Source organism: Sulfurirhabdus autotrophica (genome assembly GCF_004346685.1).
Lineage (GTDB): Bacteria > Pseudomonadota > Gammaproteobacteria > Burkholderiales > SMCO01 > Sulfurirhabdus > Sulfurirhabdus autotrophica.
In genome coordinates this window covers 1-48049 of record NZ_SMCO01000023.1, presented here as the reverse complement: position 1 = coordinate 48049, position 48049 = coordinate 1, and the positions used below count along the sequence as shown (strand labels likewise).

The 48049-nt window shown below is 44.9% G+C and carries 41 protein-coding genes and 1 pseudogene; 21 read left to right on the top strand and 21 right to left on the bottom strand.

Annotation, left to right across the window (positions count from 1 at the left end; all coding sequences use genetic code 11):
- Positions 1-140: 140 nt before the first annotated feature.
- The 3 genes from gyrB to dnaA form a co-directional block, all read right to left on the bottom strand.
- The gene (gene gyrB, locus EDC63_RS16050) at positions 141-2558 is read right to left on the bottom strand and encodes a DNA topoisomerase (ATP-hydrolyzing) subunit B (protein WP_124946808.1); all 2418 of its coding nucleotides are present in this window, start codon (positions 2556-2558) and stop codon (positions 141-143) included.
- Between the two features lie 36 nt (positions 2559-2594).
- The gene (gene dnaN / locus EDC63_RS16045) at positions 2595-3701 is read right to left on the bottom strand and encodes a DNA polymerase III subunit beta (RefSeq protein ID WP_124946809.1); all 1107 of its coding nucleotides are present in this window, start codon (positions 3699-3701) and stop codon (positions 2595-2597) included.
- A 188-nt stretch (positions 3702-3889) separates the two neighbouring features.
- Positions 3890-5227, bottom strand: a complete 1338-nt coding sequence (gene dnaA, locus EDC63_RS16040; RefSeq protein ID WP_124946810.1) for a chromosomal replication initiator protein DnaA — start codon at positions 5225-5227, stop codon at positions 3890-3892.
- A 189-nt stretch (positions 5228-5416) separates the two neighbouring features.
- On the opposite strand from dnaA, the gene rpmH reads away from it, so the two are divergent.
- From rpmH to EDC63_RS15935, 21 genes are all read left to right on the top strand, one after another.
- Positions 5417-5551, top strand: a complete 135-nt coding sequence (rpmH, locus tag EDC63_RS16035; RefSeq protein ID WP_124946811.1) for a 50S ribosomal protein L34 — start codon at positions 5417-5419, stop codon at positions 5549-5551.
- A 13-nt stretch (positions 5552-5564) separates the two neighbouring features.
- On the top strand, positions 5565-5933 hold the full coding sequence (rnpA, locus tag EDC63_RS16030; protein WP_317615917.1) for a ribonuclease P protein component: 369 nt from the start codon (positions 5565-5567) through the stop codon (positions 5931-5933).
- The gene (gene yidD / locus EDC63_RS16025) at positions 5909-6118 is read left to right on the top strand and encodes a membrane protein insertion efficiency factor YidD (RefSeq protein WP_124946812.1); all 210 of its coding nucleotides are present in this window, start codon (positions 5909-5911) and stop codon (positions 6116-6118) included. Before rnpA ends, yidD begins: the two co-directional genes overlap by 25 nt.
- Before the next feature lie 17 nt (positions 6119-6135).
- Positions 6136-7782, top strand: a complete 1647-nt coding sequence (gene yidC, locus EDC63_RS16020; protein WP_124946813.1) for a membrane protein insertase YidC — start codon at positions 6136-6138, stop codon at positions 7780-7782.
- Positions 7769-9109: a tRNA uridine-5-carboxymethylaminomethyl(34) synthesis GTPase MnmE gene (gene mnmE / locus EDC63_RS16015; protein WP_124946814.1), complete on the top strand. Its 1341-nt coding sequence runs from the start codon at positions 7769-7771 to the stop codon at positions 9107-9109. Before yidC ends, mnmE begins: the two co-directional genes overlap by 14 nt.
- Before the next feature lie 226 nt (positions 9110-9335).
- Positions 9336-11234, top strand: a complete 1899-nt coding sequence (gene mnmG / locus EDC63_RS16010) for a tRNA uridine-5-carboxymethylaminomethyl(34) synthesis enzyme MnmG (protein ID WP_124946848.1) — start codon at positions 9336-9338, stop codon at positions 11232-11234.
- Positions 11231-11854: a 16S rRNA (guanine(527)-N(7))-methyltransferase RsmG gene (gene rsmG / locus EDC63_RS16005; protein WP_124946815.1), complete on the top strand. Its 624-nt coding sequence runs from the start codon at positions 11231-11233 to the stop codon at positions 11852-11854. Before mnmG ends, rsmG begins: the two co-directional genes overlap by 4 nt.
- Positions 11855-12625 (top strand): ParA family protein, encoded by a 771-nt coding sequence (locus tag EDC63_RS16000; protein WP_124946816.1) that lies wholly within the window; start codon positions 11855-11857, stop codon positions 12623-12625.
- 37 nt (positions 12626-12662) lie between these two features.
- The gene (locus EDC63_RS15995; protein WP_124946817.1) at positions 12663-13499 is read left to right on the top strand and encodes a ParB/RepB/Spo0J family partition protein; all 837 of its coding nucleotides are present in this window, start codon (positions 12663-12665) and stop codon (positions 13497-13499) included.
- 170 nt (positions 13500-13669) lie between these two features.
- A complete protein-coding gene (locus tag EDC63_RS15990) occupies positions 13670-14041 on the top strand; it encodes an ATP synthase subunit I (RefSeq protein WP_124946818.1) in 372 nt (123 codons plus the stop codon).
- A 2-nt stretch (positions 14042-14043) separates the two neighbouring features.
- Positions 14044-14871, top strand: coding sequence for a F0F1 ATP synthase subunit A (gene atpB / locus EDC63_RS15985; RefSeq protein WP_124946819.1), 828 nt, complete (start codon positions 14044-14046; stop codon positions 14869-14871).
- 39 nt (positions 14872-14910) lie between these two features.
- Positions 14911-15147: a F0F1 ATP synthase subunit C gene (atpE, locus tag EDC63_RS15980; protein WP_124946820.1), complete on the top strand. Its 237-nt coding sequence runs from the start codon at positions 14911-14913 to the stop codon at positions 15145-15147.
- A gap of 37 nt (positions 15148-15184) precedes the next feature.
- Entirely contained in the window at positions 15185-15655 is a 471-nt protein-coding gene (locus tag EDC63_RS15975; protein WP_124946821.1) for a F0F1 ATP synthase subunit B, read from the top strand.
- 7 nt (positions 15656-15662) lie between these two features.
- On the top strand, positions 15663-16199 hold the full coding sequence (locus tag EDC63_RS15970) for a F0F1 ATP synthase subunit delta (RefSeq protein WP_124946822.1): 537 nt from the start codon (positions 15663-15665) through the stop codon (positions 16197-16199).
- A gap of 8 nt (positions 16200-16207) precedes the next feature.
- Positions 16208-17749, top strand: coding sequence for a F0F1 ATP synthase subunit alpha (atpA, locus tag EDC63_RS15965; RefSeq protein WP_124946823.1), 1542 nt, complete (start codon positions 16208-16210; stop codon positions 17747-17749).
- A gap of 67 nt (positions 17750-17816) precedes the next feature.
- Positions 17817-18680: a F0F1 ATP synthase subunit gamma gene (atpG, locus tag EDC63_RS15960; RefSeq protein ID WP_124946824.1), complete on the top strand. Its 864-nt coding sequence runs from the start codon at positions 17817-17819 to the stop codon at positions 18678-18680.
- A gap of 42 nt (positions 18681-18722) precedes the next feature.
- Positions 18723-20102 (top strand): F0F1 ATP synthase subunit beta, encoded by a 1380-nt coding sequence (gene atpD, locus EDC63_RS15955; protein ID WP_124946825.1) that lies wholly within the window; start codon positions 18723-18725, stop codon positions 20100-20102.
- 17 nt (positions 20103-20119) lie between these two features.
- The gene (locus EDC63_RS15950; RefSeq protein ID WP_124946826.1) at positions 20120-20545 is read left to right on the top strand and encodes a F0F1 ATP synthase subunit epsilon; all 426 of its coding nucleotides are present in this window, start codon (positions 20120-20122) and stop codon (positions 20543-20545) included.
- Positions 20546-20728: 183 nt separating this feature from the next.
- The gene (gene glmU / locus EDC63_RS15945; protein ID WP_124946827.1) at positions 20729-22105 is read left to right on the top strand and encodes a bifunctional UDP-N-acetylglucosamine diphosphorylase/glucosamine-1-phosphate N-acetyltransferase GlmU; all 1377 of its coding nucleotides are present in this window, start codon (positions 20729-20731) and stop codon (positions 22103-22105) included.
- Positions 22105-23937 (top strand): glutamine--fructose-6-phosphate transaminase (isomerizing), encoded by a 1833-nt coding sequence (gene glmS / locus EDC63_RS15940; protein ID WP_124946828.1) that lies wholly within the window; start codon positions 22105-22107, stop codon positions 23935-23937. Before glmU ends, glmS begins: the two co-directional genes overlap by 1 nt.
- 3 nt (positions 23938-23940) lie before the next feature.
- Positions 23941-24705 carry a ParA family protein gene (locus tag EDC63_RS15935; protein ID WP_124946829.1) on the top strand — a complete coding sequence of 255 codons (765 nt, stop codon included), beginning with the start codon at positions 23941-23943 and terminating at the stop codon, positions 24703-24705.
- Between the two features lie 10 nt (positions 24706-24715).
- Here the strand turns inward: EDC63_RS15935 and EDC63_RS15930 are convergent.
- The 18 genes and pseudogenes from EDC63_RS15930 to EDC63_RS15845 all read right to left on the bottom strand — a co-directional run.
- Positions 24716-26350: pseudogene (locus EDC63_RS15930) on the bottom strand (acetolactate synthase large subunit); the annotation flags it as partial.
- A gap of 242 nt (positions 26351-26592) precedes the next feature.
- Complete coding sequence (locus tag EDC63_RS15925) at positions 26593-27243, bottom strand: response regulator transcription factor (RefSeq protein WP_124946831.1); 651 nt, start codon at positions 27241-27243, stop codon at positions 26593-26595.
- A gap of 18 nt (positions 27244-27261) precedes the next feature.
- Positions 27262-28035, bottom strand: coding sequence for an SDR family oxidoreductase (locus EDC63_RS15920; protein WP_124946832.1), 774 nt, complete (start codon positions 28033-28035; stop codon positions 27262-27264).
- Positions 28035-28682 (bottom strand): thiol:disulfide interchange protein DsbA/DsbL, encoded by a 648-nt coding sequence (locus EDC63_RS15915; RefSeq protein WP_124946833.1) that lies wholly within the window; start codon positions 28680-28682, stop codon positions 28035-28037. Before EDC63_RS15915 ends, EDC63_RS15920 begins: the two co-directional genes overlap by 1 nt.
- 43 nt (positions 28683-28725) lie before the next feature.
- Positions 28726-29361 (bottom strand): SPOR domain-containing protein, encoded by a 636-nt coding sequence (locus EDC63_RS15910; protein WP_124946834.1) that lies wholly within the window; start codon positions 29359-29361, stop codon positions 28726-28728.
- Positions 29362-29370: 9 nt separating this feature from the next.
- Entirely contained in the window at positions 29371-31113 is a 1743-nt protein-coding gene (argS, locus tag EDC63_RS15905) for an arginine--tRNA ligase (RefSeq protein WP_124946835.1), read from the bottom strand.
- A 57-nt stretch (positions 31114-31170) separates the two neighbouring features.
- Positions 31171-33369 carry a primosomal protein N' gene (locus EDC63_RS15900; RefSeq protein WP_132920957.1) on the bottom strand — a complete coding sequence of 733 codons (2199 nt, stop codon included), beginning with the start codon at positions 33367-33369 and terminating at the stop codon, positions 31171-31173.
- Positions 33370-33667: 298 nt separating this feature from the next.
- Positions 33668-34735, bottom strand: a complete 1068-nt coding sequence (gene hemE / locus EDC63_RS15895; RefSeq protein WP_124946836.1) for a uroporphyrinogen decarboxylase — start codon at positions 34733-34735, stop codon at positions 33668-33670.
- Between the two features lie 69 nt (positions 34736-34804).
- Positions 34805-36211, bottom strand: a complete 1407-nt coding sequence (locus EDC63_RS15890) for an FAD-dependent oxidoreductase (RefSeq protein ID WP_124946837.1) — start codon at positions 36209-36211, stop codon at positions 34805-34807.
- 32 nt (positions 36212-36243) lie between these two features.
- On the bottom strand, positions 36244-40695 hold the full coding sequence (gene gltB, locus EDC63_RS15885) for a glutamate synthase large subunit (RefSeq protein WP_124946838.1): 4452 nt from the start codon (positions 40693-40695) through the stop codon (positions 36244-36246).
- 73 nt (positions 40696-40768) lie between these two features.
- Entirely contained in the window at positions 40769-41551 is a 783-nt protein-coding gene (locus tag EDC63_RS15880; RefSeq protein ID WP_124946839.1) for a hypothetical protein, read from the bottom strand.
- Between the two features lie 44 nt (positions 41552-41595).
- Positions 41596-42717, bottom strand: coding sequence for a deoxyguanosinetriphosphate triphosphohydrolase (locus tag EDC63_RS15875; RefSeq protein ID WP_124946840.1), 1122 nt, complete (start codon positions 42715-42717; stop codon positions 41596-41598).
- Positions 42710-43798: a 3-dehydroquinate synthase gene (gene aroB, locus EDC63_RS15870; RefSeq protein WP_124946841.1), complete on the bottom strand. Its 1089-nt coding sequence runs from the start codon at positions 43796-43798 to the stop codon at positions 42710-42712. The genes EDC63_RS15875 and aroB overlap by 8 nt, the downstream gene beginning before the upstream one ends.
- A gap of 55 nt (positions 43799-43853) precedes the next feature.
- Entirely contained in the window at positions 43854-44366 is a 513-nt protein-coding gene (gene aroK / locus EDC63_RS15865) for a shikimate kinase AroK (RefSeq protein WP_124946842.1), read from the bottom strand.
- Positions 44367-44430: 64 nt separating this feature from the next.
- A complete protein-coding gene (gene pilQ / locus EDC63_RS15860) occupies positions 44431-46554 on the bottom strand; it encodes a type IV pilus secretin PilQ (protein WP_124946843.1) in 2124 nt (707 codons plus the stop codon).
- Positions 46551-47066, bottom strand: a complete 516-nt coding sequence (locus tag EDC63_RS15855) for a pilus assembly protein PilP (protein WP_124946844.1) — start codon at positions 47064-47066, stop codon at positions 46551-46553. Before EDC63_RS15855 ends, pilQ begins: the two co-directional genes overlap by 4 nt.
- On the bottom strand, positions 47063-47686 hold the full coding sequence (gene pilO, locus EDC63_RS15850; RefSeq protein ID WP_124946845.1) for a type IV pilus inner membrane component PilO: 624 nt from the start codon (positions 47684-47686) through the stop codon (positions 47063-47065). The genes EDC63_RS15855 and pilO overlap by 4 nt, the downstream gene beginning before the upstream one ends.
- Entirely contained in the window at positions 47683-48012 is a 330-nt protein-coding gene (locus EDC63_RS15845; protein WP_124946846.1) for a PilN domain-containing protein, read from the bottom strand. Before EDC63_RS15845 ends, pilO begins: the two co-directional genes overlap by 4 nt.
- Between the last annotated feature and the right edge of the window lie 37 nt (positions 48013-48049).

Here is a 48049-nt window from a genome sequence, read left to right as displayed (position 1 = left end):
TGAACAATCGCCCCAGAAAACGACTTGGATATCAAACGCCCAATCAGGTATTCTTCGAATCAACAGGCCTTGCACTTCAAACTTGAATCCGCGTTTTCATTTAGTGAGAAAATTTTCACTTATTCTGAGAACCTACAACCTTATACATCCAGATTTCGCACACCCAATGCATTGCTTTCAATAAATGCACGTCTAGGTTCTACTTGATCTCCCATCAAAGTGACAAAACTTTCATCTGTTGAGATGGCGTCTTCAATTTGTACACGTAACAATCTCCGAACGGTAGGATCCATTGTTGTTTCCCATAATTGAGAAGGGTTCATTTCGCCTAGCCCTTTATAACGTTGAATATTTAAGCCATTACGAACTTCAGCGAGCAACCAGGTTAATGCCTCGCTAAATTCTGTAATCGGCATAACGCGTTCTCCTCGTTTTACATAGGCGCCGGCACCCAGTAAACCTTGCAGCACTTCGGCAGTTTTTTTAATTTGTGCATAATCACCACTTTCAAGAAAAGCGCCATCAATATGACTAATCTGAAGATTGCCATGGTGCATTTTTTCAACCAGCAGATGATAACTTTCTTCTTCTTCTTCATATTTCGAACGAATGCGAATGCCTTTACCTGCTACCAGTTTTTCCAATTCTTCAGCGCTTAGCGCAGCTTGTTCGGCAGAAGAAAGGTTCAAATTGACGCCTTGAAGCATCGCATGCAGTACTTCCGGATCGACAAAATTGTTCAAGCGGTCTATCACTGCCTCAGCCAATAAATAATCTTTTGCCAGACTTTCAATTGCTTCCCTGCTTAGAGGTGTTGCATCTTGTTGTGTTACAAGTTCAGCATTGCGTAAGGCTTCCTGCAGTAAATACTGTTTCAATTCGTGATCGTCTTTTATATAACGTTCATCTTTACCGTGTTTAACTTTGTATAAAGGGGGCTGTGCGATGTAAATATGACCGCGTTCAACCAATTCTGGCATCTGACGGTAGAAGAACGTTAACAATAAAGTTCGGATATGAGAACCGTCCACGTCAGCGTCAGTCATGATAATAATACGGTGGTAACGCAATTTATCGATATTGTATTCGTCTTTTCCTATCCCGGTTCCAAGCGCAGTAATAAGTGTCACAATTTCCTGAGAAGAAACGAGTTTATCAAAACGCGCTTTTTCTACGTTCAGAATTTTTCCCTTTAACGGTAAAATTGCCTGGAATTTTCTGTCTCTGCCTTGCTTTGCAGAACCACCCGCAGAATCACCCTCTACCAGATAAATTTCTGACATAGCAGGATCTTTTTCCTGGCAGTCTGCTAATTTTCCAGGTAATCCCATGCCGTCCAGCACACCTTTACGGCGTGTCATTTCTCGTGCCTTACGTGCAGCTTCCCGTGCTCGAGCTGCTTCAATTATTTTTCCAATAATAATTTTGGCATCAACCGGATTTTCCAATAAAAACTCTGATAACCCCTGGCCGATTACTTCTTCAGCCAGTGGTCTGATTTCAGCTGAAACCAGTTTATCTTTTGTTTGGGATGAAAATTTAGGATCCGGAATTTTAACTGAAAGGATGGCGGTCAGTCCTTCTCGCATATCATCGCCACCAGTATCAACCTTGGCTTTTTTTGCTAATTCATTTGTTTCAATATACTGATTCAGCGTTCTTGTCATGGAAGCACGTAAAGCGGTTAGATGTGCACCACCATCACGTTGCGGAATATTATTTGTAAAACATAATACAGATTCTTGATAAGAATCATTCCATTGCATTGCTACTTCAACTGACATCCCATCTTTTTCACCCATGGCATGAAAAATATGGGGATGCAAGACAGATTTATTTTTATTCATGTACTCAACAAAGCTTCTAATTCCGCCACTAAAAGCAAAATTTTCTTCTTTATTATTTCTTTGATCTACAAGTTCAATCTTAACGCCATTATTTAAAAAAGAGAGCTCACGTAACCGTTTAGCCAAAATATCATAGTGAAATTCAATAAGACCAAATGTTTCCTTGCTTGGCATAAAATGTATTTCAGAACCACGTCTTTCTGTAGTACCTGTTTCTTTCAGAGGTTCAACAGGTTCACCAAGACGAAACTCCATTTGATGAACTTTTCCATCACGTCTAACAGTCAGCTTTAACCATTCCGATAACGCGTTAACAACTGAAACACCTACACCATGCAATCCACCGGAAATTTTATAAGAATTACTATCAAACTTTCCCCCTGCATGTAGCACCGTCATTATGACTTCAGCTGCAGAACGACCTTCTTCAGGATGAATATCGGTAGGAATACCACGACCATTATCAACGACGCTAATAGAATTATCTGTATGAATGACAATTTTTATTTCATCACAATGGCCTGCTAATGCTTCGTCAATTGCATTGTCTACTACTTCAAAGACCATGTGATGTAAACCGGTACCATCACTGGTATCGCCAATATACATACCAGGACGTTTACGAACTGCTTCTAAACCTTTTAGTACTTTAATGCTGCTTGAGTCATAAAGTGGTTCATCAGACGATGGTAAATTTTCTTTGTCACTCATTAGTATTCTCTTGGTTTCACGTGAAACAATTTAATCTTAAATGCGCATTGGCATTACGACATATTTGAAATTTGTATTTTCAGGGATAGTAAATAAAGCGCTGCTATTTGCATCGCCAAATCCACACTCAATTTGAGCACAATCCAGATTATTTAATACATCCATCAAATAAGTTACATTAAATCCAATGTCCAATGGATCACCATTGTATTGAACTTCCAATTCTTCTTGAGCTTCTTCTTGCTCATTGTTATTACAGAAAATACTGAGGGTATCTTTGGTTAAAACAATACGTACACCACGGAATTTTTCGTTAGATAGGATAGAAACCCGCTGCAAAGCTTGTAGAAGCTGTAATCTGGGCAAGCTGATTTTCTTTTCTGTAGAAGCAGGAATAACACGATTGTAATCAGGAAATTTACCGTCAACAATCTTCGAAATTAGTACGATATTGGAAAATGTAAATTTAGCCTGATTTTGTCCAAGTTCTATTGAAAGATTTTCATCGGTATCATTCAAAAGTTTACTTAATTCAATAATGGTTTTTCTAGGCAATATCACTTCTTGTTTTTCGTGTGTTTGTTGAAGTGGCATTGAGGCTAAACTTAACCGATGACCATCTGTAGCGACAACAGTTAAACTATTTTCCTCAACAACAAGTAATAAACCATTTAAATAATATCGAATATCTTGTTGAGCCATTGCATATTGTACCAAGCTTAATAATTGCTTAAATGTTTTTTGGCCAATATCAATACTACCTTTGGTGTCTGTTAAGTCTGCCAGTACCGGAAAATCTTCAGAGGGTAATGTTTGTAAACTAAATTTACTTTTACCTGCTTTCACTTGAACACGGCCATCGAGACCTTCTAGTTTTATAGGCATGGTATCAGGCAAAGCTCGACAAATATCCTGTAATTTTTTAGCAGATACAGTGATAGCAAAATCTTCTTGTTCATCTTCACATGGTGTAATAGTCGTGATCTGAATTTCCAGATCAGTTGCCATAAATGAGAGACTATTTTTTGTTCGTTGAATCAGAACATTTGAAAGTATCGGTAAGGTATGTCTTCTCTCAACAATGCCAGTTACTGCTTGAAGTGGTTTGAGGATGAAGTCACGTTCAGTTTGAATTAATAACATATATATACTCTAAGAATAGTAATTAAAGCAGCTTAATTTTTCAGGATAACCTGATATTCAAGTTTACTTACAAATAGTTAACTTAACTTATAAGTTTTGTATGATTCTTTTATAGTCTGTGGATAAAATGTGAGTAAATTTTTGAATTAATTTTTACTTATACTTATCCACATTTTATAAACACCTTTTTAACTGGTTAATACTTGCATTAATACAGAGAAATCTTTGTTTATATCTTGCTCTGTCTGTCTCAATTCTGCAATTTTACGGCACGCATGTAAAACAGTTGTATGATCTCGTCCACCAAAAGCTTCACCAATATCTGGTAAGCTGTGTTGTGTCAGTTCTTTTGCTAAAGCCATCGCAATTTGACGAGGGCGAACAACTGTTCTGGTTCGTTTTTTAGAATACATTTCTGCTACTTTCATTTTGTAGTAATCAGCAACAGTCTTTTGTATATTCTCGATTGATATCAATCTATTTTGAACGGCTAGTAAATCTTTAAGTGCTTCTTTAGCAAGATCTAATGAAATAGCTAATCCATTAAATCGCGAATAAGCTAATACACGTTTCATTGCACCTTCTAATTCTCTAACATTGGATCTAATTTGCTTTGCAATAAAAAAAGCAACATTTTCGTCCAGTTTAATATTCTCAGCAGCAGCCTTTTTTAGAAGAATGGCAACCCGCATTTCTAATTCAGGTGGTTCTATTGCAACCGTTAATCCCCAACCAAAGCGAGAGATAAGCCTGTCTTCAACACCTGCAATTTCTTTTGGATAAGAATCGCAAGTAATAATAATCTGCTTTTTAGCTTCAATTAATGCATTAAAAGCGTAGAAGAATTCTTCCTGTGTGCGATTTTTCCCACCAAAAAACTGGATATCATCAATTAACAGTAAATCCAGTGAGTGATAATGGCGTTTGAATTCATCAAATGCCTTATGTTGATAAGCCCTAACAACGTCAGACACATAGCGCTCAGCATGGATATAGCTGATTTTGGCATTTTTGTTTTGTTCTTTAACATAATTGCCAATAGCTTGAATCAAATGTGTTTTACCTAGACCTACGCCACCATAAACAAACAAGGGATTATAGGCTACACCCACATTTTCTGCTACCTGTAGGGCAGCTGCCCTAGCTAACTGGTTAGCTTTACCAGTGACAAAGGTATCGAATGTAAAGGTAGGATTTAATCTTGAATTATCGGGTTTTGCTTGATTTGTATTGATTAGCTTTGGTGCTGGTACAGATTGTTTTAGCGTGCTTTGATTTGTATCCAAACCGTTATTAAATAAAACAAGTTCAATAGTAACCGGTTTAGAAAAATGCGCTTCTGCAATTTCTTTAAATCGTGATAAAAACTTATCCTTCACCCACTGAGAAACAAATCGATTTGGCGCAAGCAGGCGAATAGTATCCACACCAGCTTCAAATTTAAGCGGCTTGATCCAGGTATTGAATTGTTGAGAAGGCAGTTCTTTCTCAAATTGGCTTAGGCAAATAAGCCAGAAATTTTCCATAAAGTCTTTGATTTGAATTGAATTACGTAATCTAGTAAGTGCACACTGTAACTTCAATCATGTGGCTTATGTTTTGGTCTATTTTACTGGAACTTATCCACAGGGGTAATATTTATTTAAACTTGACATATAGGGTATATAGGGTGTGTAATTGTAAGTTTTATTGCAGAAAAATCTTGCGAGGATGAAATGAAACGTACTTATCAACCCTCAGTTACCCGTCGTAAACGCACGCATGGGTTTCGTGTCAGAATGAAAACACCTGGTGGCCGTGGCGTTATTAGAGCTCGTAGAGCAAAAGGTCGCGCACGTCTAGCCGTGTAGGAAGTTAATAGCTTTGAAAGCTAATTATGGCTTGCCGAGTTGCAAACGATTACATAAAACGGATGAGTTTTCATCCGTTTTTAATTTCAGGTGCTCGGTTGGAAATCATTTTTTTCAAGTATTTGCTAGACCAAATCAACTAGCCTATCCCAGACTGGGACTGATTGTTAGCCGTAAGATTTCCAAAAGGGCTGTGGATCGTAATTATATTAAACGAACTATACGTGAATTTTTTCGTCTGAATCAGCAGCAATTTGGTAGTTTGGATGTAGTGGTGCGGACGAAAAAGCTTTTTGATCGGTCTTCACATACGGAAATACATCAGGAACTTTTAAAACTTCTTGGCGGATTGAAAAAATGTCACGTTTCATCATCTATTTAATAAAAGGCTATCAGATTCTCTTAAGTCCTTTTATAGGAAATAGCTGCAGGTACACCCCGACTTGTTCTGAATACGCTTGCCAGGCGCTGAACAAGTATGGTTTTTTTAAAGGGCTGTTCTTAGGAACAAAGCGTATATCACGTTGCCACCCTTGGCACCATGGCGGTTATGACCCACTCCCTTGATTAAATAAATAAAAATTATGGATACTCAAAGACTTATCCTGTTCATTGCATTTTCATTTTCTATTCTATTGTTATGGGATGGATGGCAAAAAGAACACCAGCCAAAACCGCAACCTGAAGTAGTTACGAGTCAGGTTAAACCGGCTTCGGATCAACTACCGTCAACAAAACAGAATTTATCTGCTTTACCGGCTACCCAACAGGTTGTCAGTGCAGGCTCATTAACTTCCGGGCAGCGTATAAATGTGCATACTAATCTGGTAAATGCACAGATAGATACAATGGGAGGTGATTTAAGAAGGCTTGATTTTACCAAACATAGTGAGACACACGACAAATCCAAAAATTTCGTATTATTTGATGATAAGCCTACTGATCTTTATGTAGCGCAATCAGGATTACTCAATGCGGGCTTACCTTCCCATAAATCCTTGTTCAAATCAGAAGCAACCGATTATAAAATGTTGCCTGGCAAAGACAAATTGGATGTCCGTTTGACGTGGGAAGATAATGGCGTAACAGTTACAAAGATATATACATTTCACAATGATAGTTATCTAATTGATGTCTCGTATGAAATCAATAACACGAGTGCAACAGCGATCAAACCGGATGCCTATTTTCAGATGCTGCGTAATGGCAGACCACCAGCAGATGATCCCAAATTTATTCAGACATACACAGGCGCCGCAATTTATACGGAAGCTGGCAAGTTTCATAAAATCAGTTTTTCTGACATTACGAAAAGTAAAGAGGAATTGCCAGGTAAAAAACAGGATGGCTGGATTGCCATGCTACAGCATTACTTTTTGAGTGCCTGGTTGCCCGCTGGCAATGTTCAACGTGAGTTTTATACGAAGGAAGTAGGCCCAGACTTATTTTCAGCCGGCGTTATTTTGCCAGTCGGAGAAATTGAGCCTGGGCAAACAAAATCTGTAAAAGTTGAACTGTATGCGGGTCCCCAAGAACAAGATAATCTGAAAAAAATTGCGCCAGGACTGAATTTGAGCGTTGATTACGGTATGCTGACGATAATCGCAGCACCCCTATTTTGGGTATTGTCTTCAATTTACAAGCTTGTGAATAATTGGGGCGTAGCCATTATTTTATTAACAGTTTTGATAAAACTCGCGTTTTATCCACTGTCAGCTAAGAGTTATCGCTCGATGGCCCAAATGCGGGTACTTGGTCCAAAACTTGCAAAGCTCAAGGAGCAGTTTGGAGATGACAGGCAAAGACTGCATCAGGCCATGATGGATTTGTACAAAACAGAAAAAATTAATCCACTTGGAGGCTGTTTACCGGTTGTCGTTCAAATTCCCGTATTTATCTCACTTTACTGGGTTTTGCTTGCAACCGTAGAGATGCGTCAGGCGCCATTTATGTTGTGGATCCACGATTTATCAATACCTGATCCTTATTATATTTTGCCAATAATCATGGGTATTACCATGATTATTCAAACCAGGCTGAACCCCACACCACCTGATCCGATCCAAGCAAAGGTCATGATGTTTATGCCGATCGCGTTTAGTATCTTTTTCTTCTTTTTCCCCGCCGGTCTCGTATTGTACTGGGTTGTGAATAACGTGCTTTCTATTGCACAACAGTGGCAGATTACCCGCGCTATTGAGTCGATGAAAGCGGGGCATGTTAAACGCTGACACCATAGCGGCTGTTGCAACAGCACCCGGACGTGGCGGTATTGGCGTCGTTCGGGTGTCTGGTAAATCGGTTTCCTCCATAGCACTTCATATTCTGGGAAAAGTACCTGAACCCAGAAGTGCGACCCTTAGTTTTTTCCTTGATGAGTGTGTCGAACCCCTTGATCAGGGAATCGCGTTGTTTTTCCCTGGCCCAAATTCATTTACAGGCGAAGATGTGCTTGAATTGCAGGGCCATGGCGGCCCAGCTGTTTTGCAACTTGTTTTGAGTCGCTGCTTGAAGCTGGGAGCACGCATAGCTGAGCCGGGTGAATTCACGCAACGAGCTTATCTTAATGACAAAATTGATTTAGCTCAGGCTGAAAGTGTTGTTGATTTAATTGACGCTGCATCAGCAGAAGCCGCACGTTCAGCGATGCGTTCATTAAAGGGGGAGTTTTCTCGGCTAATTTATGAGCTTGTAGAGGCATTTATTAATTTACGTATGCTGGTAGAGGCTACCCTCGACTTCCCGGAAGAAGATATTGATTTTCTGGAAGCTGCGGGCGCTGGTGAAAAGTTGAATTCGATCAAAAATAACATCAGTGATGTACTCAAAACCGCAAGACAGGGAAGCATCCTAAGAGAAGGTTTGCAAGTTGTGTTAATTGGTCAACCCAACGTGGGTAAATCCAGTTTGCTTAATCAACTTGCCGGTGAAGAGGTTGCTATCGTAACTTCGATAGCGGGCACAACCCGCGATGCTATCCGGCAACAGATTAAAATTGAAGGCGTACCTATTCATATCATCGATACGGCCGGTTTAAGAGAAACTCAGGATCAGGTTGAACTTATTGGTATCGAACGAACCTGGCATTCAATTAACCAGGCTAATTTGGCCATTTTAGTGATTGATGCAGCGCAAGGATTGGCTGAGTCTGATCAAAAAATCTTGGATAAACTACCGGCATCTTTGCCGGTTGTAAGAGTTTTTAATAAGATTGATTTGCAGCAACGTGTAGCTTCAGCCGAAAGTGAAGAACAAACCACGGATATATTCCTTTCCGCAAAAACAGGTGAGGGCGTTTCACTTCTGCATGATTTTTTATTACAAACTGCTGGTTGGCAGCCTTCTGGTGAAGGTGTATTTATGGCAAGGGAAAGGCATTTGGTTGCTTTGCATACAGCGATGCAACACGTTGAACATGCGGATAATTGCTGGCATCAATTGGAATTATTGGCTGAGGAACTTCGGTTGGCTCAGGCATCCCTCAATAGTATTACCGGTGAATTTTCTGCTGATGACCTTCTGGGTGAAATTTTTTCCCGATTCTGTATTGGTAAATAACGCGTAATCGCGTCGTTCCTTTTCACAGCACCTTCGCCCACTTAGGCACATACTATGCGCTTCAGTGTTGGCTGTAGCCAGATCACGTATTTGTTTGATCCAATCCATAGTTGCCAGTAAATTCATTTTATTGTTTCACGTGAAACAATAAAATTAGACAAATTTCGATTTTACAAAATCGCCGTATATAATAGGCGCCTTCAATCAGTTTAAAATGACCCAGCAAATGCATTACCCAACTACTTTTGATGTAATTGTTATTGGCGGCGGCCATGCCGGTACCGAAGCTGCTCTTGCCAGTGCGCGCATGGGGCAAAAAACGCTGTTGCTCACACACAACATAGAAACCTTGGGGCAAATGTCCTGCAATCCCTCTATAGGGGGCATTGGCAAAGGACATTTGGTCAAGGAGGTTGATGCTTTAGGTGGTGCGATGGCGATCGCTACAGATGAGGGTGGAATACAATTTCGTATTCTTAATTCCAGCAAAGGCCCGGCTGTCAGGGCAACGCGCGCTCAAGCTGATCGAATTTTGTATAAACAGGCCATACGCCACCGGCTGGAAAATCAGCCGAACCTGTGGTTGTTTCAGCAGGCAGTAGATGATCTGTTGCTTGCTGGGGATCATGTAGTCGGCGTACAGACGCAACTTGGTTTAAAGTTTACTTCCAAAACAGTAGTGCTGACCGCAGGAACTTTTCTCGCGGGGCTGATTCATGTTGGGCAAAGTAATTACCAGGCCGGGCGGGCAGGTGACCCCCCGGCAGTCAGTCTGGCTCACCGTCTGCGTGAATTGCAGTTACCGGTGGGGAGATTGAAAACAGGTACGCCACCGCGGATAGATGGTCGTTCACTCGATTATTCAGTTATGACCGAGCAGCCGGGGGATGATCCGGAGCCCGTGTTTTCTTATATGGGCAAGATTGCGCAACATCCACGCCAGTTGCCCTGCTGGATAACGCATACAAATGTGCGAACCCATGAAATCATACATGGGGGGCTTGACCGCTCGCCTTTGTATACAGGCGTGATTGAAGGTGTGGGGCCGCGCTATTGCCCGTCAATTGAAGATAAAGTTGTGCGGTTTGCAACGAAAGACTCCCACCAGATTTTTGTAGAGCCTGAGGGGCTGACCACCAATGAAATTTATCCTAACGGGATTTCAACCAGCCTGCCATTTGATGTGCAATTAGCGTTGGTCAGGTCAATAGCCGGATTTGAGAATGCGCACATCACGCGGCCTGGTTATGCCATTGAGTATGATTATTTTGATCCCAGAGGATTAAAAAGCTCACTCGAAACCAAGGCAATTCACGGGTTGTTTTTTGCAGGTCAGATTAATGGTACCACTGGTTATGAAGAAGCGGCTGCTCAGGGTGTTTTGGCGGGGATAAATGCCGGACTTTATGCACAGGAAAAATCAACGTGGTGCCCGGCGCGGGATCAGGCCTATCTTGGAGTGCTGGTCGATGATTTGATCACCCGCGGTGTAACCGAACCTTATCGCATGTTTACCAGCAGGGCTGAATATCGGCTGATGTTACGCGAAGACAATGCCGATTTGCGGTTGACAGAAATGGGCAGGGAATTAGGTGTTGTAGATGATGAGCGATGGGCACAGTTTGATAAAAAACGCGAAGCCATTGCCAGAGAACTGGAACGCCTTAAATCCTCTTGGGTTAATCCTAAAATATTGCCAGAAACAGATGCTATCAGAGTGTTAGGTAAGCCAATTGAACACGAATACTCCTTATATGATTTGTTACGTCGTCCGCAGGTGAATTATCCGTTATTGATGACCTTGCCCGGAGCGGGAGAGTCTGTCTCGGATGTTTCTGTTGCAGAGCAGGTGGAAATTCAGACAAAATATCAAGGTTATATTGAAAGGCAGCAAGATGAAATCGAGCGGCATAAACATTATGATTCCATGCTGATTCCTGAAAATATTGAATATAAAGAAGTCAGGGGTCTGTCTATTGAGGTTCAGCAAAAACTGAATCTACACAAACCGGAAACACTCGGTCAAGCGACTCGCATTTCTGGTGTAACACCAGCATCAATTTCTGTTCTGCTGGTTCATCTGAAACGAAATCATCCAAACTTCAGCAAAAAGATAAGCGCATGACACTTGAAGCAAAATTGGCCGAAGGGCTAAGGGAAATGGACATAACATTAAGCTCAGATATCCAGGAAAAATTGCTTAGTTATCTCGGATTATTGCTAAAGTGGAACAAGGTTTATAACCTGACGGCAATCCGTGAACCTGAGAAGATGGTTTCTCATCATTTATTGGATTCTCTGTCCGTAATCCCATACATCAATGGAAAGCGGTTATTGGATGTTGGCAGCGGTGCGGGATTGCCAGGCATTCCCCTAGCGATTGTCATGCCAGAGTTAGAGGTTGTAGTGCTGGATAGCAACCATAAAAAAACAACTTTCGCACAGCAAGCCAGTATTGAATTAGGGCTGGGTAATGTAAGCGTAGTGTGTGAAAGGGTAGAAAACTGGCACTCAACAAAGAAATTCGATATGGTGATTTCGAGAGCATTCTCGGACATGGGCGAATTTTATAAACTTACTCAGCATTTGGTAGATGCGAATGGTGTTTTCCTGGCAATGAAGGGGCTGTATCCTTTTGAGGAGATGGCTCAGTTACCCCCCGAAGCGAAAGTACTGGATACGTTTCCTCTTTCTGTACCGGGTTTAGATGCACAACGACATTTGGTTGTAATTAAGGCAAATTAAATGACTAAAATATTAGCAATAACCAACCAGAAAGGCGGTGTAGGGAAAACGACGACAACCGTTAATTTGGCAGCAAGTCTTGCCGCGGCCAAGCGAAAAGTGCTGCTGATTGATCTGGATCCGCAAGGTAATGCCACAATGGGTTGTGGTATAGATAAGCATGCGCTTAAAAAAACGGTTTACCATTTATTGCTAGAGCAAGCCAGTGTAGCAGAGATCACAGTGACTTCGCCCAGAGGAAAATTTGATTTAATCCCGGCCAATCGGGATTTGGCGGGCGCAGAGGTGGAACTTGTCGATCAACCGCACCGTGAAACCCGTCTTAAAAGTGCGCTGACACAATTTGCACAGTCATATGATTATATCTTGATAGATTGTCCACCAGCACTTAATTTATTAACCATTAATGGGCTTTGTGCGGCTGATGCAGTCATGATTCCAATGCAGTGTGAATACTATGCGTTAGAAGGATTAAGTGATTTGGTGCAGACAATCAAGAAAGTGCGTGCTCACTTAAATCCCGGTTTGGAAATTGAAGGTTTACTGCGCACCATGTTTGATCCAAGAAATATGCTGGCGCAACAAGTTTCCGAACAACTCAAACAGCATTTCGGAGACAAGGTTTATCGTACAGTCATTCCACGTAATATCCGGTTAGCAGAAGCCCCCAGTTATGGCATCCCAGTTTTGTATCACGACAAATCATCCAAAGGGGCGCAGGCGTATCTGGCTCTTGCAGGTGAAATGTTGCGCCATAAAGTGACAGCGTGATTGTATAAAATGGTATACGAAAATAAATAGGTAAAAAATGGCTAAGTTAAAAGGTTTAGGGCGTGGGCTAGATGCTCTGTTGGGTAATAATGAAGACGCAGAAGAAAAGGATGCGTTAAAAACATTAAGTTTGTCACAGCTTCAACCCGGAAAATATCAACCACGAACCCATATGGATCAAGAGTCCCTGGCGCAGCTATCTGAATCAATTAAAGCGCAGGGCATAATGCAGCCCATACTGGTCAGGCGCTTGGCGCAAGGCAATTACGAAATCATTGCGGGTGAGCGGCGTTGGAGGGCGGCCAAGCTGGCTGGTCTAGCGGAAGTAACCGTGCTGGTACGCGAAGTGGCTGATGAAGCCGCGCTGGCCATGTCCTTAATAGAAAACATACAGCGGGAAAATCTGAACCCACTCGAAGAGGCGGCAGGGATCCAACGTCTGATTGACGAGTTTCAAATGACGCATCAGGCCGCGTCCGAAGCGGTAGGCCGGTCGCGAAGTGCAGTCACTAACTTGCTGCGACTACTCAATCTGTCCAGCCCTGCGCAGGAGTTGTTAATGCAAAACAGGATTGACATGGGGCATGGCAGGGCATTGCTGGCATTATCACACGTAAAACAATCAGAAGTCGCACACGAAGTTGCAACAAAGCAGCTATCAGTAAGGGAAACCGAACGATTGGTACAGCGCCTTCAGAACCCGAAAGAAAAGGTCCAGCCAAAACCAGACCGGGATGTGATGAGATTGCAGGAAGACTTATCCGATAAATTGGGCACAAAAGTAGTGTTCAAGTCTGGAAAAAAAGGGGCGGGGAAAATGATTATCGAATACAGTAACTTTGATCAGCTGGATAGTATTATCAACCGCTTCTGAAAATAGCCTGCAATCAAGACAGGAATATCCATCAATTGCCTTCATTAAAATAATTAATTGGATTATTAATTATTTGATATAATATTAAGGCTTAACGTTAAAACACACGTAGTTATTGACACTCGTAAAAATTATATATTATAATTTAATGATTTGCTGTGCTCGGCGTAATGCCATTCATCACTAATTGGCTGGTAAGAGCCCAAATTGTTGTTACGTCAATCCTGTTTATGGTTGGCTATGTAACCTGGAATCGGATGACGGCGATAGCCATTCTGTTCGGATCGTTGGTAGCAATGGCGAATGTAGTGATTCTTGTTTGGCGAATGAATCAGGCCGAAAAAAGAAATCTGCTAGAAGTGCAAAAGAATTTGCACCTGTTTTACCGCTCCAGTTTGGAGCGATTTATTTTTGTAGCCCTGCTACTTGCGTCAGGGATGGGGTCGTTAGGATTGAACCCCATAGCGGTTTTGGTCGGGTTTGCTTTGGGGCAATTAACCTTGATCGTTTCTCAAATAATGCATGGAATAAAGAGTAATTAAAAATGTCGAGCGAAGCACTCACCTCAGCTGAATATATCAAGCATCATTTACAGAATTTAACTTATGGCAAATTGCCTGATGGTTCTTTGGGCATTGCACATACAGCAGAACAAGCTAAAGAAATGGGTTTCTGGGCAATTAATTTGGATACGCTCGGCATGTCGCTGTTGCTTGGTGTTGTGTTTTTATACCTGTTCAATAAAGTTGCGCAACGTGCCGCAGCTGGTGTGCCCTTCGGTTTGCAGAATTTTGTTGAATGGATTGTTGAATTTATTGATACCAGCGTTCGGGGTTCGTTTAGTGGCGGGAAAAATGATCTGGTAGCGCCGCTGGCATTAACCATATTCATCTGGATCTTTCTGATGAACTTGATGGATTTGCTGCCAATCGACTTTATTCCGCTGATTGCACATGAGGCTGGGTTACCATTCTTCAAAGTAGTGCCAAGTACAGACCCAAATGCCACATTTGGTATGTCTATAGCCGTGTTTTTGCTGGTGATTTTTTACAGTGTGAAAATTAAAGGGGCGGGCGGTTTCATAGGTGAGCTGACGCTGCAGCCATTTGGTAAATGGGGTCTGCCGGCAAATATTTTTCTTGAGGGCGTAAATCTGATCGCCAAGCCTGTTTCCCTGGCATTGCGTTTATTTGGCAACATGTATGCTGGCGAAATGATCTTTATTTTGATTGCGTTGCTGCCCTTCTGGGTTCAGTGGTCGCTGTCGTTGCCATGGGCAATTTTCCATATTCTGATTATTACCTTGCAAGCCTTTATCTTTATGACGCTGACTATTGTGTATCTGGATATGGCCCATCAGGAACATCATTAATTTTTAACTTAACTATCGTAACTTAAACAGGAGAAACAAATGGAAACATCGTTACTTTATATCGCTGGCGCGATCATGATGGGTTTGGGTGCTTTGGGCGCTGCTATCGGTATTGGTATTTTGGGTGGTCGTTTTCTGGAAGGTGCTTCACGTCAGCCTGAATTGATCCCTATGCTTCGTACCCAGTTCTTCGTAGTAATGGGTCTGGTTGACGCGGTGCCAATGATTGCTGTTGGTATCTCTATGTACATTCTGTTCGCAGTGGTTGGCAAGTAATTTAACCAATGGAATTTAACTCAGGAAAGGTTCGCGCATGAATATAAATGCAACCCTTCTCGGGCAAGCGATCATGTTTATCATGTTCGTCTGGTTCTGCATGAAGTTTGTATGGCCACCCATTATGCTCGCGCTGGAAACTCGTAAAAAGCAAATAGCAGATGGACTGGCAGCAAGCGAACGCGGTAAGCATGAACTGGAGCTCGCAGCTAGGCATTCAACTCAAGTTATACATGAAGCTAAGCAAAGCGCATCTGAAATTATTGCGCAAGCTGAAAAGCGTTCAGCACAGATCATAGATGAAGCAAAAAACACCGCGAAACAAGAGGGTGACCGTTTGTTAGTGGGTGCTAAAGCCGAGATTGATCAAGAAGTTTTCCGTGCCAAGGAAGTATTAAGGCAGCAAGTGGCCGATTTGGCAATTGCAGGTGCAGAAAAAATTCTGCGTCGGGAAGTTGATGCAAAGGCGCATGCTGAGTTGCTAACCTCCTTAAAGAGCGAATTATAGGCCCGCCATGGCAGAAAACGTCACAATAGCAAGACCTTATGCCGAGGCTGTATATCGCCTGGCAAAACAGGAAAATGCACTAGAAAAGTGGTCCGGCATGCTGCAGTTTGTATCTATGGTGGCTGCCGATAGACAAATGCAAGTACTGATTGGCAATCCGAAAATAACGAGCCAACAACTAGAGGCCCTGTTTACATCCCTTTGTGAAAAACAATTGGATGAGCAGGGGCTGAATCTGGTGAAGTTGCTGGTGCAAAACGACCGCCTGTCATTACTGCAAGAAATAGCGAATGCTTACGAAACGCTTAAGTCAGAACAAGAGGGTGTTGTTGAAGCAAAGATTACCAGTGCCTTTGCAATGGATAATGCTCAGCTCAGCGAATTAGTGAAAGTTCTGGAAGTTCGTTTCGGACGCAAGATTGAAGCAAGCGTTATCGTTGAACCCGAGTTAATCGGTGGTGTAAAAGTAGAAGTAGGAGACGAAGTCTTCGATACCTCGATTCGCGGTAAATTACAAACGATGGCGTACACGCTCAAACGTTAGGAGAAATCATGCAGTTAAACCCATCAGAAATCAGTGAACTGATTAAAAGCAAAATTGAAAACCTTGCCACCGCTGCAGAAGTCCGGACGCAAGGAACCGTAGTTTCTGTAACAGACGGTATTGTGCGTGTACATGGTTTGAGCGATGTTATGCAAGGTGAGATGCTGGAATTTCCAGGCAATACCTTTGGCTTGGCTCTGAATCTGGAGCGCGACTCAGTCGGTTCCGTGGTGCTTGGTGAATATGAGCACATTACGGAAGGCGATACTGTAAAGTGTACAGGCAGGATTTTGGAAGTACCTGTAGGACCAGAGTTGATTGGTCGGGTAGTGAATTCACTTGGCCAGCCTATTGACGGCAAAGGCCCTGTTAATGCGAAGGTGACTTCACCAATCGAGAAAATTGCACCGGGCGTTATTGAGCGCCAGTCAGTGACTCAACCGATGCAGACCGGATTGAAATCGGTTGATGCGATGGTGCCTATTGGCCGCGGTCAGCGTGAGTTGATTATTGGTGATCGCCAAACGGGCAAAACAGCCGTAGCAATTGATACAATTATCAATCAAAAAGGCACTGGCGTAATCTGTATTTATGTTGCGATTGGTCAGAAGGCTTCTTCTATTGCCAACGTAGTGCGGAAACTTGAAGAGCACGGTGCTTTGGGACATACCATCATTGTTGCCGCAAGTGCTTCTGATTCAGCTGCTATGCAATATATTGCACCTTACTCTGGTTGCGCGATGGGCGAGTATTTCCGCGACCGCGGTGAAGACGCCTTGATTGTATATGATGACTTGACCAAGCAAGCATGGGCTTATCGTCAAATTTCTTTATTGCTACGCCGTCCCCCAGGTCGCGAAGCTTATCCAGGTGACGTGTTCTATTTGCATTCACGTTTGTTGGAAAGAGCCGCGCGTGTCAATGCTGATTACGTAGAAAAAGCGACAAAAGGTGATGTTAAGGGTAAAACAGGTTCTCTGACTGCTTTGCCAATTATTGAAACCCAGGCTGGTGACGTTTCTGCTTTCGTTCCAACCAACGTGATTTCGATTACTGACGGCCAGATCTTCCTGGAGACTGACTTGTTTAACTCCGGTATTCGTCCCGCTATTAACGCCGGTTTATCAGTATCCCGAGTAGGTGGCGCTGCACAAACCAAAGTTATTAAAAAGCTTGGTGGTGGTATTCGTCTGGCTTTGGCCCAGTATCGTGAATTGGCAGCATTTGCTCAGTTTGCTTCTGACCTTGACGAGGCAACACGCAAGCAGCTTGAACGCGGTAAGCTGGTTACAGAATTGATGAAGCAGGCTCAGTACTCGCCGATGAATATCTCTGAAATGGCTGTGACGTTATTTGCTGTGAGCAAAGGCTATATGGATGATGTCAATGTGACCAAGGTTCTGGCATTTGAATCTGCACTTCAATCGTTCATGAAGGGCAAACATAGCGCGCTGATGGATAAAATTGAGTCCAGTAATGAACTTGATGGAGATTCCGAGAAGGTTCTTGGTGCAGCTATTGAAGAGTTCAAAGCGACTGCAGTTTATTAATTAAAGACGCTGAAGAGGGGGGATTGGTGTAATGCTGATCTTCCCCCCTTATTGAGGGAACAATACGATGGCTGGCGGTAAGGAAATTCGGACGAAAATAAAAAGCGTCCAAAATACCCAAAAAATTACACGCGCAATGGAAATGGTTGCTGCATCTAAAATGCGTAAAGCGCAAGAACGGATGCGTGCGGCTAGACCCTATGCAGAAAAGATTCGCAATGTTGCTGCCCATATGAGCCAAGGACATCCAGAATATAAACATCCATTTCTGGTTGAACGCAAACTGCTTAAACGTGCGGGTGTGATTGTTATCACCTCTGACAAAGGATTATGCGGCGGACTAAACACGAACGTACTTCGCAATGTACTTTCCAAAATGAAAGATTGGGATAGTAATAATGTAGAAGTGGATGTTTGCGCGATTGGTAACAAAGGCGTTGGTTTTATGCAGCGACTTGGAGCCTCAGTATCATCTCAATTGACTGGACTGGGCGATACACCTCATATGGAAAAATTGATCGGACCGGTTAAAGTAATGCTCGATGCCTATGTGGAAGGCAAAATTGATTCACTTCACATTTGCTATACGCGTTTTATCAATACCATGAAACAAGAACCGGTTTTTGAGCAAATTCTTCCTTTATCGGGTGAGAAAATGGGCGCGGCGGAAGGACATTGGGATTATATATACGAGCCTGATGCGAAAAGTGTTGTCGATTCAGTTTTGATCCGTTACGTTGAAGCGCTGATATTCCAGGCTGTTTCTGAAAATATGGCCTCAGAACAAAGCGCACGTATGGTAGCAATGAAAGCAGCTTCAGATAATGCTGGAAATGTGATTGATGAGTTGAAGTTGATTTACAACAAGACTCGCCAAGCAGCCATTACCAAAGAGTTGTCTGAGATCGTAGCCGGTGCAGCTGCTGTTTAAGCGCTGATTAGCAGAATTCTAAAATTGTATTAAGGATTAATGATGAGCCAAGGAAAAATCGTACAGATTATTGGGCCGGTGGTAGACGTGCAGTTCCCCCGAGAAGGTATGCCAAAGGTCTATGATGCATTGAAAATGAATGACCAGAATTTGACCCTTGAAGTACAGCAGCAACTGGGTGATGGTGTTATTCGTTCAATCGCTATGGGTACAACAGACGGTTTACGTCGTGGAATGCTGGTAGATGGTACTGGTGCTCCAATATCTGTTCCAGTTGGACCTAAAACACTCGGTCGTATTATGGATGTGCTAGGTAATCCAATCGACGAACAAGGTGAAATTGGTCACGATGAAAGCTGGGCTATCCATCGTAAGGCACCCGCTTTTGATGAGTTATCTGCATCAAATGAATTACTTGAAACCGGTATTAAAGTTATTGATCTGGTTTGTCCGTTTGCAAAGGGTGGTAAAGTTGGATTGTTCGGTGGTGCGGGTGTAGGTAAAACCGTTAACATGATGGAATTGATCCGTAACATCGCAGCTGAGCATAGTGGTTACTCTGTGTTTGCTGGGGTGGGCGAACGTACCCGTGAAGGCAACGATTTCTACCACGAGATGAAAGAAGGCGGCGTTCTTGATAAGGTTGCGCTGGTATACGGACAAATGAATGAGCCACCAGGTAACCGTTTACGCGTTGCTTTGACAGGTTTGACCATGGCTGAGTTTTTCCGTGATGAAGGCCGTGACGTGTTGTTGTTTATTGATAACATTTACCGTTACACCTTGGCAGGAACGGAAGTATCAGCACTGTTAGGTCGTATGCCTTCTGCTGTGGGATATCAGCCAACTCTAGCTGAAGAAATGGGCCGTTTGCAAGAACGTATTACTTCTACCAAGAAGGGTTCGATTACTTCGATTCAAGCAGTTTATGTACCTGCGGATGACTTGACTGATCCATCTCCTGCAACAACGTTCGCTCACTTGGACGCGACTGTTGTACTTTCACGTCAGGTTGCTGAGTTGGGTATTTACCCGGCGGTTGACCCACTTGATTCTACTTCACGTCAGTTAGATCCTTTAGTAGTAGGTGAAGAGCATTACTCAGTTGCTCGTGCGGTTCAGTCAACACTACAGCGTTATAAAGAATTGCGCGACATTATTGCTATTCTGGGTATGGATGAGTTGGCACCTGAAGATAAGCTTGCTGTTGCACGCGCTCGTAAAATTCAGCGTTTTCTTTCCCAGCCGTTCTTTGTTGCGGAAGTGTTTACCGGTAGCCCGGGCAAGTACGTGTCTCTTAAAGATACCATTGCAGGATTTAAGGGTATAGTGAATGGAGAGTATGACCATCTGCCAGAGCAGGCTTTCTACATGGTTGGTTCTATCGAAGAAGCAGTAGAAAAAGCCAAAACCATTCAATAAGTGAGTAAGGTTCAACTATGGCGATGACAATTCACGTAGATGTAGTAAGTGCTGAAGAATCCATTTTTTCCGGTGTTGCTGAATATGTTTCAGTTCCGGCAGAAATGGGTGAAGTTGGTATTTATCCACGTCATGCTCCAATGCTTTCACGTGTTAAGCCGGGGTCTGTTCGTATCAAGATTCCGGATGAAGCCGAGGAGGTTTTGTTTTATGTTTCTGGTGGTATCGTTGAGGTACAGCCTAATGTCGTTACCATTCTTTCCGATACAGCAATTCGCGGAAAGGATTTGGATGAGTCTAAGGCGCTAGAAGCAAAAAGAACGGCTGAAGAGGCAATGAAGAATCGTTCAGCAGAAATGGATTATGCAAAAGCACAATCAGAGTTGGCAGAAGCAATGGCCCAACTTCGTGCGATAGAGCAAATTCGCAAAAGAGGCCATTAATTTACAGGAAGTACTGGTAAGTTAGTGTGAATCGAAAAAGGCAGCCTTAGGCTGCCTTTTTTGTTTTCTGAAGATGAAATAAATAAGCAAAATATGATACGCTGACATAAAGGGAGATGCCGAGATAAAATAGGTCTCTGCATCAAAATAATAAATAGTTCATATCATCAAAGAAAATTTTAAATGAGTTTACCATTAAACGTTGTCATATTAGGGGCTGGCAAGGGTACCAGAATGTACTCTGAGCAACCGAAAGTGTTACATAAGCTGGCGGGGAAACCGCTTTTGCAACACACACTGGATAGTTCTGGCTTACTTAATCCACATAAAACAATCGTGGTATATGGTTATGGTGGAAATGCCGTACCTGAAGCAATCAATAACCCCGATTATATTTGGGTGCAACAATCAGAACAATTGGGTACTGGACACGCACTGATGCAAACAGTCTCTGCATTGGATTCAGAAGGGATTACGCTTGTGCTTTACGGTGATGTTCCGTTAACACAAGTAAATACGCTGAAAACGTTGGTTGCCATTGCGGGTGAAAACAGGCTTGGGCTGTTGACCATTGAATTAGCTAATGCGGATGGTTATGGCCGAATTGTACGCAATAAGAACGGTGGTGTTTTAAGGATTGTAGAACATAAAGATGCCAATGAGCAGGAACGGTCTATATGTGAAATTAACACCGGGATAATGGCAATTCCGACGAAACACCTTCTAAATTGGTTAAAAAACCTGAGTAACAATAATGCGCAAAAAGAATACTATCTGACGGACATCATAGAGATGGCCGTAAATGATAATGTTGAAGTAGTAACTAGCCATCCAGACCATGAGTGGGAAATACTGGGGATCAATAGCAAGGTGCAACTGGCTCAGGTAGAAAGGCTTTATCAAACGCAAATTGCCCATACGTTGCTAGCGCAAGGCGTAACCCTGATGGATCCGGCGCGTATAGATGTAAGGGGAGATTTAGTATGTGGAAAAGAAGTCCTTATTGATGTTAACTGTATTTTTGAAGGTAAAGTTCAGTTAGGTGACGGAGTGGTGGTGGGCGCTCACTGTGTAATACGTAATTCAACGGTTGCAGCGGGTACACGTTTAGAACCATTCACTATTCTGGACCAATGCGAGACAGGGTTAAATAATAAAATCGGCCCATTTTCGCGTATTCGCCCCGGGACACAGCTTAAGGAAGATGTGCATGTTGGAAACTTTGTCGAGATAAAAAATAGTCAGGTGGATTCAGGAAGTAAAATCAATCATCTAAGTTACGTCGGTGATAGCACTGTAGGAAAAAGAGTCAATGTAGGCGCGGGCACGATTACCTGTAATTATGATGGCGCAAATAAACACAGAACAATTATTGAAGATGATGTGTTTATTGGCTCGGATACTCAATTAGTTGCCCCAGTTACGGTGTCAAAAGGTGCGACCATTGGTGCAGGATCTACAATAACGAGAGATACACCGGAAGGGGAACTCAGCTTGTCGAGATCAAAACAAGTGACAGTAACCGGGTGGAAACGACCAGTTAAAAAGGCGAAACAGTAATGTGTGGAATTGTCGGTGCGGTAGCACAACGAAATGTGGTCCCAATTTTGCTTGAAGGTTTACGACGGCTTGAATATCGGGGATATGACTCAGCCGGATTGTCGGTGGTCAACAATGGGCTGCAACGCGCCCGAAGTACAGGGCGTGTGGTTGAGCTCGAAAGCGAAGTAAAGCGACTGAACACACACGGGCATTTAGGTATTGCGCATACCCGTTGGGCAACACACGGCGCACCGACCGTTAACAATGCGCACCCGCATGTGAGCAGAGAGTCTTTGGCGGTGGTACATAACGGAATCATTGAAAACCATGAAGAACTGAGGAAGCGACTAGAGGGACTAGGTTACGAATTTACATCGGAAACAGATACCGAAGTGATTGTTCACCTAATCCACTTTCATTTCCAGCATAACGATAAGGATTTGCTTTCAGCAACGCAAAAAGCAGTTCTGGAATTGAAGGGGGCCTATGCGATAGGCGTGATCAGTGAAGACACGCCCAATCGAATGATCTGTGCAAGGAAAGGGAGCCCGCTACTTTTGGGTTTGGGTATTGAGGAAAACTTTATTGCATCAGATGCATCAGCATTACTCCCAGTGACACAAAAAATGATTTATCTGGAAGAAGGGGATGTGGCAGATATTGGCCTGATTTCGATTCGTATTTTTAATAGTCATGGTCAGCAGGTAGAACGGCCGGTGCATATCAGCGAGTTGTCTGCTGAAATGGCAGAGTTGGGTAATTATCGCCATTTCATGCAAAAAGAAATTCATGAGCAGCCAAGAGCTCTAGCCGACACCCTGGAAAATGTACTGGCCCAGGATAGCCTGCAGGCGAACATTTTTGGTGTGCAAGCTGAAAGCATACTTTCTGGTATTGAAAGCGTGTACATCATAGCTTGTGGCACAAGTTTTCATGCTGCCATGGTGGCGCGGTACTGGATTGAAAGTATTGCAGGGATTCCATGCAGCGCAGAAGTGGCCAGTGAGTATCGCTACAGGGATAGTGTGCCGAATCCCAAAGCGCTTATCGTGACAATTTCTCAGTCGGGTGAAACAGCGGATACGCTGGCGGCTTTAGAGCATGCAAAAATGCTGGGGCATGCCCATAGTTTAACGATCTGCAACGTGCCAGAAAGTGCATTGATCCGTCAATCAGAATTGAGCTTCTTAACACGCGCCGGTCCTGAAATTGGCGTGGCCTCAACCAAGGCATTTACGACACAACTGGTTGCGTTATTTTTACTAGCAATCACTTTGGGCAAACTGCGTAATAAGGTCAGCCGTGAGCAAGAATTGCTGCATATGCAGGCCTTGAGGGAATTGCCTAATAAAATTCAACAGATTCTGAAACTTGAACCGGAAGTCATAAAGTGGGCGGAATCATTTGCCAATAAGCAGCATGCTTTATTTCTGGGCCGAGGGCAGCATTATCCGATTGCAATGGAAGGCGCTTTGAAACTGAAGGAAATTTCATACATTCATGCAGAGGCTTACCCTGCTGGTGAACTTAAGCACGGTCCGTTGGCTTTAGTGGATAAAGAGATGCCGGTTATCGCGATCGCACCAAATGATACTCTTATTGAAAAACTGAAATCCAATTTGCAAGAAGTGCGGGCCCGGGGTGGAGAGCTTTATGTGTTTGCGGATCAGGATGCTCACATTAGCAGCGAACCAGGTGTGCAGGTTATTCGGTTACCCGGGCTTGGGGGATATTTGAGCCCGATACTGCACACCATTCCGTTGCAATTGCTGTCATATCATGCAGCGTTACAAAAGGGTACGGACGTTGATAAACCGCGAAATCTGGCAAAGTCAGTCACAGTGGAATAATCCATGGCGGTAATTGCAGTATTCAATCAGAAGGGCGGGGTAGGTAAAACGACAACCTGCCTGAATATCTCGGCCTCTTTGGCGATGCTGGGAAGAAATCCACTGGCGATAGATTTAGATCCTCAGGCGCATCTCTCAATTGGTTGCGGCTATAGTGTTGTGGCTTCTTCAGAAAGTATTTCAGCGTTTTACCGGGATGAAAAGGCGTTAGATGCGTTAATTCGTTATTTACCATCAGGCTTGCGATTGATTCCCTCTCACCCAGATTTGTCCAAGGTGGATGCATTGCTGGGTAAAAGCACAAGCGTAGCGGGTAAATTAAAAAAAGGACTGGAAGTTAAGCTAGCCTGGGAAGATGCTCCCGTACTGATCGATTGTTGCCCGACGCTGGGGGTATTGTCGTTGAATGCGCTATTTGCTGCTGACAGGGTCTTAATTCCTGTTTCAGCCGATTATTTGTCTATGCAGGGTGTCCATAGGCTTGAAGCTGCGCTGAATGTGCTGGAAGGGCCATTAAAGCGTAAAATCGAAAGAAGTGTTGTCGTGACACGATTTGATTCGCGCCGAAAGTTGGCACATGAAGTTTATGATCAGTTAAAAGAGCGTTACGGTCAAAATTTGTGTGATACGCGCATAGCTGAAAATGTGTCGCTGGCCGAAAGCCCAGCCCGTGGACAGGATATTTTCAGCTATGCACCTAATAGTCAGGGTAGCCAGGATTACGGTGCGCTGACTATGGAATTACTGACAAAAGGATTTTTTGAATAAGATCGCAGTCCTAAATCGGGCATATCATTTCTCCCAGACGAGCGGTTAATTTCATATTTTCTCGATAATCAACTGGGCAATCAATAATACTGACAGTGTTGTCGTTGAGTGCTTTCTGTAACGTTGGTAAAAGTTCATCTGCTGAATTTATGCGATACCCTTTAGCTCCGAAGGCTTCAGCGTATTTTACAAAATCCGGATTGTTAAATTTTACGTGTGATTCTCTCCCGAAATAGATGTGCTGTTTCCATTCTATCAAGCCGTAGCTTGAATCGCTCCAAATGAGAATGACGTGGGGAGCATGGGCTCTTAAAGCGGTCTCAATTTCCTGAGAGTTCATCAAAAAACCGGCATCGCCTGTGACTGCAACAACCTTTCGATCGGGAAAACAGAGCTTCGCAGCGACAGCGCCGGGTACGGCAATGCCCATGCTGGCGAAGCCGTTTGAAATGATGCAGGTGTTGGGTTTTTCGCAGGGGAACATGCGGGCCATCCACATTTTATGTGCACCTACGTCGCAGATAACGATGTCTTCAGGATCAAGGGCTTTGCGGAGATCGGCAATGATACGTTGGGGTTTAACCGGAAAGCCATTGTCGTCATCATTCGCATGTAGTTCCTGAAGAATCGCTTTACGCAAATTTTCATAGGAGCGTTCGAAGCGGGGGCTTGCTAGTTTTGACAGGGATTCCAGTGTAATCCTAAAGTCACCGATTACCCCCGTTGCGACAATATAGTGAGAGTCAACTTCTGCCGGCCGGGTATCTATATGGATGATTTTTCTGTCGTTTGTTTTGTGCCACAAGTTAGGTGGATATTCCACTAAATCATAACCAATGCAAATGATCACATCGGCACGTTCAAATCCGCAGGAGATATAATCGTGGGCCTGTAGTCCAACGGTTCCTAATGAAAGCGGGTGGGAGTTGGGAATGGCTCCTTTGGCCATAAAGGTTGTGGCAACAGGAATGTTCAGTTTTTCTGCACAATTTATCAGTGCTTCACAAGCATTGGTCCGTATCAAGCCATTTCCCGCCAGAATCATGGGATATTTTGCATCACTGATTATTTGTGCGGCTTGTTCCAGTTTATATTGAGGGGGATATGACATGCTCGCCGATTGTGCAAGCAAAGGGGTGCCCTCGATATCAATGGCGGCAAGGTTTTCGGGGAACTCGATAAACGATGCGCCCGGCTTTTCACTTTCAGCGACTTTAAACGCTTTACGAATCACTTCTGGAATAATTTCTGGGTTAAGAATTTGAGAGGCGTATTTGGTAATAGGCTGGAAAAGGTTAACCAGATCCAGTACCTGGTGCGACTCCTTGTGCAGTCTATTGGTTGGAGCCTGTCCCGATATGGCTACTAACGGTGCGTGATCCATGTTTGCGTCGGCGACGCCTGTGACAAGATTGGTCGCACCAGGGCCCAGTGTGGATAAACAGACGCCGGCTTTGCCGGTCAATCGACCTTCTACATCCGCCATGAATGCAGCGCCTTGTTCGTGCCGGGTAGTGATAAAGCGGATGGATGAACTGAGCAGTGCGTCCATGATATCCAGGTTTTCTTCCCCTGGAATACCATAAATGAACTTTACTCCCTCATTTTCCAGGCATTTTATAAAAAGTTCGGCAGCTTTCATGGCTTGGTCCTTTTTGGCGGCAGGCGTAAATTAAAGCATTTGTTAGGATTTTCTCGCGCAGTTGCAAGAGGACAGTTCTATGATAGTACCATTCGAGCTGTCTGGAAAAGAAGGTTGTTTATTTCAGGCAAAAAAAAGCCCCGGAAACCCGGGGCAAATATTGAACAGAAACAAGCATCACACTTGCAACTGAATTCTAGCACATTAAAAATAAATAATGGTACATTTTTACTATTGTTTATAGTCTAAACCTCCTGATTCGAGGTTCCTTTACGTTTAACAATACCATGCTCCAATGCGAGTGTTGCTACTTGCACCCGGTTGGCTAGGTTCAGTTTTTCTAAAATACTGCGCAGATGGTTTCGCACCGTGTTTTCTGAAAGGCCAAGTGAGTCGCCGATAGCCCGGTTACTTAAGCCACGTGCTACATAGGTAACAATTTCCAGTTCTCTTTGAGATAGTTTGTCAAAAATACCGTGAAGCAATTCGCCTTTAGCCATTTTTTGCATTACATGGCTAGGGAACATACTGCTACCCTGGTGGACACCGGTAATGACTTGCAGAATTTGCTCAGGTTCGCTGGTTTTAAGCAAATAACCATCAACCCCAGCTTCGATTGCATCGCGAATTTCATAATCCGCATCCGCAATGGTTAGCATGATAATTTTAATATTGTGTTGTTTTAAGAGGGGGACAAGATCCAGCCCATCTTCTTCCCGCAGTGTACGGTCAAGAAGCGCAACATCTGCTTTGCCGCCTTGAGCGATCCATTCTCGTGTGGTTGTGATATCAGGAAACTCACCGATGACTTTTACGGCCGGGCTGTCTACCAATAAATGCATAAGCCCTTTACGGAACATAGGATGGTCGTCGACGAGAATAACTTCAATTGTCATATCATTCCTACCTGATTGTTAAATGTGAAGGTTTCGTGGTTTATGCGGGGCTTTCGCAAAAAGAATATCATATACCCAATTTGGCATATGTTTTAAGAAAAAGCCAGTAATAGCCATTTGCCAAGGTATGGTAATAAAATGTTGTTTGCGATGTATGGCACGAATTATTTTATCTGCTGCTTGTTCTGCAGAGAGGATAAAAGGCATGGGATACGGGTTAATCGCTGTCATGGGGGTTTTAATATAGCCAGGGCAAATTGTCATGACGTGAACACCACTGTTATGCATTTCTACGCGTAAACTTTCCATATACGATATGACTGCTGCCTTTGAAGCGGAGTAGGCGCTGGCTCCGGGGAGCCCCCGAAACCCTGCAACTGATGCAATACCTACTATGGATCCCCGCTTTGCTTCTCTCATTGCTCGTACAAAAGGCTGGAAAGTTTTTACCATGCCATTCACGTTGATATCCAGCAAGCTTTGGAAAACGGCGATATCTTCAGCATGTTCTGTCAAATTCCCGCAACTTGCTCCGGCACAGGCTATCACAATATCCGGTACGCCATATCGCGCCATAAAATCTTGAGAAGCAGTTTGCATGGCACTAAAGTTTCGTACATCCACCGGGTAACAGATGGACTTGGTTTTTATTTCTGAAGCCAGTTGGTTTAGTTTATTATTGTTACGCGAAACCAGGCCTAATATTGCCCCCTGGTTTGCGTAACGTAATGCGATAGCCTTGCCGAGTCCGCTTGAAGCCCCTGTAATAAATACCTTTAGCGGTTCAGGCACTATTTTTTGCCAGCGTGTTCTGTGCGGGCGCGGGCAATTAAGCTGTCTATAACCGGGAATAACCCTTGGTGACCACCGGTCATGGAGGGGGCAGTCATGTATTTTCCATCCACAATGATGGCAGGAACACCACTGATGCCATATTCACGGGTAAGTTGCTTGGCTCGTAATACTTTACTTTGAACTGAAAAAGAACTGTAGGCGTCAGCAAATTTTTTGCGGTCCACGCCATGCTTGCTCATCCAGTCAAACAGCGTGTTTTCATTTTTTAGATCAACTCCATCAACGTGGATGGCATTGAAAACGTCGGCATTAAGTTTGTCTACAACTCCTAGCGCATCCATGGCATAAAATGTTTTAGCTGAAAGTGCCCAGTCATCACGGAAAATTGCAGGCATCCGGCGAAAGGTAACATCACTGGGCAATTTTTTTACCCAGGTGCTCAGGGATGGTTCCAGATCAAAGCAGTGAGGGCAGCCATACCAGAAAATTTCCAGTACTTCGATGTTTTTACCTGTTTCTGTTGCTTGCGGGGGATTGACCAAGGTGTATTCTTTACCCTGGGTAGGGGCGGCTTGTACTAACAGGCCCTGAAGTCCGATAAACAGCGTAATTGAAAAGATAGCCAGTTTTTTGATCAAGTGCATTATATATCTCCTTTTTGGTGTCTCAATAGGGGTATTTTAAGTGCTAATTGCGGGTTGAATTGGCTTGCGTGTCATGTACTTTAATCAGGCTTGACTGCAATCCATTCTGTGTAAGCGTGGCGCGTGCGCGGTTCAATTCTGGCAGGGTCGAATAGGGCCCTACACGAACGCGATGCCATATACCCTTATCCGGGATGGTCGCGGTTTGGATCGATGTTTCTACACCTAACAAGGCTAGTTTGGCTTTGAGGTTATCGGCATCAGCCTCGTTCTGGAAAGAGCCAATTTGCAGGTAATAGCTGTCTTTCTGGTTTTCAGCTGCATTGGGTTGCTGTGCGGCCTGTTTGATTTGCTGTTCTGTGACGGCTTCTTCTTTTCCTGGAAGAATGGTGTAAAAATCAAAACGTGGTTTGTCGGCCGTCTTGGTGTCCTTATTGTCTGCAGGTTTTGCTGCATTACCGGAATCATGCTTTGGTGCTTCTTCAGGAAGCGGTGCGGGGATCGTAGCCGGTTTGTTTTGCTTAACGAAAGGACTGGGCATGCTGTTGATAAAGATGGCAACGGCCAGCGCAATAGCCAAACCGACAAACAGGCCGATTAAAATGCCGGTGACCATGGATTTGCCGCCTTTCTTACTGTTAGTTGAACGGGCAGCGGGTTTTTTATAATCTCGACTCATTAAGTTCTCTTACATTTTTTCTGGGCTGCTGACGCCTAATAGCGTGAGTGCATTAAATAATACTTGTCGAGCTGCCATGATCAGGGCCAACCGGGCAAAGCGGATACGTTCATCTGAAACCAGAAATTGTTCGGCATTGTAATAACTATGGAAATCTCCCGCCAGATCTTTCAGGTAATAGGCAATGATATGGGGCGAGAGTTCCCTGGCAGCTGCTTCCAGCGTTTCCGGGTATTCGCTTATGCGTTGCAGCAAAGCCAGTTCATGGGAGCCGTTGAGTAAACTGGTGTCGGCATCTCCCAGTGCAGAGGTATCGCCGCCCCATTGTTCCAGCACACTACAAATGCGGGCGTGGGCATATTGGATATAGTAAACCGGGTTTTCGTTGCTCTCTGATTTGGCCAAATCCAGATCAAAATCCAGATGCTGGTCACTTTTGCGCTGTACATAAAAGAATCGTGCTGCATCGTTGCCAACTTCATGGCGCAATTCTCGCAGCGTGACGAACTCGCCGCTACGGGTAGACATGGAAACTTTCATGCCTTCCCGGTATAGAACTGCGAATTGAACCAATACGACGGTGAGCTTTTCCTTATCCAGATCCAGTGCTTGCAAGGCACCATTTACGCGGGCGATATAACCGTGGTGGTCAGCGCCCCACACGTCGATGATGCGGTCAAAGCCGCGTTCAAGTTTATTAAGATGGTAGGCAATATCCGAGGCAAAATAGGTATAGATGCCATTTTCGCGCAATACCACACGGTCTTTTTCATCGCCGAATTTGCTGGAACGGAACCATTTAGCACCATCTTGTGTGTAGAGATGGCCATTTTTCTCCAGCAGATTGATTGTTCGTTCAACCATGCCATTGTCAAAAAGAGATTGTTCGGAAAACCAGGAATCAAAGGTAACGCCGAATTCCAGAAGATCATTGCGGCAATCTCCCAGTTGTTCGGTTAATACCAGGTCATGTATGTAACCATAATCCTGGCCAAGTAAACGCTTTGCGTTGGCAATCAGACCATCTAAATGTGCGTCTGGCTCTGACTCCACATTAGGGACGCCTTCCAGGACGGTCCAGGGTTGATGGACATAACGGGAAGCATGTGCATTAAAAATCTGCTGGGCCATGCTACGTACGTATTCCCCCTGGTAAGCGTTTGGCGGGAATGGCACATTGATTCCATCTAACTCCAGATAGCGGAGCCAGGTTGATATGGCCAGAATATCCATCTGGCGACCGGCATCATTAACATAATATTCTCGAGACACAGCATAACCCGCTGCATCGAGTACATTGGATAGACTTGCTCCTAATGCAGCTCCCCGCCCATGCCCCACATGTAATGGACCGGTGGGGTTAGCGGAAACAAACTCCACTTGAACCTTTTTGCCTTGTCCCAGTTTACCTCTGCCAAAATGCGCGCCTTCCTGGAAAACACGTTTAACGATTTGCTGTTTGACTGAAGGATGGAAAAAGAAATTAATAAATCCAGCGCCGGCAATTTCAGTTTTTGCGATGTAAGGTGAAGAGGGTAGCGATTCCATCAACGCTGCTGCTATATCACGCGGATTACGGCGTAATGGTTTGGCCAGTTGCATAGCAAGATTACATGCATAGTCACCATGCTGAGATTGTTTGGGACGCTCCAAATCAATGGTAGCCGGGGATTCAGGCGCCACAATGCTTAACGCATCGGTCAGTAACTGGATAAGATGTTCTTTTAAGTCTGGATATGGGGTCGTGTTCATTTTTACAGCTTATTGAAGTAATGGCATATTATAGTCGCAGTCATGGCTTTGATGCCATCAAAACTCCAGTGGATCCACATCTAGTGACCATCGAACTTTACCTTTGGCCACTTTTGGAATGGCTTCATTCCATAATTTCAGGAAAGATTGCATGGCGCCGCGCGACTGTGATTGAACCAGCAAATGTGCGCGTTCTTTTCCGGCGAGGCGCGCCATTGGCGCAGGAACGGGGTCATAGACAGTGACTGGGTGGGGTAAGTCTGCAGCGAGATGGGCTGCTTGCGCAAGAAAGTTAAGGGCCGTTTCAAGTTGCGGAGCCTCGGCCCTTAACAGTGCCTGAAACATAAAAGGAGGAAACCCTGCCTGTTCCCGTTCTGTTAGTAGCGTATGAGCAAAGGCTGTGTAGTCGTGCTTGCGTAATCCTTCAAACAAGGGGTGGTCGGGAAATTGTGTTTGAATTAACACTTCACCGGGAATGGCGGCGCGGCCTGCGCGGCCCGCAACCTGAATGAGTTGGGCAAAAAGCCGCTCAGAAGCACGAAAATCAGCACTGTATAGTGCACTGTCTACATTGAGCGCGCCGACCAGGGTCAGTTTTGGAAAGTCATGGCCCTTTGCCAACATCTGGGTGCCAACCAAAATATCCACTTCTTCATCTCGGACTTGTTGCAACATTTCCTTCCAGGCATGTTTGCGGCGGGTACTGTCGCGATCGATGCGCAAAACGCGCGCGTCTGGAAATTGCGCTGCTAATGCGGTTTCCACCCTTTGTGTACCTTGTCCGAGCGGCTTTAAATCCGGGTTGCCGCAAGTGGGGCAGGCGAGCGGCGTTTTTTCTTCATGACCACAATGATGGCATCGCAGCTTGCGTTCAGCCAGATGTAATACCAGTGTGCTTGAGCATCGGTTACATGCTGAGTGCCAAGCGCATTCTGGACAATAAATTGCTGGAGAGTAGCCCCTGCGGTTTAAAAAAATCAGGCTTTGTTCTTTTCGTGCCAACCTGTTTCGGATGGCCTGGATCAGCGGGTCGGAGATCCCCTCTTGTAGTTTTTGCCGGCGCGTATCGATACATCTTATTTCAGGTAAAACCGCATTCATTGAAGCGCGCGTGGAAAGCGTTAATAATTGATAGCGACCCGTTTTGGCATTATAAAAGCTTTCCAAAGAAGGAGTGGCTGAGCCTAAAACAATGGGTATGTTGTTTTGTTTCGCTCTGATCACGGCAACGTCTCTGGCAGAATAGCGTAATCCTTCCTGCTGTTTGAAAGAAGAGTCGTGTTCCTCATCGACAATAATTATTTTGAGCGCTGGCAGTGGTGTGAATATAGCCAGGCGGGTGCCCAATATGATTTTTGCCTCGCCTTTTTGTGCTAATAGCCAATTTTGTAATCGTTCTGTTTCGTTCAGTCCGCTGTGCAAACTGACCAGACAAATATCTGAAAAGCGGGCGCGGAATACAGACTCCAATTGTGGTGTCAGATTAATCTCCGGAACCAGAACCAGTGCTTGTCTTCCATGGTGGATGATGTTTTCAATCGCGTGCAGATAAACTTCTGTTTTACCGCTGCCAGTAATTCCATTTAACAAAATGACCTGAAAGGTTTGCAGTGCGGGCTCACTGATTGCCGTGACAGCCAATTGCTGATCCTCATTGAGCAATGGGCGGCTGGATGTAGTTACAGAAGTTTTGGGTGGGGTGAATACGCCGGTGCTCTCTAGTTCGCTTGCCCAGCCGTGCACGACAAATTCGCGCATTGTTTTTAGAGCAGTAGGGGAGAGCGTTGTTACTTCTCCCTGATCGAGCGCATTGTTTTCCTGTAATGTTTGTAAAACCCGCCGTTTGACAATAGCCCTGCTCGGTAGTGATGACAGATTTACTTGCAGTCCTGCTTGCGTGATACAAAATCTGGAATATTTCTTAACCGGGATGGGTAATGTTCGACGCATGCGGGTGGGAAGCGCATTCATAATGACTTCCCCGAATGGGTGGCAATAGTAGTCGCTACAAAACTGTAGCAAGTTGAGACTTTCAGCTGATAGGGGGGGAATATCTCTGTAAATGTGTAAAACGGATTTAAGTCGTTCTATAGCGAAGTTTGTTTCGGTGTTTACTGCAATAACAATACCGACCAACCTTCGGTTTCCGAAAGGGACCAGTACCCGTGTGCCGATATCATCCTGTGTAATCCCATCGCCCAAGTAGTCAAACAGGCGGTTCAAGGGAATATCTAACGCTACCTGTACTACATTCATCACTGGTTTTTTTCGAAGGTTATAGGGATAGGTTTCGGTTCTGTGATGTTAGCAGAATAGTAAAATTCGTGAGGCGCTATACAACAACCCTGTGGATAACTTTGTGGATTGTTCTGTCAAATCTGTTGATCAGAAAGGCATTTTAAATAGTTTAAAGTAATATTAATAAATTATTATTTACTATTCATAGAGTTATCAGTGCTTCAGTCTTCCGGAAAATGTCAATTTTTATACGGCCCGTAAATGTCAGGGTGTGCATAAGGTAATTCTAATTTATCCAACCACATGAATAACCTGATTATTTAGTATGATATTGCTTACTTAACTGGTGAACAGCATCTACCATTGCGACAACGTTTTCAGGCGAAGTAAATTGAGATATGCCATGACCCAGATTAAACACATGGCCATTGCCATGGCCAAAACTTTTTAATACTGCGCCAACTTCATTGCGGATGGTATCCAGTGTGGCAAACAATACGGAAGGATCAAGGTTACCTTGCAGGGCAACTTTATCACCAATACGTTTGCGAGCAGTCCCGATATCAATAGCCCAATCCAGGCCTACTGCATCGCAACCTGTGGCAGCAATACTTTCCAGCCAGTTTCCGCCGCCTTTAGTGAAGACGATATTAGGGATTTTTACACCGTTATGCTCTCGTTTCAGTCCGCTGATTATTTGTTGGATGTAGTGCAAAGAAAACTCATGGTACGCAGCATGGGACAATGCGCCACCCCAAGTGTCAAAAATCATGATGGCCTGGGCGCCGCTCTCTATTTGTGCGTTGAGATACGCGATAACGGTTTTGGCATTAATGTCGAGAATGTGGTGCAAAAGTTCCGGTCTTTGATACAGCATTGCCTTGACCGTAGCAAAATCACTGCTGGAGCTGCCTTCGATCATATAACAGGCCAAGGTAAACGGACTGCCGGAAAAGCCGATAAGGGGGACGGAATTATCCAGCGCTTTACGGATTTGGGATACAGCATCCATGACGTAACGCAGATGGACGTCTGGGTCCGGTACGGTCAAGCCGCGTATTTCCCATTCTTCACGGAGTGGACGTTCAAATTTTGGGCCTTCACCTTGCGAAAAGTATAGCCCCAGTCCCATGGCGTCCGGAATGGTCAGAATGTCCGAAAACAGAATGGCTGCATCCAGTGGAAAGCGTGCCAGAGGCTGTAAAGTGACTTCTGTCGCTAGGTCTGGATTTTTACATAATGAAAGGAAGTCTCCCGCGCGAGCCCGGGTTTGATTATACTCCGGCAAGTAACGGCCAGCCTGACGCATGAGCCAAACTGGTGTGTATTCAGTGGGCTGGCGCAACAAGGCGCGAATGAATGTGTCGTTTTTTAGTGTAGTCATTAAATCCAAACCGTAGATGCGCAGAGGATAGAGTTGAGATTATTCATTGCCCTACGCCTCCACGGTAAATTACCAAACGCCCAAGTATCCCAAAATGCCTTCTGCAGCTTGTCTGCCTTCATAAACAGCTGTTACCACAAGATCAGAGCCGCGTACCATGTCCCCACCAGCAAAAACCTTAGGGTTGCTGGTCTGAAAAGCATGTTTGTTTCCCTTGGCGATTACTCTGCCGCCTGTGTCGATATTGATGTTGTAGTCAGCGAACCAGGGTTGTGGGCTGGGGCGGAACCCAAAAGCAACGATTACGTTGTCCGCAGGAATAATTTCCTCGCTGCCTGGAATGACTTCCGGGGTGCGTCGGCCGCGTGCATCTGGTTCGCCCAGTTGGGTGGTTACCAGTTTGACGCCCTCAACTTTGCCATTGCCGATTATTTCAACTGGCTGGCGGTTCCAGAGGAATTGCACGCCTTCTTCTTTTGCGTTGGCAACTTCACGTTTGGAACCGGGCATATTTTCTTCATCACGGCGGTACGCGCAGGTGACTGTTGCGGCTTCCTGGCGGATGGATGTGCGGTTACAGTCCATAGCCGTATCACCACCACCCAGCACCACTACGCGCTTGCCGGCCATGGAAATAAAAGGCGTGTCTGCTTTGGTCAGATCAAGATTGTTGCGAACGTTTGATATCAGAAACGGAAGCGCTTCCAGTACACCAGGCAGGTCTTCACCTGGAAATCCGCCTTTCATATAGGTATAGGTTCCCATACCCATGAACACCGCATCGTAATCGTTCAGCAATTGTTCCAAAGTGATGTCTTTACCCACTTCAGTATTCAGTTTGAACTGCACGCCCATGCCTTCAAAAATTTCCTGGCGGCGAGTCATGACGGATTTTTCCATCTTGAATTCAGGGATGCCGAAAGTGAGTAACCCGCCGATTTCTTCGTAACGATCAAAAACGGTGGGGGTCACACCGTTACGCACCAGAATATCGGCACAACCTAATCCTGCAGGGCCAGCGCCGATAATGGCTACACGCTTGCCGCTGGGAATAACCTGGCTCATGTCCGGACGCCAGCCGTGTTTGAAGGCTTCTTCCGAAATGTATTTTTCAACCGAACCAATGGTCACTGCGCCAAATCCGGTGTTGAGCGTGCAAGCACCTTCACAGAGTCTGTCCTGAGGGCAAACACGGCCGCATACTTCTGGCAGTGAATTGGTCTTATGGGACATTTCTGCAGCTTCCAGCAGTTTGCCTTCTTCAACCAGTTTTAACCAGTTGGGAATATAGTTATGAACTGGACATTTCCATTCGCAATAGGGGTTTCCGCATTCCAGGCAACGCCCGGATTGTTCGCCCGCCTGGGCAGCATCCATTGGCGCATAAATTTCTTTGAATTCATGCTTGCGAGTTTCAGCCGGGACTTTATTACCATCACGGCGCTCGATATTAATAAATTGAAAAACGTCTGACATTTAAGCTTCCATTCGCTTGGGATAGGGCAACATTAGTCTTTTAGAAGGCTATCCAGTTTTGTTGCCTTCGGTTTTACCAGCCAGAATTTACCAATAACATCACTGAAGTTATCAAGTAATTCCTGACCACGTGCGCTTCCCGTATTGGTCACATAGTGCTCAATATTTTCACGCAGAAAATGACGATATTGTCCCGTGGATTCGTTACTGATTCGGTGCATATCAATGAGCTCGTTGTTGTAACGATTCACAAACTGATCATGCTCATCATAAACGATGGCAAAACCACCGGTCATTCCCGCGCCAAAGTTCAATCCGGTTTCGCCCAGAACAATTATACAGCCGCCAGTCATGTATTCACACCCATGGTCGCCTACGCCTTCTACTACGGAAAGCGCACCCGAGTTGCGAACAGCAAAGCGTTCACCTGCAACACCTGCAGCATACAAAGTGCCACCAGTTGCGCCATACAGACAAGTATTGCCTATAATAACGGCCTCGTGGGATTTGTAACCAGCATTACGCGGTGGATAGATGACGAGTTTCCCGCCTGCCATCCCTTTACCGACGTAATCATTCGCATCACCTTCCAGAACAAGTTGCAGGCCTTTGGCATTCCAGACGCCAAAGCTTTGGCCCGCAGAGCCAGACAGGCGAATGGTCAGACAATTATCGGGAAGACCTTCTGCACCGTGGTGCCGGGCAATCTCTCCGGAGAGTCTGGCACCAATGGAGCGGTTGGTGTTATGTACTGAATAGGTCAGTTCCAGAGGTGTCTTCTGTTTTATCGACTCAATCGCATCCACGACCATTTTTTCTGCCAGCTCGCCTTTATCAAAAGAAGGGTTAGAAGCTTCAACGCAGAAACGTGGTTCGCTATCAGGGATAGTGCCTTGACTCAGCAGTACGCCAAGATTCAGGTTTTGTTGGCGGTGCGTATCCCCGGCCAGCAGTTCAAGCAAATCCATGCGACCAATCAGTTCTTCCATGGAGCGCACGCCTAGCTGGGCCATGAGTTCGCGTGTTTCCTGAGCAATAAAGGTGAAATAATTCATCACCATCTCAGGCAGGCCGATATAGTGCTTGCTGCGTAACTTGGCATCTTGTGTAGCAATACCGGTAGCGCAATTGTTCAGGTGGCAGATACGTAAGTATTTGCATCCCAGCGCAATCATGGGTGCTGTGCCGAAACCAAAACTTTCTGCTCCCAGAATTGCTGCCTTAATCACATCCAGGCCGGTTTTCAAGCCTCCATCTGTTTGAACACGAACGCGGCCGCGCAGGCCGTTGGCACGTAAAACCTGCTGAGCCTCAGTAAGGCCTAATTCCCAAGGCGTACCTGCATATTTGACTGACGTAAGAGGGGAAGCGCCTGTTCCACCATCATAACCAGAAATGGTGATCAGATCGGCATAAGCTTTGGCAACACCTGCAGCAATGGTACCTACACCAGGTTCTGCAACCAGCTTGACTGAAACCAGCGCATGGGGGTTCACCTGTTTTAAGTCATATATCAACTGTGCCAGATCTTCGATGGAATAGATATCGTGATGTGGCGGAGGTGAAATCAGGCTGATTCCGGGTTTGGAGCAACGCAGCGTAGCGATCATTTCAGACACTTTGTGTCCGGGTAATTGACCACCTTCGCCAGGTTTTGCACCTTGGGCGACTTTAATCTGTAGAACTTCTGCATTAACCAGATAATGAGGTGTCACACCAAAACGGCCGGAAGCAACCTGCTTGATTTTGGACATCTTGACGGTGCCGTAGCGTTTCGGATCTTCGCCACCTTCACCTGAATTGGAGCGTCCACCCAAGCGGTTCATTGCTTCTGCCAGAGATTCATGGGCTTCAGGGGAAAGCGCGCCAAGACTCATACCGGCAGAGTCAAAGCGTTTTAGAATCTTTTCGATAGGCTCAACTTCATCCAGTGGAATAGCAACCGCATCTTCTTTCAGGTGCATGAGGTCGCGCAACATGGCTACTGGACGGCTGTTTACCAAATGTGCGTAAGCTTGATATTCCTTGTAATCGCTATTTTGTACCGCTTTTTGAAGCTGGACCACCACATCCGGGTTGTAGGCGTGAAATTCTTCACCAAAAATGAACTTTAACAATCCACCCTGGCCTATGGAACGCATAGGGTTAAATGCAATTTTCGCCAGTTTTTGCTGGTCTTCTTCAAAGTCCACAAAAGAGGCACCGGAAATACGGCTTACTGTACCTGTCAGGCACAGCTCAACGACATTTTCGTGAATACCGACTGCTTCGAATAATTGAGCACCACGATAACTGGCGATAGTGGAGATGCCCATTTTTGACAAAACTTTCAGTAATCCTTTGTTGATACCTTTGCGATAGTTGCATAAGGCATCTTCCAGTTTTACTTTGATTTCACCTTGCTGAACCAGTTCCTGAATGACCTGATAGACAAGATAAGGATAAACGGCTGTTGCGCCATAACCTAACAGGCAGGCTACCTGGTGAGGATCACGTGTAGTACCCGTTTCTACGACTATATTACAATCGCAGCGCAGGCCGGCTTTGATTAATGCGTGGTGAACGCATCCAGTCGCAAAAAGTGCGTGAATTAACAGATTGCCTGGCTTAATGCCGCGATCTGACAAGGTTAAAATCACGCTACCGTTGCGCACCGCCTGCACCGCATTTTCTGCAAGTGTATGCAAGGCCTTTTCCAGATCCGATTTGGCTGGATCATAGTTAAGCTCAAGGGTGGTACACGTGTATCCGCTTTTCTCTGTAGCGGTAAGCCAGTTAAATTTATCGTGGCTTAAAACCGGGGATTTGATTTCCAGGCGCTGTGCATGCTCAGGAGACTCTTCGAACAGATTGCGTTCTGGACCAAAACATGTATTTAAGGACATGACAATGGCTTCGCGAATCGGGTCGATCGGTGGATTGGTCACCTGTGCAAATTGCTGGCGAAGATAGTCAAATGGCGAACGAACTTTTTGTGACAGAACGGCCATCGGCGTATCGTCACCCATTGAGCCGGTTGCTTCCTGGCCATCTTCTGCAAGCACGCGTACAACCTGGTCGCGTTCTTCAAACGTCACCTGGAAAAGTTTCTGATAAGTAAGCAGTGTTGCGGCATCCATTGCTGGAATGTTTGCATCTTCTGCCATACCCAATTCCAGATGGCGAGAGTTGTTTTTTAGCCAGTCACGATAGGGGTGCGCTGATTTTAACTGTGCATCAATGTCTTCCGGCAGGAGCAATTTCCCGTTTTCCATGTCGACAGCGATCATCTGGCCGGGTTTGACACGGCCTTTTTGTACAACGTCTTCAGGCGCATAGTTCCAGACACCAATCTCTGAGGCAATCGTGAAATGGCGATCTTTGGTAACAACATAACGCGCTGGCCTTAATCCATTGCGATCCAGCATACATGCACCATAGCGACCATCAGTCAGTACGATACCCGCAGGGCCATCCCATGGTTCCATGTGCATGGAATTATATTCATAGAATGCACGAAGATCTGGGTCCATGCTGCTTACATTTTGCCAGGCAGGCGGGATCATCAGTCGCAGGGCGCGGAATAAATTCACGCCACCCATGAGCAATCCTTCCAGCATGTTGTCCATGCTGTAGGAGTCGGATCCCGTCATGGAAACGATCGGACGTACCGCATTCATATCCGGAATATGCCTGGATTCAAATTTTTGTTCGCGGGCACGGGACCAGTTGCGATTGCCTTTCAGCGTGTTGATTTCACCATTGTGGGCGAGATAGCGGAAAGGCTGCGCCAACTTCCACTCAGGCCATGTGTTGGTGGAAAAGCGCTGATGATATACCGCGAGAGAAGAGGCGAAGCGCTCATCTCTCAGGTCGGGATAAAATACAGCCAGGTTGTCGGGCATAACCAAGCCCTTATACGAAACAACACGTGCTGATAACGTGGGTATGTAAAAGGCTGTGTCGTTTGGACTTAACGTCTTTTCTGCACCTCGGCGAGCAATGTACAGTTTCCGCTCAAAGGCATCGGCATCAATTTCATCAGGGCAGTTGGCGAAAATCTGTTCGATGACTGGCATGTTGGCTAGTGCGTACTCACCGCAGGCGGATGAGTCCGTAGGTACTTTGCGGAAGCCGGCGACTTGCAAACCTTGCGCGGTCAACTCTTGATCCAGGCAGGTCCGAGCATGTTGCGCGGTTGCTTTATCCTGACTCAGGAACACGAGAGCGGCTGCATAGCGATCATTCAGTTTAAACCCGTTTTCAGCAGCAACTGTGCGCAGAAAACTATCGGGTTTTTTAAACAACAAGCCACATCCATCGCCAGATTTACCATCTGCGGCAACTGCACCACGGTGAGTCAGGCAAGCCAAAGAGCTGATTGCCGTCTGTACAAGCCAATGACTCGGTTTGTCGTCCATTTGTGCCATCAGACCAAAACCGCAGCTATCCTGTTCAAAGTCTGGACGGTAAAGGGTGCCGTCCAACCAACGCTGTCTGTCCATTACCAAAGCCTAAAAATCAAGTGAAAAGTATTAGATTTTACCTGTTTGAGGAAAATCCAGCAATGGGGGAGTGTTATTTGAGCTTATCAGCCTTGATAGCAGCAAGGGCTTCTTCTTCTGATTCAAATATATGCTCCAGGTTCGCAAGTGCTGGAGTGCTTTCGCTGGGGTGAGGCAATACAATTTCACTGATTTTAAGGCTAGGTATTTTTTGCAGAGAGGACAAAGTAATTTCTTGTCGTTTTTCTGTTTGAACAGAGATCAGCTTACTTTGATTGGAAGAGAAGGGAGGCCAAAAATAGATAATGATCAATACGGGAACAATTAAAGCTATACGCCATTGGCTGAAATGGGAAGGGCTGGCTTTTTGGGATTCCGATATATTAAACTGGGCTGAAATATGCTGTTGTAAGGAGCGGAGGTTGCGGTTTTTCAGTTTTTTAAGAAGCCGCTTATTACCACTTAATACCAGGGAAAATTCCTTGGAAGCTGATGCATTGAGATTGTTCAGTCTACTGAGACAGTCAAAGGTAAGTGAGTCGTATGATTCTGCATCGTGACACAAGAGAACAATTTTATTTTGCTCCCCCAACAATAATTGTTTTTCTACCTTGGCAACGATTTCCGGGTGGGAGCATTGAGAAATGTCTAATTGAAGTTGCGCTGCAAGGATTTGATAACAATTCTGGTTCTGACCGCTACCGAGAATTAAAACGAGATGAGTATGCTTCAGCAAAGCGTCTAATTTGTTTAGAAGTACGCTTGCGTTACTGGATGAGTCACCTGTCAGAAGGATGACAGATTGTTCTTGATGCAGCTTGCCGGCGATATCATTCAATATCTCTTCGGAATTCATGCTATCAGTTTTCCAGGGTTGGATTGATAAATCGTTCAATCAATCTAGTTTTCTTCGACCGCAAATAAGCGGCGGTGTTCAAGAATGGCGTAACGGTCCGTCATTCCGGCAATATAGTCAGCAATGGTACGGGGTTTATCCAGTTTGGCCTTGAGCTGATACTGTGGGGGAAGCAAGCGTGGTGTCTCAAGGAATGCATGAAATAATTCATTGAGAATACGTTTTGCTTTGACAGTCGTGCGCGTCACACGGTAATGCTGGTAAAGATGGATACGTAAAAATTGTTTGAGTTCTTGTTGCTCTTGTTGGATGTCAGGGCTGAACCCAATTAACATGGGCGCCATATGGATATCATCCAGGCTGGTGGGAGTGATTTCGGCAATATTGGTTTTACTTTGGGCAATTAAATCGGAAACCAGCGTGCCAATCATTCTGCGAACGGTTTCATGGATCAGCCTGCGTTCAGCCAGGTTTGGGTAAAGCGATTTAACGAGATTCATATGGCGACCAAAAACTGTTATCTCACATAATTGGTCTAATGTGATTAGTCCGGAGCGTAATCCATCATCCACATCATGATTGTTATAAGCAACTTCATCTGCCAAATTGGCCACTTGCGCTTCCAGCGATGGGCGCAGGTTATTCAGGAAACGTTCACCCACTTCGCCCAGAAGCTTGGCGTGGGGGAGAGAGCAATGTTTTAAAATACCTTCGCGTGTTTCAAAGCAGAGATTTAATCCATCGAATTCCGCATATCGCTCTTCCAGAACATCGACTACTCGTAGTGATTGCAGGTTATGCTCGAAGCCACCATATTCTTTCATGCAGGCATTCAAGGCATCCTGACCGGCATGGCCAAAAGGAGTGTGACCGAGATCATGTGCCAGAGTGATGGCTTCAACCAGCTCTTCGTTCAGGTTCAGATTTCGCGCAAGGGCTCGACCAATTTGCGCGACTTCCAGGCTATGGGTTAATCGAGTACGAAACAGATCTCCCTCATGATTGACGAAAACCTGGGTTTTATACTCCAGCCTTCTGAAAGCAGTTGAGTGGATAATGCGATCGCGGTCACGTTCAAATTCCGAGCGTCCTGCCGGTGTCGGCTCGTTAACAGTGCGTCCGCGGGAACTGCGATCTGAGACCGCGTACGCTGCAAGTTCAGACACGAGCAACTGTCTCTGAAAGGGTGGCTCTAAGGGTTTGTTCTGGAATGTCAGCGGTAATCAGCGCCTCACCAAGGCGCTTCAGTAAAATAAAGCGAATACGTCCCCCCTCCACTTTTTTATCCAGTCCCATCAAGTCCAGATATTTATTGGCCCCTAAATCAGGTGCATCAACAGGCAAACCAGCTTTTACGAAAAGTGACCGAATGCGTGTGACTGCCTTGTCATCCAGCCAACCCATGCGTCTGGAGACATCAGCCGCCATCATGGTGCCTGCCGCAACGGCTTCCCCATGAAGCCAATTGCCATAGCCCATACCGGATTCAATTGCATGGCCGAATGTATGACCGAGGTTAAGCAGTGCGCGCTGGCCAGACTCATGTTCGTCTGCAGCAACCACTTCCGCTTTGCTTTCGCAGGAGCGCTTGATCGCATAACTCAGTGCTACGGTATCGCGGGCCATGAGTTTTTCCATGTTCTGTTCTAGCCACTCAAAAAATGGCAAGTCCCGAATCAATCCATATTTGATGACCTCGGCTAAACCTGCAGATAATTCGCGATCTGGCAAGGTACTGAGTGTGGAGATGTCTGCAAGCACCAATTTAGGTTGATAAAATGCGCCAATCATGTTTTTGCCTAATGGATGATTGATGCCTGTTTTGCCACCTACAGAAGAGTCGACCTGTGCGAGTAATGTTGTCGGAATCTGGATGAATGGCACACCACGCAGATAAGTCGCAGCAGCAAATCCGGTTAAATCGCCAATGACCCCTCCACCTAGTGCAATTAGGGTGGTTTTGCGCTCACATCGATTAGAAAGCAGCGCATCAAAAATGAGATTCAGGGTTTCAGAATTTTTGTAAGCTTCGCCATCAGGCAAAATAATCGGAATGACTTTAACGTCATTCAGGGCAAGTCCTGCTATTAACGTATCAAGATATAGGGGGGCAACAGTTGTATTGGTGATGATGGCGACTTGCTTCTGTGCCAGATGTGGCAATATCAGCCCGGGTTGATGCAGCAGATTTTCCCCGATAAGAATAGGATAGCTGCGTTCATTTAAATTAACTGTGAGGGTTTGCATAATCTTCGCTGTTTCTGAACGGTCAGGCGATACATTACCATTACACGTTTCAATCTCAAAGTTGCGCGAGTTTTTCTTCTAATTGATGCACAAGGTTTTGAACACTTTGCTTGCTGGTATCGATGATGATGTCCGCTATTTCACGATATAAGGGATCACGCAGAGCAAAAAGTTCTTTGAGTTTTTCTTGGGGGTCCTGGGTTTGAAGTAGCGGTCGATTTTTATCGTGACGGGTGCGCTGCCATAAATCATCCACTGTTGCACGTAAATAAATTACTGTGCCACGTTGACTCAGCACTTCACGGTTTTGCGCGTTGAGTATGGCGCCTCCGCCGGTAGCCAGAACAATATTATCCATGTTGGCGAGATCGGCAATGACACCCGATTCGCGTGATCTGAATCCAGGTTCCCCTTCAATTTCAAAAATCAGCGGTATGTTGACGCCAGTACGGCGCTCAATTTCCTGATCGGAATCAAAAAAGGTTTTGTTGAGATGTTTCGCAAGCAGCTTACCAACGGTAGTCTTGCCAGCACCCATTAGCCCGACGAGAAAGATGTTACTTGTCATTGGAGGATTTTACAGCGAATAAAAAGAAACTGCCGCGTTAGTTTTAACGCGGCAGCAAAGTTACTTAACGAATATTGAGGGTGTCCTTCAAGATTTTGGGCGTGATAAAAATCAATAACTCAGCCTTGTCATCTTGATTTCGCTTGGTTTTAAATAAATACCCTAAAACCGGGATATCACCTAACAAAGGGACTTTGGTGAGTGATTCAGTCTGATTTTGGGTATAAATACCCCCAATCACAACCGTACCACCATTTTCAACTAGTACTTGAGTATTTATCTGTTTTGTCAACAGTGGGGGAACGCCAGCTGTGATATGGTCGTAATCTGGCGTATCCTTGTTGACTTGTAGTTCCATGAGAACGTTATCATCAGGAGTAATTTGCGGCTTTACTTTCAAACTCAGAACTGCTTTTTTGAAAGCAACGGTTGTGGCGCCACTGCTGGAAGCTTGCTGATAAGGAATTTCAGTACCTGATTCAATGGTAGCTTCAGTCTGATCGGCGGTGATAACCCTCGGGCTGGAAATGATTTTACCTCGACCATCTGACTGTAATGCAGAAATTTCTAGATTAATTATGCTGCTGGCTCCACGGTCAAGAAGGGTAAGTGCAAAACTTCCCGCAGCCCCCGTGACAGGGAGGCTTACATTAAGGTTTCCACCACCACTAGCTACAGCCCCAGCTGCCAGAGAGGCAGAGTTGGATAAATTGCCAGAAAAGCCAGTGGATGTTGTATTAATTGATCCCTTATTCTGGACGCCTAATCGAGCACCTAATTCTTTGGTAAAGCTATCCGTTGCTTCAACAATTCTTGACTCAATCATGACTTGTCGAACTGGTACATCAATTTGATTAATTAGCTTACGAATTTCATCCAGCTTGCTGGCAGTATCCTGTATGAAAAGGGTATTAGTGCGTTCATCCACCACAACACTACCCCGTTTAGATAACAGTTTTTGTTTTTCATCCGAAAGAAGGGCTTTCATTGCAGCGCCTTTTTGGTATTTCAGCTGATAACTTTCAGTTTGAGTGGCTTCAAGCTCAGAAATCTGCTGGCGTGCTTCCAAGTCTAACTTTTCTTTAGTGGCCAGTTCTTCACTTGGTGCAATAAGGATCACATTTCCATTTTTACGCATGGAAAGCCCTTTACTTTGCAAAATAATATCCAGAGCCTGATCCCAAGGAACATCTTTCAAGCGCAAAGTTAGATTGCCGGATACGGTATCACTGGTAATAATATTGAGGCCGGTAAAGTCTGCTATGACTTGCAGTACTGATCGAATTTCAACATTTTGGAAATTAAGGGAGAGTTTTTCGCCACTGTATTTGGATTTTGATCCTTGAGCCAGCTTTGTTGGATCCTCAACAACGGGTTTAACCTCAATGATGAACTGACGATCTGCTTGATAAGCAGAATGTTCCCATTGGCCTTTTGGCTCAATCACGATTCTAACGTTTTCACCACGATTGAATGCATCTACAGATTGAACAGGTGTACCAAAATCAATAACGTCAAGTCTGCGCTCAAGATTGGTTGGAAGCGAAGTGCTTACAAGATCTACCACCAAGGTTTTACCTTGCTTATGGATATCAATTCCTGTTGTAGTATCAGAGAGATCCACCACGACTCTGCCTTCACCGGCTTTGCCTCTCCGGAAATCAATGTCACGGATGCTGTGTTTCTGTGGGCCGGCTTTTCCTTGGGCAAATTGAGTGGTGATATTGCTGGTTGCGCTGGCAACTTCACTTCCTTGAAGCGTAACCAGGAGGGCGCCATTATCAATACGGGTATCATAACTGGCTGGTTTAGCGAGGTTCATGACCAGCCGGGTTCTTTTTCCAGCCTGAACGATGTTCAGGTTGCGTAAAACGCCTTCGTCAACATTAACAGTGTTTTTGCCAACGGAGTTTGTCGTGTTAATAAAGTCCAGCGCAATCCTTGGCGGGTTATTAATTGCAAAACCAGCAGGAATGGATTGAATGGGATTTTTCAGGGAAATTTTTAAAACAATTTTCCCGCCAGCCTGGACAGAGTAATCAATATTTTGAATGCTATTTTCAATTGACTGTTCAACGCCCGCAGATTCAGCCGCATAAACTGAAACGGGTGTCATTGCTGCCAAACCAAGCGTCATGATAAACGGCAAAGTAATGCCAATTAATTTTGCTGGAGTTGTTACCTTCATTTCTTCTGCTCCTGTTCCTGTAGTTGGAGACTGCTTTCGCGTTCGGTCCAGTCGCCTGTGCTATCCTGAACAATTTCTTTAATACTGACTTCTGATTCAGTGACTTTGGTGATTAAACCAAAGTTCTGTCCAATGTAGTTACCCATCATCACCCTATAAAGGGTATTGTCTGGCGTTTTGATGATGGCATAAGTATGTTTGTCTTTTTGCAGCATGCCCACCATGTTGAGATTTTCAAGTGGATAGCCTTCTAACGGACCTTTCGGACGATTTAAATCAGGTTGAAGTCCGCCCCCTCCCTTAGACGGAAGCAACTTGCGGGGCTTAAATGGATCTTGCAACGCAAAGGCATCGTATGTGAAGGGTTCGTAGGGTTTGATCTCGGGTAATGGTTCCACTTTGCCACGTAAATCTTTTCCCGAATCATTAACAAATTGCTTCAGATCTTCATTCTGATCAGAACTACAGGAAGCTAATCCGATAATTAACAATATTGGAGCAATCCGCTTCATTTTTTGCCCCCCTTATTTGCTTTTTTATTTGAGGCAATTTCGTCTTCATCTAGGTAACGGAAGGTGCTAGCAGTAACATCCATAGAAAGCGTATTGTTTTTACCAGGGTTAATAGCCAGATTATTTAAGGTAACAATACGTGAAAGCTGTGAAACATCACTGGTAAAGGCACCAATATCATGATAACTACCTGTTACACGGATAGTGACGGGTAACTCTGCATAAAACTCTGTTTTTGTTTCTTGTGGTGCTGGTTTGAACAACTCAAATTCCAAACCGCGCCCTAATCCGGCTTGGTTTATGTCTGTGATCAAAGCAGGCATTTCCGATTTGTTGGGTAATTGTCGTAAAAGTGCACCAAAGGAGACCTCAATATCTTTTAGCTGCTGCTTATAGGTGTCCAGGTTGATGGCGAGTTTTTTCTTGGTAATGAACGCTTCTCGCAACGTTGACTCTTTTTGTTGCGCAGTTTCAAGTTCAACATTCTGATCACTCCAGTCAAACCAGTAACCGGCAACCAAAATACCTGTGAATAGCAATCCCAGTAGAACTACTTTGGGTAGTATCGGCCAGTTGCCTATGTCCTTAAAATCTAGGTTGTTTATGTCATCCAAAGTCATGCTTTTTTATCCTTGGCCTTGGGGTCAGCACCATCCGTCTGTTTCGGGGCCGTCAGTTTGACGTTAAGCGAAAATTCATTAGTTCTCACATTATTTACTGTTGCGACTTTGATTTCGATGAGTACTGGCAATTCCAGCCACGGTGAAGCATCCAGATTGCGCATAAGGGTTGATACGCGAGCATTGGATTGCGCATAGCCTTGCAAATTAACCATATCGCCTGTTTGTTTAATGGCTTTAAGGTAGATGCCTTCTGGTAACTGGCGAACTATAGATCCGGCACGATAAAGTTTGAACTTTTTGATTCGCCGTTGTCTTAAACGCATGGATAAAGAAGACGCAAGAAATCAAACACTGGAGCAG

Bases quoted from the DNA above. Each gene is read 5' to 3' on its own strand.
- gyrB (WP_124946808.1), bottom strand. From the start codon at position 2,558: ATGAGTGACAAAGAAAATTTACCATCGTCTGATGAACCACTTTATGAC.
- dnaN (WP_124946809.1), bottom strand. From the start codon at position 3,701: ATGTTATTAATTCAAACTGAACGTGACTTCATCCTCAAACCACTTCAA.
- dnaA (WP_124946810.1), bottom strand. From the start codon at position 5,227: ATGGAAAATTTCTGGCTTATTTGCCTAAGCCAATTTGAGAAAGAACTG.
- rpmH (WP_124946811.1), top strand. From the start codon at position 5,417: ATGAAACGTACTTATCAACCCTCAGTTACCCGTCGTAAACGCACGCAT.
- yidD (WP_124946812.1), top strand. From the start codon at position 5,909: ATGTCACGTTTCATCATCTATTTAATAAAAGGCTATCAGATTCTCTTA.
- yidC (WP_124946813.1), top strand. From the start codon at position 6,136: ATGGATACTCAAAGACTTATCCTGTTCATTGCATTTTCATTTTCTATT.
- mnmE (WP_124946814.1), top strand. From the start codon at position 7,769: ATGTTAAACGCTGACACCATAGCGGCTGTTGCAACAGCACCCGGACGT.
- mnmG (WP_124946848.1), top strand. From the start codon at position 9,336: ATGCATTACCCAACTACTTTTGATGTAATTGTTATTGGCGGCGGCCAT.
- rsmG (WP_124946815.1), top strand. From the start codon at position 11,231: ATGACACTTGAAGCAAAATTGGCCGAAGGGCTAAGGGAAATGGACATA.
- EDC63_RS16000 (WP_124946816.1), top strand. From the start codon at position 11,855: ATGACTAAAATATTAGCAATAACCAACCAGAAAGGCGGTGTAGGGAAA.
- EDC63_RS15995 (WP_124946817.1), top strand. From the start codon at position 12,663: ATGGCTAAGTTAAAAGGTTTAGGGCGTGGGCTAGATGCTCTGTTGGGT.
- EDC63_RS15990 (WP_124946818.1), top strand. From the start codon at position 13,670: ATGCCATTCATCACTAATTGGCTGGTAAGAGCCCAAATTGTTGTTACG.
- atpB (WP_124946819.1), top strand. From the start codon at position 14,044: ATGTCGAGCGAAGCACTCACCTCAGCTGAATATATCAAGCATCATTTA.
- atpE (WP_124946820.1), top strand. From the start codon at position 14,911: ATGGAAACATCGTTACTTTATATCGCTGGCGCGATCATGATGGGTTTG.
- EDC63_RS15975 (WP_124946821.1), top strand. From the start codon at position 15,185: ATGAATATAAATGCAACCCTTCTCGGGCAAGCGATCATGTTTATCATG.
- EDC63_RS15970 (WP_124946822.1), top strand. From the start codon at position 15,663: ATGGCAGAAAACGTCACAATAGCAAGACCTTATGCCGAGGCTGTATAT.
- atpA (WP_124946823.1), top strand. From the start codon at position 16,208: ATGCAGTTAAACCCATCAGAAATCAGTGAACTGATTAAAAGCAAAATT.
- atpG (WP_124946824.1), top strand. From the start codon at position 17,817: ATGGCTGGCGGTAAGGAAATTCGGACGAAAATAAAAAGCGTCCAAAAT.
- atpD (WP_124946825.1), top strand. From the start codon at position 18,723: ATGAGCCAAGGAAAAATCGTACAGATTATTGGGCCGGTGGTAGACGTG.
- EDC63_RS15950 (WP_124946826.1), top strand. From the start codon at position 20,120: ATGGCGATGACAATTCACGTAGATGTAGTAAGTGCTGAAGAATCCATT.
- glmU (WP_124946827.1), top strand. From the start codon at position 20,729: ATGAGTTTACCATTAAACGTTGTCATATTAGGGGCTGGCAAGGGTACC.
- glmS (WP_124946828.1), top strand. From the start codon at position 22,105: ATGTGTGGAATTGTCGGTGCGGTAGCACAACGAAATGTGGTCCCAATT.
- EDC63_RS15935 (WP_124946829.1), top strand. From the start codon at position 23,941: ATGGCGGTAATTGCAGTATTCAATCAGAAGGGCGGGGTAGGTAAAACG.
- EDC63_RS15925 (WP_124946831.1), bottom strand. From the start codon at position 27,243: ATGACAATTGAAGTTATTCTCGTCGACGACCATCCTATGTTCCGTAAA.
- EDC63_RS15915 (WP_124946833.1), bottom strand. From the start codon at position 28,682: ATGCACTTGATCAAAAAACTGGCTATCTTTTCAATTACGCTGTTTATC.
- EDC63_RS15910 (WP_124946834.1), bottom strand. From the start codon at position 29,361: ATGAGTCGAGATTATAAAAAACCCGCTGCCCGTTCAACTAACAGTAAG.
- argS (WP_124946835.1), bottom strand. From the start codon at position 31,113: ATGAACACGACCCCATATCCAGACTTAAAAGAACATCTTATCCAGTTA.
- EDC63_RS15900 (WP_132920957.1), bottom strand. From the start codon at position 33,369: ATGAATGTAGTACAGGTAGCGTTAGATATTCCCTTGAACCGCCTGTTT.
- hemE (WP_124946836.1), bottom strand. From the start codon at position 34,735: ATGACTACACTAAAAAACGACACATTCATTCGCGCCTTGTTGCGCCAG.
- EDC63_RS15890 (WP_124946837.1), bottom strand. From the start codon at position 36,211: ATGTCAGACGTTTTTCAATTTATTAATATCGAGCGCCGTGATGGTAAT.
- gltB (WP_124946838.1), bottom strand. From the start codon at position 40,695: ATGGACAGACAGCGTTGGTTGGACGGCACCCTTTACCGTCCAGACTTT.
- EDC63_RS15880 (WP_124946839.1), bottom strand. From the start codon at position 41,551: ATGAATTCCGAAGAGATATTGAATGATATCGCCGGCAAGCTGCATCAA.
- aroB (WP_124946841.1), bottom strand. From the start codon at position 43,798: ATGCAAACCCTCACAGTTAATTTAAATGAACGCAGCTATCCTATTCTT.
- aroK (WP_124946842.1), bottom strand. From the start codon at position 44,366: ATGACAAGTAACATCTTTCTCGTCGGGCTAATGGGTGCTGGCAAGACT.
- pilQ (WP_124946843.1), bottom strand. From the start codon at position 46,554: ATGAAGGTAACAACTCCAGCAAAATTAATTGGCATTACTTTGCCGTTT.
- EDC63_RS15855 (WP_124946844.1), bottom strand. From the start codon at position 47,066: ATGAAGCGGATTGCTCCAATATTGTTAATTATCGGATTAGCTTCCTGT.
- pilO (WP_124946845.1), bottom strand. From the start codon at position 47,686: ATGACTTTGGATGACATAAACAACCTAGATTTTAAGGACATAGGCAAC.
- EDC63_RS15845 (WP_124946846.1), bottom strand. From the start codon at position 48,012: ATGCGTTTAAGACAACGGCGAATCAAAAAGTTCAAACTTTATCGTGCC.